The 56,195-nt window shown below is 67.3% G+C and carries 53 protein-coding genes and 1 riboswitch (2 of these 54 cut by a window edge); of the genes, 22 read left to right on the plus strand and 31 right to left on the minus strand.

The genetic code is table 11. The features are described from left to right. Window positions 1-429, minus strand: the start of a protein-coding gene (gene gshA, locus H4P35_RS02070) for a glutamate--cysteine ligase (RefSeq protein WP_226847855.1). 1,143 nt of this gene lie to the left of the window's left edge; 429 of the gene's 1,572 nt are visible here — the first part of the coding sequence; its start codon is at window positions 427-429; the stop codon falls past the left edge of the window. 32 nt (window positions 430-461) lie between these two features. Then, window positions 462-1,442, minus strand: coding sequence for an alpha/beta hydrolase (locus H4P35_RS02075; RefSeq protein ID WP_226847858.1), 981 nt, complete (start codon window positions 1,440-1,442; stop codon window positions 462-464). 45 nt (window positions 1,443-1,487) lie between these two features. Here H4P35_RS02075 and H4P35_RS02080 point away from each other — a divergent pair, with 45 nt between their 5' ends. After that, the gene (locus H4P35_RS02080) at window positions 1,488-2,027 is read left to right on the plus strand and encodes a hypothetical protein (protein ID WP_062840258.1); all 540 of its coding nucleotides are present in this window, start codon (window positions 1,488-1,490) and stop codon (window positions 2,025-2,027) included. Here the strand turns inward: H4P35_RS02080 and H4P35_RS02085 are convergent. Beyond that, window positions 2,017-2,220 (minus strand): helix-turn-helix domain-containing protein, encoded by a 204-nt coding sequence (locus H4P35_RS02085; protein WP_056327570.1) that lies wholly within the window; start codon window positions 2,218-2,220, stop codon window positions 2,017-2,019. The genes H4P35_RS02080 and H4P35_RS02085 overlap by 11 nt on opposite strands. 207 nt (window positions 2,221-2,427) lie before the next feature. On the opposite strand from H4P35_RS02085, the gene H4P35_RS02090 reads away from it, so the two are divergent. After that, window positions 2,428-3,324, plus strand: a complete 897-nt coding sequence (locus H4P35_RS02090; RefSeq protein WP_056327569.1) for an AEC family transporter — start codon at window positions 2,428-2,430, stop codon at window positions 3,322-3,324. Between the two features lie 30 nt (window positions 3,325-3,354). Here H4P35_RS02090 and H4P35_RS02095 read toward each other — a convergent pair whose 3' ends face one another. The 5 genes from H4P35_RS02095 to H4P35_RS02115 all read right to left on the minus strand — a co-directional run bounded on the left by H4P35_RS02095 (window position 3,355) and on the right by H4P35_RS02115 (window position 8,030). Further along, window positions 3,355-4,362, minus strand: a complete 1,008-nt coding sequence (locus H4P35_RS02095; protein ID WP_226847864.1) for an Ldh family oxidoreductase — start codon at window positions 4,360-4,362, stop codon at window positions 3,355-3,357. A 34-nt stretch (window positions 4,363-4,396) separates the two neighbouring features. Next, window positions 4,397-5,332, minus strand: a complete 936-nt coding sequence (locus tag H4P35_RS02100) for a hydroxyacid dehydrogenase (protein WP_226847867.1) — start codon at window positions 5,330-5,332, stop codon at window positions 4,397-4,399. A gap of 38 nt (window positions 5,333-5,370) precedes the next feature. After that, window positions 5,371-6,384, minus strand: coding sequence for a tripartite tricarboxylate transporter substrate binding protein (locus H4P35_RS02105; protein ID WP_226847870.1), 1,014 nt, complete (start codon window positions 6,382-6,384; stop codon window positions 5,371-5,373). A 160-nt stretch (window positions 6,385-6,544) separates the two neighbouring features. Continuing rightward, entirely contained in the window at window positions 6,545-7,720 is a 1,176-nt protein-coding gene (locus tag H4P35_RS02110; RefSeq protein ID WP_056327565.1) for a UxaA family hydrolase, read from the minus strand. Window positions 7,721-7,748: 28 nt separating this feature from the next. Next, complete coding sequence (locus H4P35_RS02115) at window positions 7,749-8,030, minus strand: UxaA family hydrolase (protein WP_056327564.1); 282 nt, start codon at window positions 8,028-8,030, stop codon at window positions 7,749-7,751. A 182-nt stretch (window positions 8,031-8,212) separates the two neighbouring features. On the opposite strand from H4P35_RS02115, the gene H4P35_RS02120 reads away from it, so the two are divergent. From H4P35_RS02120 to H4P35_RS02135, 4 genes are all read left to right on the plus strand, one after another. Next, window positions 8,213-8,968, plus strand: a complete 756-nt coding sequence (locus H4P35_RS02120) for a GntR family transcriptional regulator (protein ID WP_056327563.1) — start codon at window positions 8,213-8,215, stop codon at window positions 8,966-8,968. Window positions 8,969-9,080: 112 nt separating this feature from the next. Continuing rightward, window positions 9,081-9,162, plus strand: a riboswitch (SAM riboswitch). Next, on the plus strand, window positions 9,152-10,408 hold the full coding sequence (locus H4P35_RS02125) for a homoserine O-acetyltransferase (protein WP_175157386.1): 1,257 nt from the start codon (window positions 9,152-9,154) through the stop codon (window positions 10,406-10,408). (Overlaps the previous riboswitch by 11 nt.) Then, a complete protein-coding gene (metW, locus tag H4P35_RS02130) occupies window positions 10,405-11,019 on the plus strand; it encodes a methionine biosynthesis protein MetW (RefSeq protein ID WP_056327562.1) in 615 nt (204 codons plus the stop codon). The genes H4P35_RS02125 and metW overlap by 4 nt, the downstream gene beginning before the upstream one ends. A 47-nt stretch (window positions 11,020-11,066) precedes the next feature. Further along, the gene (locus H4P35_RS02135; protein ID WP_226847872.1) at window positions 11,067-12,374 is read left to right on the plus strand and encodes a muropeptide transporter; all 1,308 of its coding nucleotides are present in this window, start codon (window positions 11,067-11,069) and stop codon (window positions 12,372-12,374) included. A gap of 64 nt (window positions 12,375-12,438) precedes the next feature. Here the strand turns inward: H4P35_RS02135 and H4P35_RS02140 are convergent, their stop codons facing one another. Then, entirely contained in the window at window positions 12,439-13,302 is an 864-nt protein-coding gene (locus H4P35_RS02140) for a universal stress protein (RefSeq protein ID WP_142051509.1), read from the minus strand. A gap of 223 nt (window positions 13,303-13,525) precedes the next feature. On the opposite strand from H4P35_RS02140, the gene H4P35_RS02145 reads away from it, so the two are divergent. Both H4P35_RS02145 and H4P35_RS02150 read left to right on the plus strand, forming a co-directional pair. Then, complete coding sequence (locus H4P35_RS02145; protein ID WP_056327560.1) at window positions 13,526-14,164, plus strand: trimeric intracellular cation channel family protein; 639 nt, start codon at window positions 13,526-13,528, stop codon at window positions 14,162-14,164. A gap of 151 nt (window positions 14,165-14,315) precedes the next feature. Continuing rightward, window positions 14,316-14,987, plus strand: a complete 672-nt coding sequence (locus H4P35_RS02150) for a GntR family transcriptional regulator (RefSeq protein ID WP_226847874.1) — start codon at window positions 14,316-14,318, stop codon at window positions 14,985-14,987. A 22-nt stretch (window positions 14,988-15,009) separates the two neighbouring features. On the opposite strand, the gene H4P35_RS02155 is transcribed toward H4P35_RS02150, so the two are convergent. Genes H4P35_RS02155 through H4P35_RS02170 form a run of 4 tightly spaced genes read right to left on the minus strand, consistent with a single transcriptional unit; the run spans window position 15,010 to window position 17,970 of the window. Beyond that, a complete protein-coding gene (locus tag H4P35_RS02155) occupies window positions 15,010-15,777 on the minus strand; it encodes a LamB/YcsF family protein (protein WP_226847876.1) in 768 nt (255 codons plus the stop codon). Between the two features lie 13 nt (window positions 15,778-15,790). After that, window positions 15,791-16,783, minus strand: coding sequence for a biotin-dependent carboxyltransferase family protein (locus tag H4P35_RS02160; RefSeq protein ID WP_226847878.1), 993 nt, complete (start codon window positions 16,781-16,783; stop codon window positions 15,791-15,793). Next, window positions 16,780-17,514, minus strand: coding sequence for a 5-oxoprolinase subunit PxpB (pxpB, locus tag H4P35_RS02165; RefSeq protein ID WP_155721864.1), 735 nt, complete (start codon window positions 17,512-17,514; stop codon window positions 16,780-16,782). The genes H4P35_RS02160 and pxpB overlap by 4 nt, the downstream gene beginning before the upstream one ends. 24 nt (window positions 17,515-17,538) lie before the next feature. After that, the gene (locus tag H4P35_RS02170) at window positions 17,539-17,970 is read right to left on the minus strand and encodes a VOC family protein (protein ID WP_056327555.1); all 432 of its coding nucleotides are present in this window, start codon (window positions 17,968-17,970) and stop codon (window positions 17,539-17,541) included. Between the two features lie 145 nt (window positions 17,971-18,115). Between H4P35_RS02170 and H4P35_RS02175 the strand changes: the two genes are divergently transcribed. Beyond that, window positions 18,116-18,991 carry a LysR substrate-binding domain-containing protein gene (locus H4P35_RS02175; RefSeq protein ID WP_226849426.1) on the plus strand — a complete coding sequence of 292 codons (876 nt, stop codon included), beginning with the start codon at window positions 18,116-18,118 and terminating at the stop codon, window positions 18,989-18,991. Window positions 18,992-19,088: 97 nt separating this feature from the next. Here H4P35_RS02175 and serA read toward each other — a convergent pair whose 3' ends face one another. The 9 genes from serA to phoB all read right to left on the minus strand — a co-directional run bounded on the left by serA (window position 19,089) and on the right by phoB (window position 28,304). Beyond that, window positions 19,089-20,288 (minus strand): phosphoglycerate dehydrogenase, encoded by a 1,200-nt coding sequence (serA, locus tag H4P35_RS02180; protein ID WP_062840253.1) that lies wholly within the window; start codon window positions 20,286-20,288, stop codon window positions 19,089-19,091. A gap of 108 nt (window positions 20,289-20,396) precedes the next feature. Then, window positions 20,397-20,855 carry a DUF411 domain-containing protein gene (locus H4P35_RS02185; protein ID WP_226847881.1) on the minus strand — a complete coding sequence of 153 codons (459 nt, stop codon included), beginning with the start codon at window positions 20,853-20,855 and terminating at the stop codon, window positions 20,397-20,399. Between the two features lie 40 nt (window positions 20,856-20,895). Continuing rightward, a complete protein-coding gene (locus H4P35_RS02190) occupies window positions 20,896-21,840 on the minus strand; it encodes a copper resistance protein B (RefSeq protein WP_226847882.1) in 945 nt (314 codons plus the stop codon). A gap of 3 nt (window positions 21,841-21,843) precedes the next feature. Then, a complete protein-coding gene (locus H4P35_RS02195; protein ID WP_226847883.1) occupies window positions 21,844-23,565 on the minus strand; it encodes a copper resistance system multicopper oxidase in 1,722 nt (573 codons plus the stop codon). A gap of 1 nt (window position 23,566) precedes the next feature. Next, complete coding sequence (locus H4P35_RS02200) at window positions 23,567-24,052, minus strand: cupredoxin family protein (RefSeq protein WP_370638949.1); 486 nt, start codon at window positions 24,050-24,052, stop codon at window positions 23,567-23,569. A gap of 73 nt (window positions 24,053-24,125) precedes the next feature. After that, entirely contained in the window at window positions 24,126-25,517 is a 1,392-nt protein-coding gene (locus H4P35_RS02205; RefSeq protein ID WP_226847885.1) for a heavy metal sensor histidine kinase, read from the minus strand. Continuing rightward, window positions 25,514-26,233: a heavy metal response regulator transcription factor gene (locus H4P35_RS02210; RefSeq protein ID WP_226847889.1), complete on the minus strand. Its 720-nt coding sequence runs from the start codon at window positions 26,231-26,233 to the stop codon at window positions 25,514-25,516. Before H4P35_RS02210 ends, H4P35_RS02205 begins: the two co-directional genes overlap by 4 nt. A gap of 52 nt (window positions 26,234-26,285) precedes the next feature. Further along, window positions 26,286-27,593: a phosphate regulon sensor histidine kinase PhoR gene (gene phoR / locus H4P35_RS02215; RefSeq protein ID WP_056327544.1), complete on the minus strand. Its 1,308-nt coding sequence runs from the start codon at window positions 27,591-27,593 to the stop codon at window positions 26,286-26,288. Window positions 27,594-27,605: 12 nt separating this feature from the next. Then, entirely contained in the window at window positions 27,606-28,304 is a 699-nt protein-coding gene (gene phoB, locus H4P35_RS02220) for a phosphate regulon transcriptional regulator PhoB (RefSeq protein ID WP_006227196.1), read from the minus strand. 161 nt (window positions 28,305-28,465) lie between these two features. On the opposite strand from phoB, the gene ubiE reads away from it, so the two are divergent. The 6 genes from ubiE (at window position 28,466) to H4P35_RS02250 (ending at window position 34,374) form a co-directional block, all read left to right on the plus strand. After that, a complete protein-coding gene (gene ubiE / locus H4P35_RS02225; RefSeq protein ID WP_063953528.1) occupies window positions 28,466-29,242 on the plus strand; it encodes a bifunctional demethylmenaquinone methyltransferase/2-methoxy-6-polyprenyl-1,4-benzoquinol methylase UbiE in 777 nt (258 codons plus the stop codon). 177 nt (window positions 29,243-29,419) lie between these two features. After that, window positions 29,420-30,430 carry a Tim44 domain-containing protein gene (locus H4P35_RS02230; protein ID WP_226847892.1) on the plus strand — a complete coding sequence of 337 codons (1,011 nt, stop codon included), beginning with the start codon at window positions 29,420-29,422 and terminating at the stop codon, window positions 30,428-30,430. Between the two features lie 179 nt (window positions 30,431-30,609). Continuing rightward, window positions 30,610-31,248 carry an SCP2 domain-containing protein gene (locus tag H4P35_RS02235; RefSeq protein WP_226847895.1) on the plus strand — a complete coding sequence of 213 codons (639 nt, stop codon included), beginning with the start codon at window positions 30,610-30,612 and terminating at the stop codon, window positions 31,246-31,248. A 3-nt stretch (window positions 31,249-31,251) separates the two neighbouring features. After that, entirely contained in the window at window positions 31,252-32,805 is a 1,554-nt protein-coding gene (ubiB, locus tag H4P35_RS02240) for a ubiquinone biosynthesis regulatory protein kinase UbiB (RefSeq protein WP_056327537.1), read from the plus strand. Window positions 32,806-32,987: 182 nt separating this feature from the next. Beyond that, on the plus strand, window positions 32,988-33,866 hold the full coding sequence (locus H4P35_RS02245; RefSeq protein ID WP_056327535.1) for a ferritin-like domain-containing protein: 879 nt from the start codon (window positions 32,988-32,990) through the stop codon (window positions 33,864-33,866). Between the two features lie 19 nt (window positions 33,867-33,885). Next, on the plus strand, window positions 33,886-34,374 hold the full coding sequence (locus H4P35_RS02250) for an adenylyltransferase/cytidyltransferase family protein (protein WP_056327533.1): 489 nt from the start codon (window positions 33,886-33,888) through the stop codon (window positions 34,372-34,374). 539 nt (window positions 34,375-34,913) lie between these two features. On the opposite strand, the gene H4P35_RS02255 is transcribed toward H4P35_RS02250, so the two are convergent. Beyond that, the gene (locus H4P35_RS02255) at window positions 34,914-35,870 is read right to left on the minus strand and encodes a transposase (protein ID WP_226849428.1); all 957 of its coding nucleotides are present in this window, start codon (window positions 35,868-35,870) and stop codon (window positions 34,914-34,916) included. A gap of 18 nt (window positions 35,871-35,888) precedes the next feature. Between H4P35_RS02255 and H4P35_RS02260 the strand changes: the two genes are divergently transcribed. Next, window positions 35,889-37,139 carry an IS256 family transposase gene (locus H4P35_RS02260; RefSeq protein ID WP_226846268.1) on the plus strand — a complete coding sequence of 417 codons (1,251 nt, stop codon included), beginning with the start codon at window positions 35,889-35,891 and terminating at the stop codon, window positions 37,137-37,139. A 519-nt stretch (window positions 37,140-37,658) separates the two neighbouring features. Here H4P35_RS02260 and H4P35_RS02265 read toward each other — a convergent pair. From H4P35_RS02265 to H4P35_RS02290, 6 genes are all read right to left on the minus strand, one after another. Next, window positions 37,659-38,990 (minus strand): TolC family outer membrane protein, encoded by a 1,332-nt coding sequence (locus tag H4P35_RS02265; RefSeq protein WP_056327531.1) that lies wholly within the window; start codon window positions 38,988-38,990, stop codon window positions 37,659-37,661. 80 nt (window positions 38,991-39,070) lie between these two features. After that, a complete protein-coding gene (locus H4P35_RS02270) occupies window positions 39,071-39,751 on the minus strand; it encodes a protein-L-isoaspartate O-methyltransferase (RefSeq protein ID WP_056327622.1) in 681 nt (226 codons plus the stop codon). A 157-nt stretch (window positions 39,752-39,908) separates the two neighbouring features. After that, window positions 39,909-40,751, minus strand: coding sequence for a bifunctional hydroxymethylpyrimidine kinase/phosphomethylpyrimidine kinase (gene thiD, locus H4P35_RS02275; protein WP_152383277.1), 843 nt, complete (start codon window positions 40,749-40,751; stop codon window positions 39,909-39,911). Then, window positions 40,748-41,551, minus strand: coding sequence for a thiazole synthase (locus H4P35_RS02280; RefSeq protein WP_226847897.1), 804 nt, complete (start codon window positions 41,549-41,551; stop codon window positions 40,748-40,750). Before H4P35_RS02280 ends, thiD begins: the two co-directional genes overlap by 4 nt. 139 nt (window positions 41,552-41,690) lie before the next feature. After that, complete coding sequence (locus H4P35_RS02285; RefSeq protein ID WP_226849429.1) at window positions 41,691-42,563, minus strand: cobalamin-binding protein; 873 nt, start codon at window positions 42,561-42,563, stop codon at window positions 41,691-41,693. A gap of 193 nt (window positions 42,564-42,756) precedes the next feature. After that, window positions 42,757-44,802, minus strand: a complete 2,046-nt coding sequence (locus H4P35_RS02290) for a TonB-dependent receptor (RefSeq protein ID WP_226847899.1) — start codon at window positions 44,800-44,802, stop codon at window positions 42,757-42,759. Window positions 44,803-45,255: 453 nt separating this feature from the next. Between H4P35_RS02290 and metH the strand changes: the two genes are divergently transcribed. Further along, complete coding sequence (gene metH, locus H4P35_RS02295; protein ID WP_226847901.1) at window positions 45,256-49,029, plus strand: methionine synthase; 3,774 nt, start codon at window positions 45,256-45,258, stop codon at window positions 49,027-49,029. Between the two features lie 43 nt (window positions 49,030-49,072). Here metH and iaaH read toward each other — a convergent pair whose 3' ends face one another. After that, window positions 49,073-50,527, minus strand: coding sequence for an indoleacetamide hydrolase (iaaH, locus tag H4P35_RS02300; RefSeq protein WP_226847903.1), 1,455 nt, complete (start codon window positions 50,525-50,527; stop codon window positions 49,073-49,075). A 156-nt stretch (window positions 50,528-50,683) separates the two neighbouring features. Here iaaH and H4P35_RS02305 point away from each other — a divergent pair, with 156 nt between their 5' ends. Genes H4P35_RS02305 through H4P35_RS02320 form a run of 4 tightly spaced genes read left to right on the plus strand, consistent with a single transcriptional unit; the run spans window position 50,684 to window position 55,239 of the window. Next, window positions 50,684-51,400, plus strand: a complete 717-nt coding sequence (locus tag H4P35_RS02305; protein WP_301342121.1) for a FadR/GntR family transcriptional regulator — start codon at window positions 50,684-50,686, stop codon at window positions 51,398-51,400. Next, entirely contained in the window at window positions 51,400-52,437 is a 1,038-nt protein-coding gene (locus H4P35_RS02310; protein ID WP_226847904.1) for an L-idonate 5-dehydrogenase, read from the plus strand. The genes H4P35_RS02305 and H4P35_RS02310 overlap by 1 nt, the downstream gene beginning before the upstream one ends. A 52-nt stretch (window positions 52,438-52,489) precedes the next feature. Continuing rightward, on the plus strand, window positions 52,490-53,701 hold the full coding sequence (gene manD / locus H4P35_RS02315; protein ID WP_226847906.1) for a D-mannonate dehydratase ManD: 1,212 nt from the start codon (window positions 52,490-52,492) through the stop codon (window positions 53,699-53,701). Continuing rightward, window positions 53,689-55,239, plus strand: coding sequence for a mannitol dehydrogenase family protein (locus H4P35_RS02320; protein ID WP_226847908.1), 1,551 nt, complete (start codon window positions 53,689-53,691; stop codon window positions 55,237-55,239). Before manD ends, H4P35_RS02320 begins: the two co-directional genes overlap by 13 nt. A gap of 31 nt (window positions 55,240-55,270) precedes the next feature. Here the strand turns inward: H4P35_RS02320 and H4P35_RS02325 are convergent, their stop codons facing one another. Next, window positions 55,271-56,041: a class I SAM-dependent methyltransferase gene (locus tag H4P35_RS02325; protein ID WP_226847910.1), complete on the minus strand. Its 771-nt coding sequence runs from the start codon at window positions 56,039-56,041 to the stop codon at window positions 55,271-55,273. Between the two features lie 126 nt (window positions 56,042-56,167). On the opposite strand from H4P35_RS02325, the gene H4P35_RS02330 reads away from it, so the two are divergent. After that, window positions 56,168-56,195 carry the start of a helix-turn-helix transcriptional regulator gene (locus tag H4P35_RS02330; protein WP_062840236.1) on the plus strand. It continues 797 nt past the right edge of the window, so 28 of the gene's 825 nt are visible here — the first part of the coding sequence; it begins with the start codon at window positions 56,168-56,170; its stop codon lies off the right edge, out of view.

Below are 56,195 nucleotides of genomic sequence, written 5' to 3' on the forward strand. Positions count from 1 at the left end.
CATCGTCTTGCCGTAGCGTTCGGCAAGACCGCGGCGGTACACGTGCTTGAGCATGCCGGTGTTGGACGTGCCGTACCAGGCGATGGGGATGTCAGGCTCCGGCGGCAGCGTGGCCGGCATGGACTGGTTCCAGATCAGCTCGTGGTTCAGCACGCCGTAGACGTGGCGGTGCGTATCGGCAAGCTCGGCCAGCAACGCGTCCACGTCCTGGTGCGTGCCCGTGATGAGTTCGAGCAGCGATTCGGAATAATCGGTGGTGACGTGTTCGTTGGTCAGTGCCGAGCCCAGCCCGGCGGGGTGCGGCGTGCGGGCCAGGATGCCCTGTTCGTCCACGCGCAGGCCTTCTTTCTCGATGCCCCGCAGGGTCTGGGTCAGCAGCGAGCGGTTGGCCTCTAGGCGGGCGAGGCGGTTGGCGGCAGTATCGGTCACGGATTGTTCTCGTTGGGGGCTGTCGCCGGATTTTACGGGGTGCTGGCCTCCTGTGCTTCGGGAACCAGTACTGGGGACAGGGACAATGCCTGGGCGGTGCGCGCCAGCCATTCGTCCAGGTCAGCATAGACCGGATCGGCGATGGGGGCGGCTTCGTTGAAGATCTCGTGCCAGGCCGTGTCGTACCAGCGCAGGGTAAGGAGTTCGGCGGGGGCCCGCTGGGCGAATTGGCGGCTGCCTTCGGCCGCCACGATGGCATCGTCGCCGGCCACCATCAGCAGGGTGCGGCAGGGCAGCAGACTGGCCTCGCGCAGGGCTTGCTGGCCGGCTTCGTCGACAAAGCGCGCCAGGCGGCCGGTCATGCGGCGCCGCACCAGGGGATCGGCGCGGTAGGCCTTCACCACGGCCCGGTCGTGCGAGATGCGGGCGGGCGCCAGGCCGTGCGGCACGCGCAGGTCGGGGGCGTGCAGGGACATCCATGTGAGGGTGCGGCGCACCCACAGCGGCACGTTGACGGCAAAGGGCGGCGAACTGAGCACCAGGCCGTCCAGGTCGGCCAGGCGGCGCTGCGCGATGCGCACGGCGACCAGGGCGCCCAGGCTGTGGCCCAGCAGGATGGGCGGGCGGCCACAGCGCTGTGTCCAGGCGCGCAGCCGGTCCACGGCATCGGTGACCAGGTCTTCCTGGTCGCGCAGGGTGGCGGCATGCCCGCCCGAGCGGCCGTGGCCGCGGTGGTCGTGCGCACCCACGTCCCAGCCCCGGGCGGTCAGCCAGCGCGCCAGCCGGTCGTAGCGCCCGGCGTGCTCGCTCAAACCGTGCAGCAGGTAGATGCTGGGGCGGGCCTTCCCGGGGCGGGCCATCCCGGGGCGGGCCAACCCGGGGCCGGCCATCCCCGGGCGGGCCCCGGCGTCCTCCAATCTGGCGATCGGGGGCGGCACGTTGGGGGCGGCGGGCCAGGAATAATTGGCGAGCGGGGTGCCGTCGGGCGCGGGGGCCATGGAAATCGGCGACAATTTCTGAATTCCTCGAAATGACTGGACCCTGTGGGTTCTCGGGTAATGACGATTTCATCGCTGTTTCGTTTCATGTTCAAGAAAGCGGGCGTTTTTTTGGCGCTGGCGCTGGCGTTGACGGCTTGCTCGCCCAGTTACAACTGGCGCGAGATGGATGTGGCCGACGGCCACGTCCGCGCGGCGTTTCCTGCCCGGGTCTCGACCGAAACGCGCGATCTGAAGCTGGATACGCACGCCTTGCAGTTCACGCTGGCCAGCGCCACCGTTGGCGAAGCCGTGTTCGCCGTGGGATCGTCGCCCCTGCCGCCGGAGATAGCGGCCAGCCCCGCGGCCCGGCAGGCGCTGGGCATGGCCCTGATGCGATCGCTGTACACCAACATGCAGGCCCCGCCGCCCTCGGAATGGCCGCCGTACGGCGAGACGATCGAGGTGCGCGGCAAGGCGGTGGGCAAGCCCGGATGGCTGCAGGCCAGGGTGTGGGTGACCGACACCATGCTGATCGAGGCCGTGGCCGCCGGCACCGAGGAAAGCCTGCCCGCCGAGCGTGCGCGCGAATTCCTGCGGTCCGTCGTCATCAAGCCTTGAACTCGAGCAGCCCCAGCCGCAGCGCCGCCACCACGGCAGCGCGCCGGCCCCGCACGCCAAGCCGGTTGCACGCGTTGCGCAGGTGGAAATTCACCGTGCTTTCGCTGACGCCCAATATGCGGGAGGTTTCCCAGCTGGTCTTGCCCGCGGCCGACCATTTCAGGCAGGCGGCCTGCCTGTCGGACAGATGCAAGGCGGCGCTTCGGACCGGACTGCCGTCGGCGCTGCGATCGGCGCAACGCGATGAGTGGGCAAGACTGCGCATCGGTGTGGCGGACATGGCGGCGAGGACGGGATGGCCCTTTTGTGAACAATGCGCCCATGCTGCTGCGACCGCCCCAGCGGGGGCAAGCAATGATGCCGTGACGCATCAATCTTTTTATCTCTGACGGAATAGTCCATGTTGGCCATCGCGCAGTTCTACCTGTCAGCCATTGTGCTGATGCTGCCCCTGCTTTCCTGCGTGGGAATCGGGCTTTTCTGGGGCAAGCGCGATCTCCCCTTCGGCGGCAACTTCATCACCACGCTGGTGACGTCCGTCACCACGCCCGCGCTGGTGTTTCATACCTTCGTCACCACCCATCTGGACGACCGGGCGCTGGCCGACGTGGCCGCCGCAACGCTTATCGCCCTGCTGCTGTGCGCGCTGATCAGCGCGGCGCTGCTCAAGGCCTGGAAGCTGCCCGTGCTGAGCCTGCTGCCCACGGCGTTCCTGCCCAATGCCGGCAACCTGGGGCTGCCCATTTCGCAACTGGCCTTCGGCGATGCAGGGCTGTCGGTGGCGGTGGCGTTCTTTGCCGTGAATTCCTTTGTGATGCACACGATCGCGGTGCGCATGCTGCCCGGCGTGAACACCAAGGGAAGCTGGAAGAGTCCGATCCTGCTGGCTTCTGTGGTGGCGGTGGCGCTGCGCCTGCTGAACATTCCGGTGCCCGCGTGGATCATCGAGACGGCGCGCATGCTGGGCGCGGTGACCGTGCCGCTGATGCTGTTGAGCCTGGGCCATGCGCTGGCGCTCATTCCGTCGAACGGCGTGCGCGACGGCGCCAAGGTTGCCGCGATCCGGCTGGTGGTGGGGCTGGCGACGGGGGGGGCGGTGGTGTGGGCGCTGAACCTGGAGCCGGTGCTGGCCGGCGCGCTGACGCTGCAGATGGCCATGCCGTGCGCCGTGGTCAGCTACATGTACGCGCGGCGCTACACGCCGCTGGGCGACACCGCGGCGGGCGCCGTGCTGGTGTCCACCGTGGTGTTTCTGCTGCTGGCGCCGCTGATGCTGTGGTTTACCCACGGGCATTAAGCACGGGCAACAGGGCGCCCCGGCGACGGGTCAGGCCGCGCCGGCCAGCGTGCGCAATTGCGTCATCAGCGCGTCGGGCAAATCCAGTCCGTGCTTGACGGCCTCGTCGCGCAGCTTGCGGCGGCGCTCGCCCGGCAGGCGCACGTCCTCGTCTTCAAGCATCGCATCGACCAGCGTTTCCACGCGTTCCAGGTATACGTCGTTGCCCGCCAACGCATTGGGGTCGATCGCCATGAACGCCTGTCCCAGCCGCGCCGGGCCGCCTTCGTCCACGAAGAACGACTCGTTCTCGTAGCCGAAGCGCGCGCCGGTCAACGCGCAGGCCATGAGTTCCACGATGAGGGCCAGCATCGCGCCCTTGACGCCGCCCGCGGGCAGCATGCTGCCAGCCAGGCCCGCCTTCGGATCGGTGGTTGGCTGGCCGTCCGCGTCCAGCGCCCAGCCCAGCGGGATCGGCTGGTTGTCGCGCGCCGCGATCATGAGCTTGCCGCGCGCCACCTGCGACAGCGACAGGTCGATGACCAGCCGCGCGCCGCCACGGCGCGGGAAGATCGCCGCGATGGGATTGGTGCCGAACAGTGGGCGCTTGCCGCCCCATGCGGGCATGGCGGCGGGTGAATTGCTGAGCGCCAGCCCCACCAGGCCGGCGTCGGCCAGGGCTTCCAGGTGGTAGGCGGCCTCGCCGAAATGATGGCTGTTGGCCACGCCCACGAACGCCACGCCATGTTCGCGGGCGCGCACGGTGGCCTGTTCGACCGCCATGCCGCAGGCGGGGAAGGCCAGGCCGGAGCCGGCATCGATCAGCGCCGCCCCGCCGCGTTCGTTCAGGATGCGCGGCACGGCCGAACCGATGGCGCGGCCGGTGCGCAGGTGGCCGGCGTAGAACGGCACGCGCGACAGGCCGTGGGAACTGAGCCCCTGGCTTTCCGCGAAGACCAACGCGCGGGCGGTGCTGTCCGCCATGACCGGGTTGGCGCCGGCGGCGGCAAGACCCGCCGCGGCCAGGTGTTGAAGTTCGTCCAGATAGATGTGAGCCATATCCTTCCTGTCGTGTGAGGCGCGCCGCGCCTCGTCAGCGTGCGCGGGCGTCAAGCGCCATTGTCACACCGGCGGCCACCATGTCGGAAACGCGCGTGTTGGCCTCTTGCGTGAGGCCGGCGATGTGCGGCGTGAGGATCAGGTTCGGCGCGTCGGCCAGCGGGCCGCCCGCGGGCAGGGGTTCCTGCTCGAAGACGTCCAGCGCGGCGCCGCGCAGCCGGCCGGCGCGCAGCGCGGCCGCCAGCGCGGCCTCGTCCACGATGCCGCCGCGCGACGTGTTGATGAGGATGGCGCCGGGGCGCATGCGCGCGATGCGCGCCGCGTCCAGCAGGTGACGGGTCTCGGGCGTGAGCGGCACATGCAGCGTCACGACGTCCGCCTGGCTCAGCAGCTCGTCCAGGGCCAGCGGCTCGGCGCCGGCTTCCTGCCACGCGGGATGCGCCGGCGGCAGGGCCGCATCGCTGCCCACGATGCGCATGCCCAGCCCGCGCGCAAGCTGGGCGGCCAGCCGGCCGATGCCCCCGAATCCCACCACGCCCAGCGTGCGGCCGTGCGCCTCCAGCCCCTGCGACAGCGCGGTGCGCGGCCAGGTGCCGGCCGCGACATCCGCCGTGGACGCATAGGCGCCGCGCAACAGCGACAGCATCGTGCCGATGACGTACTCGGCCACGGCGCGGGCGTTGGCGCCGGTGGCCGGGATGACCTTGATGCCGCGCGCCTCGCAGCCCGCCAGATCGATGTTGTCCAGCCCCACGCCCAGCCTGCCGACCGCAACCAGGCGCGGCGCCGCCGCCAGCAGTTCGGCGTTCACCTGGCTGCGGTTGCGCACGATGAGGGCGTCGGCATCCGCGGCGGCTTCAAGCAGCGCGGTGCGCTGCTCCACCAGTTCGGGGGCGTAGCGCACGTCGAACCGCTGCCGCAAGGCATCGACGGCGGGCGCGTCCATGAACTCCGAAATCAATACTCGCATCTGCCGGACTCCTCTTTGTGGTGGGCAGGGCGGCCGCCTCAGGCGACCTGGATGTTGGCGTCGCGGATGATCTTGGCCCAGCGGTCGACCTCGGACTTCAGGTACGCGCCGAACTCCTTGGGGCCGCGCGGCTGCGGCACGAAACCCAATTGCAGCAGGGCCTGCTGCATGGCGGGCTGCGAGACCTGCTTGACGATGGCGTCGCCGATTCGCTGGACCAGTTCGGGCGGGGTGCCGGCGGGCGCGAGCACGCCGGTGAAGTTCTCGACGATCAGGTCCGGCAGGCCGGCTTCGGCCGTGGTGGGCAGATCGGGCAGGTCCTTGCTGCGTTCGCGCGTGGTGATCGCCAGGGCGCGCAGCGACCCGTTCTTCACATGCGCCAGCGACTCCGGATAGTTCGAGAACACCACGTCCAGGTGACCGCCGATCAGGTCCGTGAGCGATGGCGCGCCGCCCTTGTAGGGCACGTGCATCAGGGGCACGCCCGTGAGCTTCTGATACAGCGCCAGCGTCAGGTGCGGCGGCGTGCCGTTGCCGCTGGAACCGGCCGAGAGCGACTTCGCCTTGGCCGCGCGCGCCAGGTCGTCCATGGTCTTGATGTTGCTCTTGGCGTTGACGACCACCATGATGGGCGAGGACGCCAGCCCGGCGAGCGGCGTCAGGTCGCGGGTCAGGTCGTAGCCGGCCTTGCCCGCGAACAGCGTGGCGTTGGCCGCGTGCGACAGGGTGATGGCCAGCCACGTGTAGCCATCGGGCGCGGCGTGCGACACATGCGCCGCGCCGATGTTGGCGCTGCCGCCCGGCTTGTTCTCGATCACCACGTTCCAGCGTTCGGCATCCGCCAGGGCCTTGCCCACCTGGCGTGCGGCCACGTCGGTCAGGCCGCCCGGCGGAAAAGGCACCACGTAGTTGATGGGACGCTCGGGCCATGCGCCTTTCTGCGCCAGCGCCCGTTCCCACGGGGCCAGCGCACAGAGGCCGGCGGCGCCCAGGGCGCCCAGCAGGCGACGGCGCTGCGCATCTTGCAGGGGGTAATGCGGTTCGCTACTCATCTGTCTTCCTCCTTGGGGATAACGCCCGGGTAGGAATGCGTACGCCTTTGCTGCCGCGGACTGCGCCCGGGTCTGCAGGTTCTTGTCGTTGATGTTGCGATGATGCCGCGAGGGACGGCCGGCGCGTTCTCCTGGTCGCGCCGGCGCCCGGAAGGCCTTGTCAGGCGCTTTCGAAGATCCGCGTGAGGACGAATTCGCGGTGGCCCAGGGCCTCGGCCGCGGTCCACCGGCCATTGGCGGTGGCCAGCATGCATTCCAGCAGCTTGTCGCCGGCCTGGTTCAGGTCGATCTCGCGCTGCAAGAGGCCGCTGGTGTCCACGTCGATGTGTTCGGACATCGTGCGCACCGTGCGCGGATTGGCGCAGATCTTGATGACCGGCAGGATCGGGTTGCCGATGACGTTGCCCTGGCCGGTGGGGAAGAAATGCACGGCGTAGCCGGAGGCGGCGCACAGCGTGACCATTTCCGCCGCGGCCGACGACGAGTCCATGAACCACAAGCCGGGGCCGTCGGGGATCTCGGCCTTGTCGATCACGCCGTCAACGCGGCATTTCTTGCCGATCTTCTGGATGTTGCCCAGCGCCTTTTCCTCGATGGTGGTCAGGCCCCCGGCGATGTTGCCCTTGGTGGGCTGGGATTCGGACAGGTCGCTGGTCTTCCAGCGGTCGATCATGGCCTGGTAGCGGTCGAACATGAACATGAAGCGCTCGCGCACGGCGTCGTTCGCGCAGCGCTCGGCGACGATGTGCTCGCCGCCGGTCAGTTCCGAGGTTTCGCCAAAGACCAGCGTGGAGCCCAGTTCATAGAGCTTGTCGAACGCATTGCCCACCGTGGGATTGGCGCCGCAGCCGGACGTGGTGTCGGATTCGCCGCACTTGGTGGAGACCCACAGATCGGAGATGGGGCATTCGCTGCGCGTGAGCGCGGTGGCGTAATGCACGTATTCCTTGGCGCAGCGGGAGGCGCGCATGATGGTGTCGTGGTCGCCGTGCAGTTCGATGGAAAAGCCCATGACTGGCTTGCCGGTGGCGGCAATGCCGTCGACGACGCGTTTGGTCCAGCCTTCCTCGATGCCGATCACGACCACGGCGGCCACGTTGGGGTTACAGCCGGTGCCGATCAGCGTGCGAAAGTGCAGTTCAAGATCTTCGCCGAATTGCAGCCGGCCGTAAGGATGAGGCAGGGCAAGGGTGCCCTTGATATTGTTGGCAACGGCCTCGGCCGCGGCGTTGGAGATGTCGTCCACGGGCAGGACGATGACGTGGTTGCGCACGCCGACGCGGCCATTGTCGCGGCGATAGCCTTGGAAGGTGGTCTGGGCAGTGATGATGGACATGGTGGGTTCCTGTGCGATGGACGGGCGCTTACCAGCGCTTGGTCTTGATGTTGTGCACGTGGGCGTGCTGGCCGGCCTTGATGGGCGCCACCACGCGGCCGATGTCGACGCCGTACTTGAAGACGGTGTCGCCCACGGCCATGTCCTTCATCGCGACCTTGTGGCCGATGGGAATGTCCTGCGACGCGCGCACATGGATGATCTTGTCCTCATCCATGATCCAGGCGTTCAGCTCTGTTCCGGCGGTCAGGCCCTCCACCACGGCGACCGCCACCGTGTCCTTCGCATCGTGCAATACGGCGTGAATCATTGTCTTCCTCTCTGGGGTCAGGGCGCCGCCCGGGTGCTGCTTGCGGCGCGGATCACAACGGCCAGGAAATCTTAGGCCCGGCTTTTTTCAAAGTCAACTAAATCATATATATGAATTAGATGACTTGAGCGGGCGGCCGTTGCGCCGCTACACTGGAGGTCCTTGATTTTTGCGATGCACCCATGAACACCAGCCTGTCACCGACTGTGCCTTTGGGCAGTCCCTTGTACGAACAGGTCAAGCAGGCCGTGCTTGCCGCGCTGGCGCAAGGCGAGTGGAAGCAGGGCGAGGCGATTCCTCCGGAAAAGCATCTGGCCGAGCGCTTCGGCGTGTCGATCGGCACGCTGCGCAAGGCCATCGACGAGCTGGCCGCCGAGAACATCCTGGTGCGGCATCAGGGGCGCGGCACCTACGTTGCGGTGCATACACGCAACCATCACTTCTTCAAGTTTTTCCGCATCGTCGGGCAGGACGGCAGCAAGTCCTATCCCACCACGGAACTGCTGCGCTTTCGCCGCGTGAAGGCTTCTGCCGTGGCGCGCGAAAAGCTGGCGCTGCCCGCCGGCGCGTACGTTTTCGAGTTCCTGAATGTGCTGTCGCTCAATGGCGACGTGGTGATGGCCGACGACGTGTGCCTGCCCGAATCGCGCTTTCCGGGGCTGCTGGAAGCGCACCTGCGCGAGCGCACCAGCACGCTTTACGCGCTGTACCAGGACCTGTTCGGCGTCAACGTCATCGCCACCGACGAGCGGCTGCGGACCTGCCTGGCCGAGCGCACGCACGCGCGCTGCCTGGGCGTGGCCGAAGGCAGCGCGCTATTGGAAATCCGCCGCATCGCGTTTTCCTATAACCGCCAGCCCGTGGAATGGCGCGTGTCGCGCGTGAACACCGAACGCTACGAGTACCTGGGACAGGAACCCTGGGAGGCCGGCGCCTGAGCCAGCCGCGAGGGGGATTGCCGTCTTGCACGCCGGGGCAATGCGCAGTTGTCGCGGCCCGTGGGGCTTGCTGCCCGGGCGCCAAGCAGTGCTAGAATTCCTGCCGCACTATCCAATTTTCGGCGCCGATTTGCCTGATCCGCTTGCGGGCGCCTTCCAATAAATCCAGCTAAAGAGGTCCGTATGACCACTCCTGCCCAGAATTTGGCCGGTGATTCGGCCAGCGGGTTCGTTCCCGCAACCGTCACGACGTCCGATACCGTTGATCCCGGTTCGGTCGGCCTCGTCTCCCCCACCTTCATCCGTTTCGATGAGCCGCTGCCCTTGCTGAGCGGCCAGTCGCTTGCGTCGTACGAGCTGGCGGTCGAAACCTACGGCACGCTCAATGCGCAGCGCACCAATGCCGTGCTCATCTGCCACGCGCTCAATGCCTCGCACCACGTGGCGGGGCAGGCCGCCGACAATCCCAGCGACCTGGGCTGGTGGGACAACATGGTGGGACCCGGCAAGCCGGTGGACACCAATATCTTCTTCGTGATCGGGGTCAACAACCTGGGCTCGTGCTTCGGCTCGACCGGGCCGGCCAGCATCAATCCCGAGACCGGCAAGCCGTGGGGCGCCGCTTTCCCGGTGCTGACGGTCGAAGACTGGGTGCGGGCGCAGGCGCGGGTGGCGGACCACTTCGGCATCGAGCGCTTCGCGGCCGTGATGGGCGGATCGCTGGGCGGCATGCAGGCCCTGAGCTGGTCGATCACCTTGCCCGAGCGCGTGGCCAACTGCATCGTCATCGCCAGCACGCCGCGCCTGTCGGCGCAGAACATCGGCTTTAACGAAGTGGCCCGGCGCGCCATCATCACCGATCCGGATTTCCACGGCGGCGACTACTACGCGCAGGACACCGTGCCGCGTCGCGGTCTGTCGGTCGCGCGCATGATCGGCCACATCACGTACCTGTCCGACGACGACATGGCCGAGAAATTCGGCCGCGCCCAGCGCGCGCCCGCCGAAAACGGCGCCTACCGCTACGGCTACGACGTCGAATTCGAGGTGGAGTCGTACCTGCGCTACCAGGGCGAAAAGTTCACGCGCTATTTCGACGCCAACACCTACCTGCTCATCACGCGCGCGCTGGACTACTTCGATCCGGCGCGCACCACGGGCGGTGACCTGGCCCGCGCGCTGGCGCCCGCCAAGTCCAACTTCCTGCTCGTGTCGTTCTCGACCGATTGGCGCTTTCCGCCGGAACGGTCGCGCGAGATCGTGCGCGCGCTGCTCAAGAACGCCAGCCCCGTCACGTACGCCGAAATCGACGCGCCGCACGGCCACGACGCCTTCCTGCTCGAAGACGCCCGCTACCACGCGGTCGTGCGCGGCTACTACGAACGCATCGCACGCGAGCTGGGCCTGGAGGCTCAGTTGACCGAAGGATCTGCCCAATGACTCCCGTGACCCCTCGCTATGCCCACGGCGCGCTGCGGCCCGACCTGGCGCGTATCGCCAGCTGGATCGAACCGGGCAGCCGCGTCCTGGACCTGGGCTGTGGCGACGGCGCCCTCTTGGCGCATCTGCGCGATCATCGCCAGGTCAAGGGCGCCGGCGTCGAGCTCGACGACACCTGCGTGATCGCCTGCGTGCGCCGCGGCGTCGAGGTCATCCAGCAGAACCTGGAAGACGGCCTGGCGCTCTTTGACGACAAGCAGTTCGACACCGTCGTGCTGTCGCAGACGTTGCAGTCCATGCACCGCACCGAACACATCCTGCGCGAAATGGCGCGGGTGGCGCGTTACGGCGTGGTGTCGTTTCCCAACTTCGGCTACTGGCCGCACGGCTGGGCCATCCTGCGCGGCCGCATGCCCGTGACGGGGCAGATGCCCTACCAGTGGTACAACACGCCCAACATCCACCTGTGCACGCTGCGCGACTTCGAACAGCTGGCCGGCGAAGTGGGCCTGCGCATCCTGGAGCGCGCCACGTTCAACGAAGGCAAGGAAGTGAAGGCGTTCCCAAGCTGGCGCAGCACGCTTGCGGTGTACCGCTTCGCATCCCCCTGACATTCCGACACGCATCCTCCTGACGGCGCGGGGCAACAGGCCCTAAAATGCCGGCACGCCCGCGGCCAGCACCTGCGACGCCGCCGGCCAAGTCTCAGGAGACCGTCATCACCGCTGTATCCAACGTCTACACCAGCCCGCGCGTTGCCCCCTTGCTGGTCCTGGGCTTTGCCAGCGGGCTGCCGCTGGCCCTGACCAGCGGCACATTGCAGGCCTGGGCCACCGTCGAAGGCGTGCCGCTGCAGGAAATCGGTTTCCTCACCCTGGTCGGCACGGCCTACACCATCAAATTTCTCTGGGCGCCGCTGGTGGACCGTTTCGCGCCGCCGCTGCTGGGCCGGCGACGCGGGTGGATGCTGGTCACGCAGGTGCTGCTGGCGGCGGCGATCCTGGCGATGGGCGCGCTGTCGCCGTCGTCGGCGCTGATGCCGCTGGCGCTCTTGGCCGTGCTGGTCGCCTTTCTTTCCGCCACGCAGGACATCGCTTTCGATGCCTATTGCACGGACGTGCTGCGCAAGGAGGAACGCGGGGCGGGCGCGGCCATCAAGGTCATGGGCTACCGGCTGGCCATGATCGTGTCGGGCGGCCTGGCGCTCATCATGGCGGACCAATGGATCGGGTGGGGCAACACCTACATGGTGATGGGCGGGCTGATGCTGCTGTGCGCGCTTGCCACGCTGTGGGCGCCCGAACCCGAACACGTCGCGCGCCCGCCCCGCAGCCTGCGCGAGGCGGTCGCCGAACCCCTGCATGAGTTCTTCACACGCCGCGGCGCGCTGGCAGTGTTGCTGCTGATCGTGCTGTACAAGCTGGGCGACGCGTTCGCCGGCGCGTTGTCCACCACCTTCCTCATCCGCGGCGCGGGCTTCACGCCCACCGAAGTGGGTACGGTGAACAAGGTGCTGGGGCTGGCGGCGACGATCATCGGCGCGCTGGCGGGCGGATCGCTGATGGCGCGGTGGGGCCTGTACCGGTCGCTGATGGCCTTTGGCCTCTTGCAGGCGGTGTCGAACCTGGCGTACTGGCTGATCGCGGTCAGTCCGAAGAACCTGTGGCTGATGGCCACCGGCGTGGGCATTGAAAACCTGTGCGGCGGGCTGGGCACGGCGTCTTTCGTGGGCCTGTTGATGGCCCTGTGCCGCCAGCGGTTCTCGGCCACGCAATTCGCGCTGCTGTCGGCGTTGTCAGCCGTGGGGCGCACCTACCTGGCCGGGCCGCTGACGCCGCCGCTGGTCAATCACCTGGGGTGGCCGGGGTTCTTCCTGCTGACGGTGGTGATCGCCATCCCGGGGCTGGTGCTGCTGAAGATCCTGCGCGGCACGATCGACACCATGGAAAAGCAGGGCGACGCGTAGCGCGTAAGTTGAAGGCAGACCAAAATAAGGCGGCGCGTGAGCGCCGCCTTTTGCTTGGCCGGGATTACTCTTCGCCGCTCAGCCGCACGATCAGCACGTCGCTGGGCAGGGATTCCAGCAGCCGTTCGGCCACGCTGCCGATGGCGGTGCGCAGGATGCCGGTGCGGCCATGGGTGCCCGTGACGACCAGGTCGGAGCGGTGGTTGAAGGAGTAGTCGGCCAGCACGGTTTCGGGCTGGCCGGCTTCCAGCACCACCTTGGTCGGACGGCCCTTGGGCAGTTCGGGCGTTTCGGCGATGAAGCGCTCGGCGCACTGCTCGGCGGTCCGGTAGAGGTTGTCCACGACCGCGTCGTCAGGCTTGGTCACGCCCTGAAACGGCACTTCGTAGGCGTTGAACAAGGTGATGTCGGCATTGGGCACCAGTTGCAGCGCGGCGCGCAGCGCCTGGCGCGAGCCGTCCGAGAAATCGGTGGCGACCAGCACGTCGCGGTAGGGGCGGCGCGGACGGTTCTTGACGACCAGCACGGGTTGGCGCGCCTGGCGGGCCAGTTTTTCGACCGTGGTGCCCAGCAGCAGCCGGCCCAGCGTTTCCTGGCGGGCAATGCCGGCCACGATCAGCGAGCAGCCGAAGGCGTCGGCGGTTTCCATGATGCTGGCGACGGGGTCGCCCTTGGTGACGACGACTTCGGCGGGCACGTTGGCGGCGGCCACGTCTTCGGCCAGTTCACGTTCGACGAGGGCCTTGTGGTCGGGCGACAGGCGGCGCCATACCGGCGTGGTGAGCGGCGTGGCATGGGATTCCATGACATGCAGCATGATCAGCTTGGTGTTCAGTTCCTTGGTCAACTGCAAGGCGCGGTCGAGGGCTCGGTCGCCGCGCGCACTGAGGTCGGTGGCCAGAAGGATGGGGCCAACTTGCTGTGTCATACCTAATCTCCCGGTTACGGCCAGAGAGGCGGCTCCCGCGTCCGCGCTGCCTGGCCCAATAGCGCCCGGTCGGGCACGTCTCCATTGTCTCGCCGCGAAACGAGATGGGGCTTGATCGCAATCAACACAGCTCCGAGGGTACGGGATGATGCGCGCGCAGGCAATGGCGCGCGCGCCGGCAAGGCTCAATACAATGAGGCCTGCCATAGCTACCGCCCAACCCATGTTCACCGATCTTTCGCCCGCCCTGCTGCACACGCTGTACCTGGTCGCCATCGTCGCCGAAGCCATGACGGCGGCCCTTTCGGCGGGGCGGCGCGACATGGACTGGATGGGCGTCTGCATCATCGCGTGCGTGACGGCGCTGGGCGGCGGCTCGTTGCGCGACGTGCTGCTCGGGCACTATCCGCTGACGTGGGTCGTGCACCCCGAATATCTGTGGATGACGGGCGGCGCGGCGATCCTGACCGCGCTCATCGCGCCAGTCATGCGCCGGCTGCGCAGCGTGTTCCTCTTGGCCGATGCGCTGGGGCTGGTGGCTTTCACGGTGATTGGCTGCCAGGTCGCGCAGATGATGCAGCTGCCGATCACCGTGGTGCTGATCAGCGGCATGATCACCGGGTGCGCCGGCGGGGTGCTGCGCGATGTGCTCTGCAACGAGGTCCCGCTGCTGTTCCGCAAGGAGCTGTACGCCAGCGTGTCGCTGGTGACCGGCGCGCTCTATCTGGGCTCGATGGCGCTCGGGCTGTCGGCCAATGCGTCGGTGCCCATTGCGCTGGCGGCGGGTCTGACCATGCGCCTGATGGCCCTGCGCTTCAATTGGCAAATGCCCAAGTTCGTCTACCGCGACGACTGGCACTGATCCCCCGCATCCTCAGAAAACGCCGTCCCTCGCGGGCAGGCACACGGCCGTCTTTTGAGTGTGAAACATTATTTCTACTTGTGTTTCAAGAGATTTCGAGTATCTTGTCACGGTCTCATGTCATGCGTAGTCGCAGTAAAAGGGGAGCCGATTGGACGTCAAAGCGCCCGCCACGATTCCGTATTTCCTACAGGAACAGATTCGTGAGTTGATAGTGAACGGCACTATCCGGCCCGGACAGCCGTTACGGGAACAGGAACTGGAGCAGCGCTTCGGCACCAGCCGCAGCCCCATCCGGGAGGCGCTGCGCCTGCTGGAGCTGAGCGGCCTGGTCACGCACATCCAGCGCAAGGGCTTCCGGGTCACGCTCTATACCGAAACCCAGATCCGCCATCTGTACATGCTGCGTGCGGAGCTGGAGGCGTATTGCATCCGGCAGGTCGCCGAGATGCCCGATGTCGGGCCGCTGGTGGCCGAACTTGGCAGGTTGCACGAGGCCATCGTCGCCGCGATGGGCCGTCAGGACGCGCGCGGGTTCATCTCGGCCTCGCGCGACTTCTATCTGGCCGCGGCGCGCTACACCGGCAACGCGCCGTTGACCAGCATGCTCAGCAAACTGTACGAACAGATCGAACCGCTGGGCTACATGCTGGCCCGGCAATCGCTCGAAGCCAACACGATCCCGTCCTACACGGAAGGCATCATCCAGGCGCTCGGCAGCCGGGATTTCGACCGCGCGGCCGGACTGACCCGCAAGTACGTGGTGGAAGTGCTGCCGGAGATCCTGGGCGCTTACCGCGAGGCGTCGCTGGACGCCGCTTAGAAAGAGGCCTGCGCGCGCGCCTTCAGGCGCGAGGCGGCGTGCGCACCTCGATGCCGGCCTGCGTCAAGGCGCGCCGGATGCCATCGGCAAAGACCAGCGCATTGGGCTGGTCTCCGTGGATGCACAGGGTGTCGGCCTGCACCGGCACATCCTTGCCGTCAACCGACCGTACCAGGCCTTCGCGCGCCATGCGCACGACCTGTGCGACCGCGACGTCCACGTCCTCGATCATGGCGCCCGCGCGCGTGCGCGGCGTCAGCGAGCCATCGTCCTGATAGGAGCGGTCCGCGAAGACTTCGCAGGCGCACGCCAGGCCGATGGCGCGGGCCGCGTCGATCAGCTTGCTGCCGGCCAGTCCGTACAGGATCAGCGACGCATCCACATCCTTGACCGCCTGGCAGATCGCCTTTGCCAGCGGCTCATCCTTGGCCGCCATGTTGTAGAGCGCGCCGTGCGCCTTCACGTGATGCAGGCGGGCGCCTTGCGAGGCCGCGACACCCGCCAGCGCGCCGATCTGATAGACGACGATGTCGTAGGCTTCGTCGGGGCTGATCTGGATGACGCGGCGGCCGAAACCGGCCAGGTCCTGCAGGCTGGGATGGGCCCCCAGCGCAACGCCCCGGGCCAGCGCGGCGGCCACCGTCTTGCGCATGGTGGCCGGGTCGCCGCCATGGAAACCACAGGCAATGTTGGCCGAGCTGACGTACTGCAGCACGGCCGCGTCGTTGCCCATGGTCCAGGCGCCATAGCTTTCGCCCATGTCGCAGTTCAAGTCGATGCGGGTGGTCATGGCGGTTTCCTTTCTAGTTCAGCAGCGCACGCAGCGGCGCAAGCGCGTCGTGCAATTGCGCAAACGCGCGTTCGCGCTCGCCGTCCAGGCGCTGCGCCTCGTCCAGCTCGATCCGCTGGAAACGCAGCACCTGGCCGGGCGCGGACTGCGCCAGCGCGGGCAGGTCCACGGTGGCGATCTGCGCGATCTTGGGATAGCCGCCGGTGGTCTGCCGGTCGGCCATGAGAATGATGGCTTCGCCGCCCGAGGGCACCTGCACGGTGCCAAAGCAGGCGGCCTCGGACAGCATCTGCCGCGGCTGATTCATGGTCAGCGGCCGGCCAAGCAGGCGGTAGCCCATGCGGTCGGACTGCGGACTGATGCGAAACTCGGATTCCAAAAAGGCGCGGCGGCTGGATTGCGAGAATTCGGGCCAGTGCACGCCGGGCAGGAAGCGGATGAACTCGCGCTGCTTGTTGCCCAGCGCCGCGGGCAGGTACACGCGCACCTGCCACAGTGCCTTTTGCAAGGCGGCGGTATCGCAGTCCGGCGCCAGCGGACTGCGCAGCGGAACGACGTCGCCCTTTGCCAGTGCGCGCCCCTGAAAACCGCCGAAACCGCTGCGCAGATACGTGGTCTCGCTGCCCATCACGGGCGTCAGCGCAAAACCGCCATGCACGGCCAGATACGCGCGCACGCCCGTTGCGGGCCGCGCCCCGAAGGCCAGCACGTCGCCGGGCCGCGCGATCAGCGGGCGCAACAGGGGAATGTCCTGGCCGTTCAGCGTGGCGCCCAGGTCGGCGCCGGCCAGCGCAAAACAGGCCGGCGCGTCAAAGCGCAGCGTGGGGCCGGTCAGCGTGATCTCCAGCGTGGCCGGGTCGCCTTCGTTGCCCGCCAGGGCATTGGCCAGCCGATGGGCGCGTTCGTCCATGGCGCCGGCCGCCGGAATGCCCTGATGCTGGTAGCCTTCGCGCCCGCGGTCCTGGAAGCTGGACAGCATGCCGGGCTTGATCACCGTCACGCTCATGGGCGGCTCCCCCGGATGCGGTCGAATTCGTCGGGCGTAATCGGCACGAACCGCACCGTGTCGCCGGGCTGCAGGAGCGCCGCGGGTTCGCGCGCGGGGTCGAACATGACGAGCGGGGTGGCGCCGATGATGTTCCAGCCGCCCGGCAGCCGGTTCGGGTAGATCACGGTCTGCCGGTTGGCGATGGCCACCGCGCCGGCGGGCACGGCGGTGCGCGGCGACGGACGGCGGGGAATGTTCAGTTTTTCGTCGTGCACGCCGAGATAGGCGTGGCCGGGCGCAAACCCCAGCATGAACACCATGCTGCGCGGTTCGCTGTGCAACCGGATGACGTCTTCGGGTTTGATGCGGGCCGCGCGCGCGACCTCTTCCAGGTCGGGGCCGTGTTCGCCGCCATAGCAGACGGGGATGTCGACCTCGCGTCCCCCCGCGTCGGCGGTTGGGATGCCCTCGGCAAGCAGGGCCTGGATGTGCTCGGAGAGCGCCGCGTACGTGGGCCCTTCGCCATGTCCGCCCGGCCGGTAGTGCACGGCCACGGCGACGAAGGAGGGCACCACGTCGGTGACGCCCGGCAGCCGCGCGTCGCGCAGCTTGCGGGCCGCCGCCAGACAGGTCCGGCCAATGGCGGCATCGATGCGCTCGCCGAACGAGACGATCAGGCAGCGGTCACCCTGGGGCAGGATGCGCCAGCGGGTTTCGGCCGGAGAAAGCGAATTGGAATTGACGTTCAACGGCACGAAACCTGTAGTGACGGGTTACTTGGCGAACAAAGAATCCATGTTCTTGAACGCCTTGAATTCAAGCGCATTGCCCGACGGATCCAGGAAGAACATGGTGGCCTGCTCGCCGACCTCGCCCTTGAAACGGATGTAGGGCTCGATGACGAACTCGGTGCCGGCGTCGGTCAGGCGCTTGGCCATGGCTTCCCATTGTTCCATGGAAAGCACGGCGCCGAAATGGCGCACGGGCACATTGTGCGAATCGACCGCGCTGGTTGCCTTGTGGCCGCATTCGCTGGGCGCCAGGTGCGCCACGATCTGGTGGCCGTAGAAATTGAAGTCGATCCATTCGGACGAGCTGCGGCCCTCCGGACAGCCCAGCTTTTCGCCATAGAAGGCGCGGGCTTCGGCCAGGTCCCGCACGGGGAAGGCCAGGTGGAACGGCGGCAAGTTGGTTTGAGCGGACATGCAAAACTCCGGGTCAGGCAAAAGAGGGTTATTCAGTTCAGCGAACGCCGCAATGTGTCGGCGTTATCACCAGGGCATAGTTTAGGTATTGTTTTTTTTATAGCAAAACGATATTTTTCGAGTCTTAGCATCGAAAAAATTGATTGTGCTCAAGGAATTCAAGACCTTCATCGCCGTGGCGCGGGACGGAACCTTTACCGGGGCCGGGGTCCAGCTTGGCCTGACGCAATCCGCGGTCAGCGCGCAAATCCGGCGGCTGGAGGAATACCTGGGCGTCGAGCTGTTCGACCGAGGTCCGCGCGCGGCGGCGCTTAACGCCAACGGCCGGGACATGCTGCCCCAGGCCGAGGAACTGGTCGCCATGGCCGAGCGCATGGCGGCCTCGGCAGGCGCCGCGCACGTCAGCGGGCTGCTCCGCATCGGGGCCATCGCCTCCGTGCAGCAGGATCTGCTGGTCCATGCCGTGGGCGAGTTCCGCGCGGTCTATCCCGATGTGCGCGTGCGCATCGTGCCGGGCGTCTCGCTGTCGCTGCTGGGCCAGGTGGACGCCGGCGAAGTGGACCTGGCCGTGCTGATCCGCCCGCCCTTCGCCCTGCCGCCCGAACTGGGCTGGCAGCCGCTGATGACCGAGCCCGTCATGCTGGCCCTGCCCGAATCCATGCCGGTCGCCCCGTGGCGGGAGCTGCTGGCGACCCAGCCCTTCATCCGCTACGACCGCGCCTCGTTCGGCGGCCGCGTGGTCGACGTGTTCCTGAAAAAGCACCGCATCACCGTGAACGAGGCCGTGGAGCTCGACGAGATCGAGGCGATCGCGGGGATGGTGCGGCATGGCCTTGGCGTGGCGCTGCTGCCGCGTCTGCGGCGGCTGGACATGTCGGGTCTGCGGCTGCTGCCGCTGGGCGAACACGCGTTTCATCGCGAGATCGGCATCATCGGCCGGCTGCCGTTCGACGCGGGCAGCGTGCGCGAGAAGATCGCGCAGTGCCTGCACCGGGCGGCGGCTGAGCCGGATGGGGCGTGACCCAAGCGGATTGGGCCGGTGTCTGACACCGTTCCAGGCAACTGCCGGGCAATAAAAAAGCCCCCGAAGGGGCCCTTGCTGCCTGGCGCTTGCTGCTTTACAGCCGGTCGCAGCGGACCGTGATCGGGTGATCGCGCAAGGCGGTCATGACGATATCGTCGACCTGGCCTTCCACGTCGGTGATCACGTAGCCGATCTGGCCGCGTGTCTGCAAGGTCTGGCTGACGATGTTCAGGCCGTGCTGCGCCATCAGGTTGTCCAGCGTGCCCAGCGCGCCCGGCGCGTTGCGGTGCACGTGCAGGATGCGCGTGCCGCCGGCCTGCTCCAGGAAAGGCAGTTCGGGGAAGTTGACGGCGCCCTTGGTGGTGCCGGCCTGCAGGAAGCGCACGAGTTTTTCGGCCACTTCGCGGCCGATGTTCTCCTGGGACTCTTGCGTGCTGCCGCCGATGTGCGGGGTCAGGATGACGTTGGGCATGCCGATCAGCGGGCTGGCCAGCGGTTCATCGGCGCTCTTGGGCTCGGTGGGGAACACGTCCAGCGCGGCCCCGGCCAGATGACCGGATTTCAGCGCCGCGTGCAGCGCGGCGATATCCACCACGGTGCCACGCGAAGCGTTGATCAGGATCGCGCCACGGCGCATGCGGCCGATGGTCTCGGCGTTCATGATGTTTTCGGTGGACTTGCCGCCGGGCACGTGCAACGTCACGACGTCGGCCTGCTCCAGCAGTTCGTTCAGCGTGCCGGCCGGCCGGGCGTTGCCCAGCGGCAGCTTGGCTTCCACGTCGTGATAGATGACGCGCATGCCCAGGCTTTCGGCCAGCGTGCTGATCTGCGAGCCGATGTTGCCGTAGCCGACGATGCCCAGCGTCTTGCCGCGGGTCTCAAAAGCGCCCGCGGCGCTTTTATCCCAGTGGCCCAGATGGACGCGGGCATTCTTTTCGGGAATCCGGCGCAGCAGCAGGATGGCCTCGCCCAACACCAATTCGGCCACCGAGCGCGTGTTCGAGAAAGGCGCATTGAAGACCGGAATGCCGCGCTGCATGGCGGTGTCCAGGTCGACCTGGTTGGTGCCGATGCAAAAGCATCCCACCACGCGCAGGTCGGGGTTGCCGGACAGCAGGGCGGCATCCAGGTGCGTGCGAGAACGGATCCCCGCCACTTGCACGCCGCGCAGGGCGTCGTGCAATTGCGCCGGCGGCAGGGCCGCGGCATGCGTGACGATATCGGTGTAGCCGGCGGCCTCGAAGACGGCGCGGGCGCTCGGGTGGATGTTCTCGAACAGGACGATTTGTGCCATGACTGCCAAGGGGTGGGTGAGAAACGCTTTTATTTATTGTGGACCATTTTTGCTGCGGTGCAAGGAGTAGCCATTGAAGCGTTGTGGATGAATTGTTTCAGGCCAGCCTTAGCGATAGGCCTGAAAAACCTGGGCGCCGCCACGTTTGTCGACCAGCACCACGTCGTGCGGCGTCTTGCGTCCGCCGTATTCCGGCCCGTCCATGCCGGGCGATCCCAGCGGCATGCCCGGGGCGGCCAGACCCGCGGCGTCGGGCTTTTCCAGCAACAGGCGGCGCACGTCGCTGGCGGGCACGTGACCTTCGACCGCATAGCCATCGACCATCGCGGTGTGGCAGGAACCGTAGTTGGACATGCCGGCGTTGCGGCGGATGGGCCCGGTGTCCTCGACGTCATGCGTGGTCACGGCAAAGCCGTTGTCGCGCATGTGCTTGACCCAATCCTCGCAGCAGCCGCAGGTGGGCGTCTTCCAGACCGCGACTTTCACGGGCGCCTGCGCGGCGGCAATCGCGGGAATGCTGAGGGCCGCGGCAAGGACGAGGCGGCGCGTAAGACGGGAAACGTTCATGATGCTCCGGGGATAAAGGGGGTGTTCAGGCGCGGGCCGGTCAGAACCAGAACCGCACGCCCGCGATGACGGCTGCCTGCGACCGGCTCTCGCCGGCGTCCGAGGCATAGCTCGCCGTCTGGCCGAACTTCCGTTCAAAGGATACGCCAACGTAGGGGGCGAATTCGCGCGTGACCTCGTAACGCAGGCGCAGGGACAGGGATCCCTGCGACAGACCGGAACCGATGCCGCGTTGCGGGTCGTTCTTGCCGTAGACGCTGGCTTGCAGTTCGGGCGTGAATACCAGGCGCTGGGTCAGCAGCAGATCGTACTCGGCCTTCAGCGCCAGGGCGCTGCGGCCTGATGGGCCTGCATAGGCGGTGGCCGTCAGTTCGATGTTGTAGGGCAGCAAGCCCTCGACGCCGACCGCGGCCCAGTTGCGCTTGGGGCCTGCGCCGATGTCCCGGCGCGCACCCAGTTGCAGATCCCAGAAGGGCGAGATGGCGTGGCTCCAGAAGGCCTCGACCTTGCCGTCCGATCCGCCGCCGCTTTCGCGCTCGCCCTCGCTCTTGACGAGCAGGCGGTCCGTGGCGGTGCCGAACCAGAAGCGGCCATCCCATTCGAGCGCGTTCTGCCCGTCGCGATTGCGCGATGCGCCGAATTTGTCGAACAGCACCTGCCACGTGGGCGCGTTGTCCATCATGTGCGGATGGATGCCGTAGCTGTCGTAGCCGCGCGGGCCTTCGCCATCGCTTGCGGGCAGGCTGCCGACGGGCGCGGCGTCTGCGGCGGGCGCGTCATGGTTCGCCTCTGCATGGTCCATTCCCTGGTGGCTTTCCGGGCTTTCCGGTGACGGCGCCTGGCCATGGTCCATCGAGCCGTGGTCCATCCCGGTCATGCCCGCATGATCCATTTGCGCCGCTTGAGCCGCGGCCAGGGGGGGCGCCAGCGCGAGGGCGATGGCGCAAAGGACCGGCGCGTGTTTCTGGAAACTGATCGGCTTCATCGTTTACTCCACCACGACCGCCCTGAACATGCCGGCCTCCATGTGATACAGCAGATGGCAGTGGTAGGCCCAGTTCCCACGCGTGTCGGCGCTGACGCGATAGCTGATGCGCTGCGCCGGGTTCAACGAGATCGTGTGCTTGCGGACCTGGAACGTGCCATCCGGGGACTCCAGGTCGCTCCACAGGCCGTGCAGATGGATGGGATGCGTCATCATCGTGTCGTTGATCAGCACGAAGCGCACGCGCTCGCCGTGGCGCAGCACGATGGGCCGCGCGTCCGAGAACTTCACGCCGTTGAACGACCACATGTAGCGCTCCATGTTGCCCGTCAGGTGCAGCTCGATCTCGCGCGAGGGCGCGCGGTTGTCGTCAGGCTCCCGCACCGACCGCAAGTCCGCATACGTCAGCACGCGGCGGCCGTTGTCGCGCAGTCCGGGGCCGGGATCGTCCAGGCGCGTCGACACCACGTCAGGCAGCATGGAATTGCCCACGCCGCGCTCGGCGGGATAGGGGTGCCTGACCTCGACCATGCCGCCCTGGCCGGGGTCCGCGCCGTGCCCGGCGTGTCCGGCCGGCATCGGCTGCGACTCGCTCATGTCGTGGGCCATGCCCATGTCCATCATGCCCAGCACCTGCACACGGTCCATCTCGGGCACGCTTGCCTGCATGCCGGCGCGGGGCGCCAGCGTGGCGCGCGCATAGCCCGATCTATCCATGGCTTGCGAGAAGATCGTGTAGGCGCGGTCCTGCGCGGGCGCGACGATCACGTCATACGTTTCAGCGACGCCAATGCGAAATTCCTCGACATCCACGGGCCGGACATCCTGGCCGTCGGCGGCCACGACGGTCATCGTCAGGCCCGGGATCCGGACGTCGAAGTACGTCATGGCCGAGCCGTTGATGAACCGCAGCCGCACCCGCTCGCCCGGCTTGAAAAGGCCCGTCCAGTTGGCCGCGGGCGTGGCGCCGTTGGTGAGGTACGTGTAGGTTGCGCCGGACACGTCGGCCAGATCCGTCGGATTCATGCGCATGCGTTCCCACATCAGCCGGTCGGCAAGCGCCGCGCGCCATCCCTGGTCCCCGGCATTGTCCGCCAGGCTTTGCATGCTGGGCTGGATGCGGTTGTAGTAATCCGGCATCACCTTCAGCTTGTCGAACACGCGCATCGGGTCTTCGTCCGTCCAGTCCGACAGCAGCACCGTGTAGTCGCGGTCGGAGGCGATGGGATCGCGGTGGCGCGGGTCGATGACGATGGCGCCGTACAGGCCCGTCTGTTCCTGGAATCCCGAGTGGCTGTGATACCAGTAGGTGCCGCTTTGGCGCACGTCGAAACGGTAAGTGAACGTCTGGCCGGGGTCGATGCCGGCAAAGCTCAGGCCGGGCACGCCATCCATGCCGGTGGGCAGCAGGATGCCGTGCCAATGGATGGAGGTCTGCTCGCGCAGCCGGTTGGTGACGTGCAGCGTCACCGTATCGCCCTCGCGCCAGCGCAGCAGCGGCGCGGGCAGGCGGCCGTTGACCGTGGTGGCCACGCGCGCGGCGCCCGTGAAGTTGACGGGCGTCTCGCCGATCTCCAGGTGAAACTCGGTGCCGCGCAGTTCGGCGGCCGCGGCTGCGCCGGACTGGGCCGATGCCTGGCGCCAGCCGCCCAGGGCGGCGAGCGCGCCGCCGGCAGCCAGGCCCTGCACGAAGCGGCGGCGGGTCGTGAGCGTGTGCGCCGTCATGTCACAGCACCGAGACGGCGCCCTTCATGCCGGCGCCGTAATGGCCTGGCTCCAGGCAGCCGAAGGACACCGTGCCGGCCTTGCCGAAGCGCCAGACGATCTGGCCGCTTTTGCCGGCGTCCAGCGACACCGCGTTGGGTTCATCGTGACGCATGCCGGGGTCCTTCATCATCATGGCGTAATGCGCCTTCAGGTCGGCGTCGGTGCCCAGCACGAGTTCGTGCCGGATCTTCCCGGCATTGCGCACGTTCAGCCGCACGGTCTCGCCGGCCTTGACGTCGATGCTGGCGGGCGTGAAGCGCATGGCGTCGGTCATGTCGACGTCAATGGTGCGCGTGACGCGGGCGGGATCGCCTGGCGCGCCGATGGGCGCGGCCGCCGCGGACGGCGCGTGGCCGCCGTGCGCATGGTCGCCTGCGGCGAACGCGGCGGCGGACATCATCAGCGCCAATGCGGCGGCGCAAGTGCGTAACTGGGTGCCTTTCACGGGAATCCTTGCAATGGGAATGGGCGTGATGACACTGTAGGAAGACCGGGGTGACCCGATCCTGTCGCGCAGATTACGTTTTTGTAATGTTCGCGGCCGGCGCCGGGTTGTTGAAGGTGATGCCGACCACGGTGCCGGCGGCGCCGGACGCCGCATCCACGTCGCCGCCGTGCATGCGGGCAATGGCGCGAACGATGGCCAGGCCCAGGCCGTGACCTTCGCTGCGTGGCGCGCGCGTCTGGCCGGAGCGGAAAAAGCGGTCGAAGATCCGGGGCAGGTCCGCGGTCGGGATAGGCGTGCCGGGGTTGTGGACCGTGACCCGCGCCCCGTGCGCGGTGGGGGTGCACGTCAGCACGATCTCGCGGCCCGGGGGCGTTGCCTTGATGGCGTTGGAGATCAGGTTGGCCAGCGCGCGGCGCGCCAGCCCCCGGTTGGCGGCCACGGTGGCGTCGCCCACGCAGCGCAGGCGCACGGCGTGTTCTTCCAGCGTGGCCTCGTAATATTCGGCCACCCGCCGGGCTTCGGCGGCCAGCGACACCGGCGCCAGGTCGGCGGCGCGCTCGCCGCGGTCGGCCCGCGCCAGGAACAGCATGTCGTTGACCAGCGTCTTCAGGTCTTCCAGTTCTTCCAGGTTGGATTCCAGCGCATCTCGCAGCTCGGCCGCATCGCGCGGCGACGACAGCATGACCTGCGTGCCATTGATGAGGGTCGCCAGCGGCGTGCGCAGTTCGTGCGCCACATCCGCATTGAAGCCTTCCATCTGCTGGTAGGCGGCTTGCAGCCGGTCCAGTGTGCGGTTGAAGGACCGCACCAGTTCATGCAGCTCGCGGTCGGTGTCTTGCAGCGGCAGGCGGCGCGCCAGATTGTCGGGCTGGATGGCCGCGGCCTGCTCGGACAGCCGCCGCGCGGGCGCCATGCTGCGCCGCACGGCCCACGCGGCCAGGACGACCGTCGCGCCCACCCACAACGCGCAGATCAACGCCAGCGCCGTGCCGTAGGCATAGAGGAATTGCGCGCTGGTGCGCGTGCTGACCGCCACGGTCAGCTGCGCGCCGGGCAGAATGCGATCGTTCATGGCAACGCGCAGGCCCCGCATGCGCCCGCCATCCGGCGTCTGCAAGAGAACCTGTCGGCCATCCGTGGTTTCCAGCGTTTCGGGCGCGGCGCCGCCATAGACGGCCTGGCCCTGCGCGTCCACGATCCAGATGCCAAGCTGACCCTGGCCCGCGCGCATCTGATCGAAGGTGGCCGCCAGGTCGTGCAAGCCGCTTGCGCTGTTCTGCATGTCGATCAAGTGGTCGATGAGCTCGAGCTTGCCGCTGACTTCGGTGATCTCCTGGCGCTCGACTTCGCGCTTGAGCGCCCAGAAAAGGGTGGCGCCCGCCACGCTGGAAACAAACAGCGCGATGGCGCCCAGCAACAGCGTCAGCCGCGCCTGCATGGAGCGCACGCGGGGGCGGCTCATCCGGGGTGGCCGTCAGCGGGGCGGCCATCCGCGGGGCGGCCATCCGCCGGGCGCGATTCCAGCACGTATCCCATGCCGCGCACGGTGTGCAGCAGTTTCGTGGCGTAGGGATCGTCCAGCTTGCCGCGCAGGCGCCGCACCGCGACGTCGATGACGTTGGTGTCGCTGTCGAAGTTCATGTCCCAGACCTGTTCGGCCAGGGTGGTGCGCGACAGCACCTGCCCCTGGCGGCGCAGCAGAAGCGCCAGCAGGCTGAATTCCTTGGCGGTCAGGTCCAGCCGCTGGCCGCCGCGCTGGGCGCGCCGGCGCGCCAGATCCAGCTCCAGGTCCGCCAGCCGCAGCAGCGTGGGCTCCTGCGAGCGGCCGCGGCGCAGCAGCGCGTGCACCCGCGCCAAGAGCTCCGAGAACGCGAAGGGTTTGACCAGGTAGTCGTCGGCGCCGCCTTCCAGGCCGCGGACCCGGTCTTCCACCGCGTCTCGGGCCGTCAGCATCAGGATGGGCGTGTCTTTTTGCGCGCGCACCGAGGCCAGGATCTCGAAGCCGTCCACGCCGGGCAGCATCACGTCCAGCACGATGAGGTCGTACGCGCCTTCGAGCGCGAGGTGGCGGCCGTCCACGCCGTCGCGCGCCACGTCCACGACGTGGCTTTGCTCCGACAGCCCCTTCTTCAGGTAGTCGGCCAGTTTGGGTTCGTCTTCGATGACCAGGATGCGCATGGCCAAAAATTTACCACCCGCGCGCCGCCGTCAGGCGGGCAGGCGGGCGGAATCACGCCGTTTCGGCGATGGCGATGCGGTCGGCGGGAAAGCGCAGCGAGAAGACGCTGCCCTTGCCGGGTTCGCTGGTGATGAGCAGTTCGGCGTCGTGCCGCATGGCGATGTGCTTGGTGATCGCCAGCCCCAGCCCGGTGCCGCCGACGGCGCGCGAGCGGCCCCGGTCCACGCGGTAAAAGCGCTCGGTCAGGCGGGGCAGGTGGCGCGCCGGGATGCCGATGCCGGTGTCCTGCACGCTGTAGCATGCGCCGCCTTCGGGATCGCGTTCCCAGCGGACGGTGATGGTGCCGCCGTCCGGCGTGTAGCGCACGGCGTTGGTCAGCAGGTTGGAAAGCGCCGAGGTCAGTTCGTTTTCGGCGCCCAGCACGTCCAGGGTTTCATCGATGTGCCAGACCAGTTGATGACGGCCGCCCGACAGCGCCTCGATCTGCTGGCGCGCCTTTTGCAGCAGCGCGCCCATGTTGACGGCGCGCGGATCGCTGCCCGGCGACGATTCCAATGTGGACAGCGTCAGCAGGTCTTCCACGATGGCCTGCATGCGGTGGGCCTGCTCGTACATCATGTCGATGTACTGCTCGCGCTGCTCTTTGGGCAGCGCCTCGTCGGGCATGTCGCGCAGCGTTTCCAGAAAACCCGCCAGCACCGTCAGCGGCGTGCGCAATTCGTGCGACACGTTGGCGACGAAGTCGCGGCGCGTGGTTTCCAGGCGTTCGATCTGCGTGACGTCGCGGGTGATGAGCAGGCGCTGGTTGCTCGCGTATGCAGTGAGCTGCATCATCATCAGCCGTTCCTGGCCTTGCTGACCCAGCCGCACCAGAATGGGCTCGGGCCAGGACGGACGATGCGCGTATTCCACGAATTCCGGGGCCCGCAGCAGGTTCAGCAGATTGTGGCCGCGGTCGGCCGGCAGGCGCAGGCCCAGATGCTGGCGCGCCATCCGGTTGCACCAGTCGATCTGGAAATCCTCGTTCAGCGTGACGGCGCCGTCGGGCAGGGCCTGAGCAGCCGCCAGCATCCCTTGCATGGTGTCGCGGGTTTCAGCCAGCTCGCGCGCGCGGGCGCGGGTGTAACGATAGAGCGGGGCAAGAATGTCATCCCACGGGCCCACGGAGGCCGGCGGGGCGGAATCCGGGTGATTGGCCCATTTGGACACCAGCGACAGGCGCCAACTGCGCCAGAGCAGCATGGCACACAGCGCCACCGAAAACACGATCCAGCCCGCGGGGTCTCCAATGAGCCATTGCGCCAACAAGGCAAATGCCGCCCACAGGACGACCAGAATAAGGGTGCGCAGCCAGATCATCGTGCGCACGTTTTACCGCGTCGGGAGCTGTGCCGTAAACCGATAGCCGCTGCCGCGGACCGTTTCGACGTGCGCGTCGTGGCCGCTGGGTTCCAGGGCCTTGCGCAGGCGGCGGATGTGCACGTCGACCGTGCGCTCTTCGACAAAGACGTGGTCGCCCCACACCTGATCCAGTAGCTGCGAGCGGGAGAACACGCGCTCGGGGTGCGTCATGAAGAAGTGGAGCAGTCGGAATTCGGTGGGGCCGATCTGCAGGGACTGGCTGTTGCCCGACAGGCGATGCGTCACCGGATCCAGCTTCAGGCCGCCGACGTCGATGACGTCGTCCGTGAGCTGGGGGGCGCGGCGGCGCAGCACGGCCTTGATGCGGGCCATCAGCTCCTTGGGCGAGAAGGGCTTGGTGATGTAGTCATCGGCGCCGGCTTCCAGGCCGTCGACCTTGTCCTGCTCGGAGCCCTTGGCGGTCAGCATGATGACGGGGACGGCGCGGGTGCGCTCGTCGTTGCGCAGCTTGCGGGCCATGGCCAGGCCAGAGGTGCCGGGCAGCATCCAGTCCAGCAGGATCAGGTCAGGAAGCTCGGCACGGATCAGCGTCTGGGCCTGGTCGGCGTCGAAGGCGCGCAGCACCTTGTGGCCGGCGAAGGACAGGTTGACGGCGATCAATTCCTGGATGGCGGGTTCGTCTTCGACGACGAGGATGGTGCTGGACATATCGAATTGGGCACACTTCGGAGCGCCGGCGCGGCGCGAACATTGCGATAGTATGGCCGCAATATTTCAGGTATGTGACCGCGGCGTGCCATCTGGCGGACTCGCCCGCCGCAGGCGCGCGCCCGATAGGCTACCATTGAACGATATATCGGGAATACACCATGCAAAACCCCTCCGAATCGCAACAATCCGCCGGCGCCGGCTCGACCTCCACGCACTTCGGCTTCCAATCGGTCCCCGAAAGCGAAAAGGCCCGCAAGGTTGCCGAAGTGTTCCATTCGGTCGCCCAGCGCTACGACGTCATGAACGATTTCATGTCGGCGGGCCTGCACCGCGTCTGGAAGGCGTTCACGATCGGCCGCGCGGCCATCCGCCCCGGCATGAAGGTCCTGGACATTGCCGGCGGCACGGGCGACCTGGCGCGCGCGTTCGCCAAGCGCGCCGGTCCCACGGGCGAGGTCTGGCTGACCGACATCAATGATTCCATGCTGCGCGTGGGCCGCGACCGGCTGACCGACGCCGGCCTGCTGGTGCCCACCGCCGTGTGCGACGCCGAGCGCCTGCCGTTCCCCACTGGTTACTTCGACCGCGTCAGCGTGGCCTTCGGCCTGCGCAACATGACTCACAAGGACCGCGCGCTGGCCGAAATGACCCGCGTGCTCAAGCCGGGCGGCAAGCTGCTCGTCCTGGAGTTCTCGCGCATCGCCAAGCCCCTGTCCCCGGCCTACGACTGGTATTCCTTCAACGTGCTGCCGTGGCTGGGCAAGAAGATCGCCAAGGACGAGGCCAGCTATCGTTACCTGGCCGAATCGATCCGCATGCACCCGGACCAGGAAACCCTGGCCGACATGCTGCGCACCGCCGGCCTGGAGCGGGTGCAGTACTTCAACCTGACGGCGGGCATCGCCGCGTTGCACGAAGGCGTGCGCCTGGGCTGACGCCCGGCGACCACGGCGGATTTCGCCACCCCGCGGGGAACTTGTGGGGCGGCAGCTTGTCCGTTATTCTTACGCCATTCAGATTACTGTAAGAAAAGTCGCGCAGATGGCCCCGCGCATTGCGGGGCCCTCCCGTTGCTCGGGGCAGCGGGGGCGCGAGTACGAGGGAGCAAACTCATGTCTAAATTCAGTCTTTCGCGCTTTGTCGCCGCGGCGCTCATCGCCGTTTCGGGCGCGGCGCTGGTGACGGCGTCGTTTGACGCCGAAGCTCGCCGCGCAGGCGGCGGCGCCAGTGTCGGCCGCCAGTCCTCCAATGTCACGACGCAGCGCCAGGCCACCACGCCGTCGGCTGCCTCCAACAACACCGCGGGCGCCACCGCCGCACCGGCAGCTGCCGGCGCTGCCACGGCCGGCGCGGCAGGCGCCGCCGCCAAGAGCGGCGCCTCGCGTTGGCTGGGTCCCATCGCCGGCATCGCCGCCGGCCTTGGTATCGCGGCGCTGCTCTCCAGCATGGGCCTGTCCGGCGCTTTCCTGGAGTTCCTGTCGTCCGCGCTGCTGATCGCCGCCGTGGTCTTCGCCGTCATGTTCATCATCCGCCGCCTGCGCGGCGCCGGTCCGCGCACTGCCACGCAAGGTGCGTTCGGCGGGGCCAACAACGCCTCGGGCCAGCAACAGCAGCCCATGTGGCGTGAATCGCTGAAGCCGGGCGCCGCCGCGCCTGCCGCCGCTGCCGCTCCGGTGGCCGCCGCGCCGGTCGAGCCGCCGGCCGTCCTGCCCAAGGCGGGCGACGACAACAACTGGTTCGTGCCGGGCGATTTCGACACGCCGAACTTCCTGAAGCAAGCCAAGGAACAGTTCGTCCGCATCCAGGCGGTCTGGGACAGCGGCAGCACCGACGGTCTGCGCGAATTCCTGACCGATGACCTGATCACCGAGCTCAAGCCCCAGCTGGCCGAGCGCGGCGCGGCACCCAACAAGACCGAAGTGGTCCTGCTGAACGCCGAGATGCTGGGCATCGAGACCGTCTCCGACGGCCACCTGGCCAGCGTGCGCTTCTCGGGCATGCTGCGCGAGGCGCCGGGCGCCGAAGCCTTCCGCTTCGAAGAAGTCTGGAACCTGTTCAAGCCGGCCAATGGCGGCTGGTTGCTGGCCGGCATCCAGCAGATCCCGGTGGAACACGCCAGCTAAGCCTGGCGGTCCGGCTCGACCGGCCATCTGCCGCGGGCGCCGTAAGGCGTCCGCCTGAACCGGCCCCCAGAGGGCCGGTTTTTCAATGTGCCTACGCAAAACAGGCTCCCATCTAACCCGTTACACTCCCGATTTACCCATCAACTTCGGCAAGCCCTCCCGGGGTCCTTGCAACCGCCATGCTGCCTTTTTCGTTCCTGCCCACACCGAAGCGTCTGGCCATCAGCGCCCTCAATGCCTTGCTGCGGCGCGAGGACTGGGCGCGCGAACGCCTGGCTCGGCATGCCGGCAAGACCGTGCGGTTTGCCATGGGCGGCTTCACGCTGGGCCTGTCCATCGATAGCGAAGGGCTGGCCGATCAGGCTGATCCGGCCGTGGTGCCCGACGTGACGCTGACGGTGTCGCCCGAGAAGCTGCCGCTGCCGCGCCTGGGCGCCGGGCAGGAAAAGCCGGATTTTGCCGAGGCCACGCATATTTCAGGCGACGCGGCGCTGGCCCAGGTGGTTGCCGACTTGTCCAAGCAGTTGCGCTGGGATCCGGAGGACGCGTTGGCCCGCGTGGTGGGCGACATCGCCGCGCTGCGCATCGTGGGCGGCGCGCGCGCCGTGTCGGATGGCGCGCGCACGGCGGGCAAGCGTCTGGCCGAAAACGTATCCGAATACCTGTCCGAGGAAAGCGGTGTGCTGGCGGGCCGTCCGGCCCTGGAGCAATGGCGCCTGGACCTGGCCGACCTGAACACCCGCGCCGACGCGCTGGCGCGTTCCGCGGCTGCGCTGCACACCCGCCTGGCCACGGCCGGCGCAAAGCGGGGCGCCTGATCCATGTTCCCCTTGCTGCGCCTGTTTCGCATCATCGTTGTCTCGCTGCGCTACGGCCTGGATGAGCTGGTGCTGTCCAGCCTGAATCATCCGCTGGCCACCTGCCTGCTGCGCGTCATGCGCCTGGGCACGCGCCCGCGTTCGCCGCGCGGGCAACGGCTGCGACTGGCCCTGGAATCGCTGGGCCCGATCTTCGTGAAGTTCGGGCAGGTGCTGTCCACCCGCCGAGACCTGATCCCCGCCGACATCGCCAACGAACTGGCGCTGCTGCAAGACCGCGTGCCGCCGTTCCCGTCGGCGCAGGCAGCGGCCTGCATCGAGGCGGCGCTGGGCGCGCCGCCCGAAAAGCTGTTCGCGCAGTTCGATGTGGACCCGGTGGCGTCGGCGTCGATCGCGCAGGTGCACTTCGCGGTGCTGCACGACGGCCGTGAAGTCGCCGTGAAGGTGCTGCGTCCGGGCATGCTCAGCATCATCGAAAAAGACATGTCGCTGCTGAAGGTGGTGGCGCGCATCATCGAGCGCCTGGGCCCGGACGGCCGCCGCCTGAAGCCGCGCGAGGTCGTGGCCGAATTCGACAAGTACCTGCACGACGAGCTGGACCTGGTGCGCGAGGCCTCCAATTGCAGCCAGCTGCGCCGCAACTTCGGTCCGGAATCGGGGCGTGGCGACATGCTGATCGTGCCCGAGGTGATCTGGGAATACACGGCTTCCACCGTGTTCACGATGCAGCGCATGTACGGCATGCCGGTGGGCCAGGTCGAGCGCATGCGCGAGGCCGGCATCGACATTCCGACGCTGGCGCGCACGGGCGTCGAGATCTTCTTCACGCAGGTCTTTACCGACGGCTTTTTCCACGCCGACATGCACCCGGGCAACATCTACGTGTCGGACCGCCCGGACACGCTGGGCAGCTACATCGCGCTGGACTTCGGCATCGTGGGCTCGCTGTCCGAGTTCGACAAGAATTACCTGGCGCAGAATTTCCTGGCGTTCTTTCACCGCGACTACCGCCGCGTGGCGCAATTGCATATCGAATCGGGCTGGGTGCCGCCGGATACGCGCGAGGAAGAACTGGAAGGCGCGGTGCGCGCCGTCTGCGAACCCTATTTTGACCGGCCGTTGTCGGAGATCTCGCTGGGGCAGGTGCTGCTGCGGCTCTTCCAGACCTCGCGCCGTTTCAATGTCGAGATCCAGCCGCAGCTGGTCCTGTTGCAGAAGACCCTGCTGAACGTCGAGGGACTGGGGCGTCAGCTCGATCCCAACCTCGATCTCTGGAAGACCGCCAAGCCCTATCTGGAACGCTGGATGCGCCAGCGTGTCGGATTCAAGGGCCTGCGGCAAAGCCTGGAAAAAGAGGCAGCGCAGTGGTCGCAGATGCTGCCCGCCCTGCCCAGGCTGGTCCATGACCATCTGAGCCGCCCCAATGTCTCGCCGGCGATGCTGGCCGAGATGATGCAGCTACGTCGCGCACAAGAGCAGAACAACCGGCTGGTTGCAGCGCTGGTTGGCGTGCTGGCGCTGGCGGTGGGGGTCGCGATATGGGCGCTGACCCGATAGGCGGCGCGATGATCTAGACCTTACTGTCATGTTTCATTCATGAAACGGTCATCATAGCTTCGCGGGAGACGGCGAAAAATAGCGCTGCGAGAGGTGGCATGCAGCGCCGACGCCTATAAGAACGCGCGCGCCATTCATCAATTTTCATAGCCCCACTAGCGGGACGAATACAAGGGCAGAACATGCTTTATCCTGAACTCTTCAAGACCATGGAAGCCGTGCGCTGGAACATGGCGCACGATATTCCCTGGGGCGATTTCGACCGCAGCAAGCTCTCGGACGAGCAGGCCCACACGATCAAGATGAACGCCATCACGGAGTGGGCGGCGCTGCCGGCCACCGAGATGTTCCTGCGCGACAACCGCGGCGACAGTGATTTCTGCGCGTTCATGTCGGTCTGGTTCTTTGAAGAACAGAAGCATTCCCTGGTGCTGATCGAATATCTGCGCCGCTTCCGGCCGGATCTGGTGCCCACCGAAGAAGAGCTGCACAACGTGCGCTTTGAATTCGATCAGGCGCCGGAACTCGAAACGCTGATGCTGCATTTCTGCGGCGAGATCCGCCTGAACCACTGGTACCGCCGCGCGGCCGACTGGCACACGGAGCCGGTCATCAAGGCGATCTACAAGACGGTGGCGCAGGACGAGGCCCGTCACGCGGGCGCCTACCTGCAATACATGCGCCGTGCGCTGCACGACCGCGGGCAGGAAACGAGCGAGCAAGCCCGTCTGGCATTCTCGAAGATCGGGGTGCTGATGGCTTCGGCGGGACGCACGCAGCAGGCGCTGCATCCGACGAATCTGCACGTGAACAAGGATCTGTTCCCGAACGACACGGTGCAGTCGCGCCTGCCGGAGCCGGGCTGGCTGGAACACTGGCTGGACACGCAGATCCGCTTTGACGGCGTGTGGGAACAGAAGGTGGCCAGCCGCATCCTGCACATCCTGTCCAAGCTGATGGATCGCAGCTTCGAGACGGTGAAGGATCTGAACCGCTACCGCAAGGAAATGACGGCGCTGATCGTCCCGAAGGACAAAGAGATCATCCTGGCGGGCAGCTGATCCCTCCTATAATCGCCGCATGCCTGCCGCCCGTTTCGAATCCAAGGTCCTGTCCCGCGACGAACTCGTCGCCGCCGTCGCCGCTGGCCGCTTTCCGCGGCCGCTGGTGTTCACGAACGGGGTGTTCGACATCCTGCATCGGGGGCACGCGACGTATCTGGACCAGGCGGCGCAGTTGGGGGCGACGCTGATTGTCGCCGTGAATACCGATGAATCGGTGCGGCGGCTTGGCAAGGGGGCGGAGCGCCCGCTCAATCGCATGGAAGATCGGGCGGCGTTGCTGGCGGCGTTGGGGTTTGTGTCGGCGGTGACGTCGTTTTCCGAGGATACGCCTGAGGCGTTGATCGGGGAGCTGAGGCCGGATCTGATCGTCAAGGGTGGCGATTACGACATGGAGACGTTGCCGGAGACGGCGTTGGTGAAGACTTGGGGGGGGCGTGCGGTTGCGATTCCTTTTGAGTTCCAGCGGTCTACGACGGCGTTGGTGAAGAAGATTCAGGGCGGTTGAAGGCTTTGAATTTGATGTGCTGGATGAATGTGAGGCGGCCTGGGTGGCCGCCTTTTCTTTTGTGCTTTGGGCTTGGTAGGTTGGTGCCTTGGGCTTCGTAGGTTGGTGCTGCAGGGCTTCGTAGGCCGGTGATGCCGGGCTTTGTAAGTCGGTGCTGCACGGCTTCGTGGGTCGGTGCCGCAGATCTTCGTAGGTCGCCCGGCGCCGCGGTCACCGTGGGCACGATCGCCCACGATTGCGGTCCGGAGCCTTCGCTCCGGACTGCCCCGTCGTCATCTTCGTCCGCCTTCGGCTCCCTTCAGATTCCCTCGGGCGCATCGACGGCGCTCGCACCCACGGTGACCGCGACGCCGTGCTGCCAGGGTCTTTGGTATGTGGCGCTTCAAGACCTGTGGTCGGGGAAGGGGATTTGCGGGGCCGCCGAATTGCTGCCGCCCGGGCGGCGGCAATCGGCATCGGGGCGGTGGGGCGCCGTGGCGGTGTGCGCTTGCGCGCTGGTGGGGGGCTGGTGATTAGATACCGTCTTGACCGTCAAGCGTTCAGGCGTAGTCGGGCCGATACGGTGTCCGAGTTTTAAGCACGCCAAAGCATAGATGCACCAGCTTTCTCATGGCCGCGCCTAGCGCGGCCATTTTGCTCTTTCCAGCTGCTAAGAGTCGCGCATAAAGCGCACCAACGTGTGGGTTGAAGCGCTTGCTGACGATAGCGGCCATGTAGAGGGTGGCACGTACCGTGCTGGGACCCGTTTTAGATAGCCGCGGCCGGCTGTTCAGACTGGTGCCGGACTGGCGTTGCACCGGTACCACCCCCAAGTAGGAGGCCAAGCCCTCGGCTGACTCGATGTGTCGGTTATGCATGATCGACAGGATCGAGTTCCCCGCTCGATCCCCGATGCCGGGGATGCTGGTCAGCAGTTCCCGATCCTCCTTCAGGTCCGGGTGGCGGTCGATGTGGTCATTGATCGCATGATCCAGGCGTTTGATCTCTTCGCGCAGGAACGCGATCGTTTTGGCGATGGATCCCTCGACCAGCACGGGTGGATCACTGAACTGCGTCTTCTCCTGGCGATTGAGTTCGCGCTGCAGATCCTTGGCCAGCGCGTCGCGCCGAGCCAACAAGGCCCGTAGTTGACGGGCATGCAGCGGCGCGGGGCGCCACAGCCCAGGCTTGAGCGCCTGACCGTAGCGGGCCAGCACGTAGCTATCGATCCCATCGGTTTTGGAGCGCACCGCCAGCGCACCGGCGAAGTCGCGCACCTGGGCAGGGTTGACCAACGAGACACTGACCGAAGCGTCATGCAGGGCCGTGGCAGCCTGCTCATGGTATTGCCCTGTGGGCTCGAGCACGGCATGCAACTGCGCCGGCTCGGCTCCCTGCTTGGCGCACCACTGCAGCAGCGTCTGCACGCCCGCTATCGAGTTGGGTACGACCTTGGTCTTGCGTTTGTTGGCATCGCTGCCGGGAGTGTCATAAATTTTGTGTTTGGGGCCTAACATGTTGCTCAAGGAGCATGTATGGCTACCAAGAAAAAGACACCGCTGAGGGAACTGCCGGCGATTCCCGCAGAGTTGGTTGATCAATTCGTCAAAGGCCCTATGACCGCCGAGGCGGTGCAGGACCTGTCGATGGCGTTCAAGAAGGCGCTGATCGAACGGGCCCTGGGAGCGGAATTGGGCCACCACCTGGGCTATCCGGCGGGCGGCGAGCGCCCCGAGCAGGCCACCAATCAACGCAACGGCAAGAGTTCCAAGACAGTCCTGACCGATGACGGGCCGCTGCGGGTGGAGATCCCACGCGACCGCGATGGCAGCTTCGCCCCGATCCTGATCCCCAAGCACGAGCGCCGCTTTACCGGGTTCGACGACAAGATCATCGCCATGTACGCCCGCGGCATGACGGTGCGCGAGATCCAAGGGTTTCTGCTCGAGCAGTACGGCACGGAAGTCTCGCCGGAGTTCGTCAGCTCGGTGACCGACGCGGTGATGGACGAGGTCACGGCCTGGCAAACGCGGCCTCTGGAGACGATGTATCCGGTGGTGTTCTTCGACGCGCTGCGGGTCAAGATCCGCGAGGACGGCGTGGTGCGCAACAAGGCCGTTTACTTGGCGCTGGCGGTGTTGCCAGACGGCACGCGCGACATCCTGGGCCTGTGGATCGAGCAGACCGAAGGCGCCAAGTTCTGGATGAAGGTGTTCAACGAGCTCAAGACCCGCGGCACGCAGGACATCCTGATCGCTGTCACTGACGGTCTGAAAGGCATGGAGCAGGCGCTGAACGCGGTGTTCCCGGCCACGACGCTGCAGACTTGCATCGTGCACCTGATCCGCTCCAGCCTGGAATACGCCAGCTGGAAGGAGCGCCGGACGGTGGCTGCGGCGCTAAGGCCGATCTACACGGCGGCGACCGTGGAGGCAGCGCTGGCCGCGCTCGTGCAGTTCGAGCAAGGCCCTTGGGGCCAACGCTACGCGCCGATCGTTGATGCATGGCGCCGGGCCTGGGACCGTGTGATCCCGTTCTTTACGTTCCCACCGGCGATCCGCAAGGTGATTTACACCACCAATGCGATCGAGAGCATTAATGCCCAACTGCGCCGCGCGGTGAAAACGCGAGGTCACTTCCCAAGCGACGAAGCCGCCACCAAGCTACTGTGGCTGGTCTTGCGCAACATCACCGGAGCCTGGGGCAGCGCCACGCACGACTGGAAGGCCGCTATGAACCAGTTCGCCGTGATTTATGCAGAACGCTTCACCGACCCGTATCGCTGAGATAGCATCCATAAGCCTGATAGAAACAACTATCAGGCTTCTAACGCCTCAAACACAAAAATACTGACACTCCCTCGCTGCCAAGCAGCGCGCAATCCAGCTTCGCCTTAGAAACGTCAATTCCGAGAAAAAACATAAACCTAAGCTCCCTTGCCAATACCAAAGAAGCCCGCTGCGCCCACTTGCCTTGTACATACAGGGTCCAATGCCCTAGGCTACCGTCCAGTGTCCAGCCGGCTCAGAGGTGCGGAACCGAGGCGTAATCTGAACCACAAAGTCCAGGCTCTAGGTGTCTGAACACGCTCATCGGTCCGCTTGTAGCGATAGCTAATCACTACAGTGGCCAAGATACAAGGTGTCTGACACCCGCGGAGATGATCTTGGGTTGGAGACAGTGCTTCAGGGGTGTCAGACACCGGTGGCGCCATCGGGTGGCGCGAGTTAGCTCAGTCAGACACCGGTGGCGCGACCTTGGGGCCACACCGGGGCGCGGGTGTTCACCCGTCGCCACTTGCTCGCTCAGCGCGGCGTGCGTAGCAGGCGGTTGATGGCTTCCAGGTCTGATTCCGCCAGGATGCCGCTGGTGGCCTTCAGGCGCAGGCCGGAGAGCACCGTGCTGTAGCGGGCGAGGGCCAGGTCGCGTTGGGTGGCGTAGAGCTGTTGCTGGGCGTTCAGGACGTCCAGGTTGATGCGGACCCCGACCTCGTAGCCGGTGCGGTTGGCTTCGACGGCGGCGCGGCTGGATTTTTCGCCGGCTTCCAGGGCCTGGATGCGGGCCAGGCCGCTGGTGACGCCGGTGTAGTACTGGCGGGTGGCTTGGACGGCCTGGCGGCGGGCGGTTTCGTAGTCGTAGCGGGCTTTTTGTTCCAGTTCGACCTTTTCCGTGACTTGCGAGGACACGCCGCCGCCGGAGTACAGGGGGATGGACAGGACCACGCCGATGGTGTTGTCGATGGGCTTGCCGGGGGCGGCGTTGCGCATGACGGCGTCGCTGGCGCTGCCGCTGGTGGCGCGCAGGTTCAGGGTGGGGTAGTGGCCGCTTTTGGCGATCTGGATTTCGCGGCCGGCGATGCGGGTCAGGAGTTGCGCGCGCAGGACTTCGAGGCTGGAGGTTTCGGCCTGGTTGCTCCAGTCGGCGATGCGGGCGGGCTGGGGGGCGGGCAGTTGTACGCCGTAGGGCAGTTCGGACAGGGCGCCGGGCTGCGTGCCGATGATCTTGGCCAGTTCGTCGCGGCGCACTTCCAGGTCGTTCTGCAGGCGCAGCTCTTGGGCGACGACGAGGTCGTAGCGCGATTGCGCTTCGTACGTGTCGGTGATGGTGGCGTTGCCGAGTTCGAAGTTGCGCTTGGCCGATTCCAGTTGACCGGCGACGGCGGCTTTTTCGGCTTCGGTGGCGGTCAGGGTGTCCTGGGCGTACAGGACGTTGAAGTAGGCGTCGGCGACGCGTAGCAGGAGGTCCTGGTAGGCCTGCTGCAGCTGGACTTCGACGTCGGCGACGATGAGCTTGGACTGTTCGAAATTCTGCCAGCGGCCCCAGTCAAAGAGGGGCTGGGTGAGCGCCAGGTCCCAGACGCCGCGACCGCCGCTGTAGGCGTAGGACAGGCCGCGGGTGCTGCGCGTTTCCTGGTAGGCGCCGCCGGCTTCGGCGGTGATCAGGGGCAGCAGCAGGGCGCGGGCCTGGGGTTCTTTTTCGAGGCCGGCGCGGTAGTTGGCGCGGGCTGCGGCATAGGTGGGGTCATTGCCCAGCGCGGCCTGCCAGACCTGGACGAGGTTCTGGGCGGACGCAGTCAGCGGGCCGGCACTTGCGGCGCAGGTGAAAACCAGTAAAGCCGTCAGTGATCGGACGCGCATGATTTTTCAACGATACGCCGGGCCGCCGGACGCGACGCCGGCCCCATGGGGGCCGGGCGGCAGGCGGCAGGTTTGCGGAGTTAGAACTTGAACTGCGACACCGTGACGCCGCGCAACGGCTTGATGACCGTTTCGAAGAGTTTGACGGTTTCGAAGCTGGCGGCAGTGGTGCGGGTGATGCGACAGGCAGTCATGATGGGCGCCTGGCCCACGACCACGACAAGGCGGCCGCCCACGCGCAGCTGGTACTTCAGCGCGTCCGGCACGACCGGCACGGAACCGGTGACCAGGATGGCGTCGTATTCGGTGGAGCCCCAGCCATTGCGGGCGTCGCCGGTTTCGACCTTGACGTTGGTGACGTTGTTCATCTGCAGGTTCTGCTGCGCGAAGGTCACCAGGCGGCTGTCGATTTCGACGGAGGTGACTTGTTGCGCCAGGTAGCCCAAGAGGGCGGCCTGGTAGCCGGAGCCGGTGCCGATTTCCAGCACGCAGTCGGACTTGGTCAGCAGCAGTTCTTGGGCGAGGCGTGCTTCGACCTTGGGGGCGAGCATGTTCTCGCGGGTGTTGACCGCGTTGATCTCGAGCGGCAGCTCCAGGTCGGAAAACGCCAGGCCGCGCAGGGCCGGCGGAACGAATTGTTCGCGGCGCACATCGAACAGCGCTTGCAGCACGTTGGCGTCCAGGACGTCCCACGGGCGGATCTGCTGTTCCACCATGTTGAAGCGGGCTTGTTCTACGTCGGGCAGGGTCGAAGCGTTCATGACGGTCAGAAAAAACAGAGGAATCAACGGGCCATTGTACCGATTCGTAGCGTCCTGTGACGGCGTGCCCGGGCGGCAGATGTTTCAGGCGCCGCCCGGACCCCGTAAAAGCAGACGGCGCCCTGCGGGGCGCCGTCTTTGCGTGGGGCAGGCGTGCCTACCACCAGCCGTGGAAGTGGTGGACCGGCCCGTGGCCCGAGCCGACCGTCAGGCGCTCGGCGTGGCGGATGGCCTCAGTCAGATAGGCCTTGGCGCGCTTGGCCGATTCCGGTACGTCCCCGATTTGCGGCAGCAGCGCCGCCAGCGCGGCCGACAGCGTGCAGCCGGTGCCGTGGGTGTTGGCGGTGTCGATGCGATGGCCGGGCAGTTCGATCATGCGGTCGCCGTCGTGCAGCAGGTCGATGGTTTCGCTGCCGGGCAGGTGGCCGCCCTTGACCAGTACCCAGCGCTCGCCCGAATGCGCCAGCTTGTTGCGCAGGCGCTCGGCCACGCGCCGCATTTCCTTGACGGTCTCGACGGGGCGCTCTTCGAGCAGCACGCCGGCCTCGGGCAGGTTGGGCGTGAGCAGGGTGGTCAGGGGGAGCATGGCTTCGCGCATGGCGCCGACAGCGTCGTTCTCCAGCAGCAGGTCGCCGCTCTTGGCGACCATGACCGGATCCAGCACGATGTGCGCCGGCGTCCATTTGGCGAGCTTTTCCGCCACGACCTCGATGACCGGGCGCTGGCCCAGCATGCCGATCTTGACCGCGTCGATGCGCACGTCGGTGAACAGGGTGTCGATCTGCAGGCCGACGAAGGCGGGCGGCACCGGCGAGATGCCCGTGACGCCCTGCGTGTTCTGCGCGGTGAGCGCGGCGATGATGGCGCAGCCATACGCGCCCAGTGCGCTCATGGCCTTGACGTCGGCCAGGATGCCGGCGCCGCCGGACGGGTCGACGCCGGCGATGGTCAGCGCGTTGGGGATGGGACGGCCGCTGGCGGCCGGCTGGCGCGCGTTCATTTGGCGGGACCGCCGGTGATCAGGCCTTCGGTGGGCGAGCTGGGCGCGCCGCTGTACAGCTTCTTGGGCATGCGGCCGGCCAGGAAGGCTTCGCGGCCGGCTTCGACGCCCTTTTTCATGGCGCTGGCCATCAGGACGGGGGCGCGCGCGGCGGCGATGGCGGTGTTCATCAGCACGGCGTCGCAGCCCAGTTCCATGGCGATGGCGGCGTCGGACGCGGTGCCCACGCCGGCATCGACCACGACCGGTACGCGGGCCTGGTCGATGATGAGGCGCAGGTTCCAGGGGTTCAGGATGCCCATGCCCGAACCGATCAGCGAGGCGAGCGGCATGACGGCCACGGCGCCCATGTCTTCCAGCATGCGGCACTGGATGGGATCGTCCGTGCAATAGACCATGACCTTGAAGCCCTCGTCGACCAGCGTCTTGGTGGCCTTGAGCGTTTCGGGCATGTTGGGGAACAGGGTGTGCGGGTCGCCCAGCACTTCGAGCTTCACGAGGTCGTGGCCGTCCAGCAGTTCGCGGGCCAGGCGCAGCGTGCGCACGGCGTCGTCGGCGGTGTAGCAGCCGGCGGTGTTGGGCAGCAGCGTGAACTTGGAGGTGGGGACGTAGTCCAGCAGGTTCGGTTCACCGGCGTTCTGGCCGATGTTGGTGCGGCGGATGGCGACGGTGACGATTTCCGTGCCGCTGGCGTCCAGGGCCGCGCGGGTCTGTTCGAAGTCCTTGTACTTGCCGGTTCCGACGAGCAGGCGCGACGAATAGGCGCGGCCGGCGATGGTGAGCGTGTCTTGTGTGGTCATGGCGGTGCTTCAAAGGGCGGGCGCGCACGATGCGAGGCCCGCGGGGACTGGCTGACTGATGCCGAATGATAAAGCAGGACGCCGGATGGCAGGTCGGGGACGCTGGCCGGCGCGTTCCACTAATTGCGGAATGCGCGGGTCAGCGCACCCGGTCCAGGTCGGCGCAGAGGGTCTCGGCCGCGTCGATCAGCCGCGGGCCGGGCCGGTACAGCGCGTCGGCGTCGACGCCGTAGACGTGGCCCTGGCGCGCGGCCGGCAGGCCCATCGCCTGCCAGGCGGCCAGGTTTGCCTGCGTGTCCTCGCGGCGCGACACGCCAGCCAGCACGGCCTCGGGCCGGGCCGCCAGCACGCCTTCCAGCGTGACCTGCGGCGCCACGATGGGCGCCTGGCCGAAGACGTTGACACCGCCGCACAGCCGCAGCGCATCGCTGACGATGCTGGCGTTGTTCAGGGTGTAGATCGGGTCCAGGCCCGCCTGCACGAAGACCCGCACCGGGCGCCGGCCGGCATAGCGGGCCTGCAGGGCCGCCAGCCGCGCGCGCATGTCCGCGGCGGCGGCGTTCGCCACGGGTTCGGTGCCGAACAGCTTGCCCATGCGCTCGACGGCGCCGGGGATGGCGTCCAGCGTCAGTGGATCGCTGTAGAACATGGGCACGCCAAGCTTGTCCATCACGCGCGCCAGCGGTTCGGCGGCAGACGGTTGCCAGGCGATCAGGAGGTCCGGCCGGGCGGCGGCCACGCGCTCGGCATCGGGCTGCGTGCCGTCGCCGATGATGGGCAGCGCGCGGGCGGCGGGCGGGTAGTCGCTGCCCAGCACCGTGCCCACGATGAAACCGCCCGCGCCCGCGGCGTAGACGAGTTCGGTGGCATGGGGCGCCAGCGTGACGGCGCGCCGGGCGGGCGCCTGCAGCGCGATGGCGCGGCCGCGGTCGTCCTGCACCTGGATGGCTGGCGCGCCAAGTGCCGGCAGCGCGGACAGCGCCAACGTTGGCGCCAACACCAGCGCCAGCATCCAGGCCGGCGTCGCTATCCGTTTCGGCGCGAGTTTCAGTACGCGGTGCCGCGCCAGTCCGGCGGTCGTCAGGACGCGATTGGAGGTCATGCGGCGGCTCCGTCGGGTGGGCATAAACGCGGGACAGGGCCTGCGCGGGATCTGCGCCTGGCGGAAAGGCGCATGCCGGCAGGCCCTGCCCGCCAGGCGGCAATCAGTAGCGTAGCGTGAGCGACGCGTAGAAATTGCGGCCGGGGGCGGGGTACAGGCTGTAGTTGGCGACGGGACCCAGCATTTCGAACGAGGCGTTGCCGCCACGGATGCCGTACGTGGCGTACTGGCGGTCGAAGATGTTGTTCACGCCCACGGCGCCCTCGATGTTGCGGGTGAACTTGTACGCAAGCTTGGTGTTAAAGAGCACGTACGCATCCAGCTGCTTGTCGAACTGGTTGGCCTGGTCGTTGTCCATGCGCGACTTGCCCACGTATTGCGCCGACACGTTCCACAGGAATGCGTCGGTGGGGCGCCAGGTGACGGCGGCGTTGGCCAGCCACTTCGGGGCGAGCGGCACGGTCTTGCCGGCCAGGTCCACGCCGGCGTAGGTGCCGGAGCGGAACTGCGCCTGCATCCACGTCACGTTGGCGTCCAGGCTCACGCTGCTGGACAGGGCGGTGTGGCCTTCCAGTTCGACGCCTTGGCGGCGGGTCGGATCCAGGTTGGTGTTGGCGCCGGTGCCCGGGCCCCACAGACCGTCGGCCAGCGGGTTGTACTGGATCTCGTTGGTCAGGTCATAGCGGAAGTACGACAGGCGCGCGCTGCTGGATGCCGACTGCCACGTGACGCCGATTTCCTTGTCGGTGGAGGTCTGCGGGGCCAAAGGCGACTGGACCGACAGCAGTTCGTCGGCGTTCGGCAGGCGGAAGCTGCGGCCGATCTTGCCGTACACGCCGAAGCCGCTGGCCAGGTCCTGGCGCACGCCCAGTTGCCAGGCGGTCAGGTGGTTGCTGCGGTCGGACGCCGTGCCGGAACCCGAAATCACTTCCAGGTCGTCGGACGCGTACTGGCGGCGCACGCCCGCCGTGATGTAGGTGCTGTCGGTGGCGCGGATCTGGCCTTCGGCAAAGAGGCCGTACTGGTGCTGGCGCGATTGCCACTTCGAGGGCTCGAAGTCGTAGTAGGCGTTCTGGTCGGCGGTGGTCTTGGCTTCCTGCGCGTCCGCGCCGAAGACGACGCTGTGGCCGCCGTTGATCGGCAGGCGGTAGCGCACGCTGGCGATGTTCTCTTCGAGCTTCTGGTCGCGCAGCGTGTCGCCGAAACCGTCATAGGTCACGCCGCTGAGCTTCTTTTCGCGGGTCGACAGGTCCGAGTACAGCACGCCGGCGCCGATGGCCTGTTCAAGCTGCAGGCCGAACGTGGTGGTGGTGGTCTTGACGTAGTCGACGTCGTTCTTGGCGCCGCGCGGGTCGTCCTGGAACTCGTTCACACCGGTGAACGGGTTGATGGTGCGCGGGCCGGGCAGTTCCAGCTTCTGCGTGGTCGTGCGGCCGTACAGGCGGATCGAGCCGTCGTCGTGGCGGAACGTGATGCCGCCGCCGCCGCCCTCGCGGCGCTCGCCGCTGTGGTCGCGGTAGCCGTCGCTGTGCAGCGACTGCATGTAGGCGTCCACGCCCACCTTCTCGTTGTTCATCGAGACGGCAGCGTCGTACTGGCGCAGGCCGTAGCTGCCGAAGGTGGCGGTGGCGCGGGCGCTCACCGGTTCCTTCGTGAAATCGGACTTGGTGATGATGTTGATCACGCCGCCGGTGGTGCCGCCGCCGTATTGCACGGAGCCGCTGCCGCGCACGATTTCGATGCGGTCGACCTGGTCCAGCGGCACCACGCCCAGGCTGGGCGCCGACAGGTCGTTGGTGTTCTGCTTGACGCCGTCGATCAGGATCAGCGTGTTGCTTGCGCCGGTGATGCCGAAGCCGCGCAGGTCCACGATGGCGTTGTCGCTGGAGCTGGTGGTGTTGATCAGGTTGATGCCGGACTGCGTGGACAGCAGGTCCTGCATGGTGCGCGCGCTGCTGGCCGCGATGTCCTCGGCGGTGATGACCGAGATCGACACCGGCAGCGTGCGGCCGTCGGTGGGCACGCGTTGCGCGGTGACGGTGATGCTGTCCAGTTCGGGGGCGGGGGAAGCGGTCTGCTGGGCGGCGGCAATGGCCGGAGCGGTACAGAGCAAGGCGCCGGCGTAGCGCCGGATGGAGCGGGCTTTCATCTACATAACCTCGAAGCGACCCGCGACCCCGCAGGCCATTCACGATGGGGAGAATGCCCGCGCGCCGGGCGGGCCGAAAGGCCGCGGGGCGGGGAACAGGCATCCTGGCGAGCGAACAGGCCGGTATCGGGCTGCCATGGGCGCGGATGCGCGCATGGGGACCGTTGCGGGGGCAGCACAGGCTGGACTTGCTGGGCAGCTGCGGCGGCCTTGTGGGCGGCGCGGCGCCCGTTGGCGGCGTCTTCCTGTTTCCCGTTTACCTTTCGCACGCGGCGGGCAAGTGTTGCGTCCTTGCCCACCCTGTTGCGCCGAAAGCACCGGTTCGGGGCCGAAACTGTATCACCGCGAGGCGCGCGAAGGCCCGTTTTGTTACGATCAGGGCTTGTTTTTTCAGCGTTTTTCGCTTTTTAGCCACAACCGCGCTGCCGTGGCCAACTCAATTTGGACCTGATCGTGTCGTATCCCCGCCTGCCGTACCCTCCCGAAGCCTATACCCGCGGCGGCGACTTTGCCCGCCTGCTGGGCAAGCGCATCCTGATCCTGGACGGCGCCATGGGCACCATGATCCAGCGCTACAAGCTGGGCGAAGCGGATTTTCGTGGCGAGCGCTTTGCCGATCACGGCAAGGACGTCAAGGGCAACAACGAGCTGCTGTCGCTGGTGCGGCCCGACGTCATCGCGGAAATCCACCGCCAGTACCTGGACGCGGGCGCCGACGTCATCGAGACCAACACCTTCGGCGCCACCACGATCGCGCAAGGCGATTACGACCTGCCGGAACTGGCTTACGAGCTGAACCTGGTGTCGGCGCAGCTGGCGCGCGAGGCCTGTGACGCGTACAGCACGCCCGACAAGCCGCGCTTCGTGGCCGGCGCGCTGGGCCCGCAGCCCAAGACGGCATCCATCTCGCCGGACGTGAACGACCCGGGCGCGCGTAACGTCACGTTCGACGAGCTGCGCGTCGCGTACATCGAGCAGCTCAATGGCCTGCTCGACGGCGGCATCGACATCGTCCTGATCGAAACCATTTTCGACACGCTGAACGCCAAGGCGGCCATCTTCGCCACCGAGGAAGTCTTCGAGGAACGCGGCATCCGCCTGCCGGTGATGATCTCCGGCACGGTGACCGACGCGTCGGGCCGCATCCTGTCGGGCCAGACGGTCGAGGCTTTCTGGAACTCGGTGCGCCACGCGCGCCCCGTCACCATCGGCCTGAATTGCGCGCTGGGCGCGGCGCTGATGCGCCCCTACGTGGCCGAACTGTCCAAGATCTGCGACACCTACGTCTGCGTGTATCCCAACGCCGGCCTGCCCAACCCCATGGCCGAGACCGGCTTTGACGAGACGCCCGCCGACACCTCGGCGCTGCTTGAGGAATTTGCGCGCGCGGGGCTGGTGAACATGTCGGGCGGCTGCTGCGGCACCACGCCGGATCACATCCGCGCGATCGCCGACAAGGTCACGGCGCTGACGCCGCGCGTCGTGCCCGACGTGCCGGTCAAGACCCGCCTGTCGGGCCTGGAACCCCTGAACATCGACGAGGACACGCTGTTCGTCAACGTGGGCGAACGCACCAACGTGACGGGCAGCAAGATGTTCGCCCGCCTGATCCGTGAGGAAAAATACGACGAGGCGCTGGCCGTGGCCCGCCAGCAGGTCGAGAACGGCGCGCAGATCATCGACATCAACATGGACGAGGCCATGCTGGATTCGGTGGCCTGCATGCACCGCTTCCTGAACCTGATCGCCTCCGAGCCCGACATCGCGCGCGTGCCGGTCATGATCGACAGCTCGAAGTGGGAAGTCATCGAGACCGGCCTGAAGTGCGTGCAGGGCAAGGCCGTGGTGAACTCGATCTCCATGAAGGAAGGGCTGGAGCCCTTCCGCCACCACGCGCGACTGTGCCGCCGCTACGGCGCCGCCGTGGTGGTGATGGCGTTCGATGAACTTGGCCAGGCCGACACGCTGGAGCGCCGCAAGGAAATCTGCGGCCGCGCCTACAAGATCCTGGTCGAGGAAGAAGGCTTTCCGCCGGAAGACATCATCTTTGACCCGAACGTTTTCGCGGTCGCCACCGGCATCGACGAGCACAACCACTACGCCGTGGACTTCATCGAAGGCACGCGCTGGATCCGCGAGAACCTGCCGCATGCCCGCATCTCGGGCGGCGTGTCCAACGTCAGCTTCTCTTTCCGCGGCAACGAGCCGATGCGCGAGGCCATCCACACCGTGTTCCTGTACTACGCGGTCAAGGAAGGCATGACGATGGGCATCGTCAACGCCGGCCAGCTGGGCGTGTACGCCGATCTTGACGCCACGCTGCGCGATTTGGTCGAAGACGTGGTGCTGGACCGCCCCGAGCCCGTCGGCAAGACGGATCCCGCCGACGAGCGCACGCCCACCGAGCGCCTGGTGCAGTTTGCCGATACCGTGAAGGGCTCGGGCGCCAAGAAGGAAGAAGACCTGGCCTGGCGCAATGCCGAGGTCGAGCAGCGCCTGTCGCACGCGCTGGTGCACGGCATCACCGCCTTCATCGTGGAAGACACCGAAGAGGTGCGCCAGAAGATCGCCGCGCGCGGCGGCCGCCCCATCGAAGTGATCGAAGGCCCGCTGATGGACGGCATGAACGTCGTCGGCGACCTGTTCGGCGAAGGCAAGATGTTCCTGCCGCAGGTCGTGAAATCCGCGCGCGTCATGAAGCAGGCCGTGGCGCACCTGATTCCGTTCATCGAAGAAGAAAAGCGCCAGATTGCGGCCGCGGGCGGCGACGTGCGCGCCAAGGGCAAGATCGTCATCGCCACCGTGAAGGGCGACGTGCACGACATCGGCAAGAACATCGTGTCGGTGGTCCTGCAGTGCAACAACTTCGAAGTCGTGAACATGGGCGTGATGGTGCCCTGCGCGCAGATCCTTGAAAAAGCCAAAGAAGAGAACGCCGACATCGTCGGCCTGTCCGGCCTGATCACGCCCAGCCTCGAAGAGATGGCGTACGTGGCGTCCGAGATGCAGCGCGACGAGTACTTCCGCAGCCGCAAGGTCCCGCTGATGATCGGCGGGGCGACCACCAGCCGCGTGCACACCGCCGTCAAGATCGCGCCCAACTACGAAGGCCCGGTCATCTACGTGCCCGACGCCAGCCGTTCGGTGGGCGTGGCCACCAACCTGATGTCCGACCAGTCCGAAGCCTATCTGGCGGAACTGGCCGGGGAATACGAAGACGTGCGGCGCCGCCATGCCAACCGCAAGGCGACGCCCATCCTGCCGCTGGCCGAGGCGCGCGCTTCGCGGCCGGCGATCGACTGGGACAGCTACACGCCGCCGCGCCCGAAATTCATCGGCCGGCGCACCTTCAAGAGCTATGACCTCGCGGAAATCGCGAAGTACGTGGACTGGGGCCCGTTCTTTCAGACCTGGAGTCTGTTCGGCCCGTACCCGGCCATCCTGCAGGACAAGGTGGTGGGCGAGCAGGCGCGCAAGGTCTTTGCCGACGGCCAGGCCATGATGAAGCGCATCGTCGAGGGCCGCTGGCTGACCGCCAATGGCGTCGTGGGCTTCTATCCGGCCAATAGCGTCAACGACGAGGACATCGAGGTCTACAAGGACGAGACCCGCAGCGAGGTGCTGTTCACGTACCGCAACCTGCGCCAGCAGGGCGCCAAGCGCGAAGGGGTCAGCAACAAGTCGCTGTCGGACTTCATTGCGCCCAAGTCCAGCGGCAAGCTCGACTACATCGGCATGTTCGCCGTCACGGCCGGCCTGGGCATCGAGAAGAAGGAAGCCGAATTCGAAAAAGCGCTGGACGACTATTCCAGCATCATGCTCAAGTCGCTGGCGGACCGCCTGGCCGAAGCCTTTGCCGAATGCCTGCACGCGCGCGTGCGCCAGGACCTGTGGGGCTACGCGCCCGACGAGGCCCTGTCCAACGAGGACATGATTGCCGAGAAGTACGTGGGCATCCGTCCCGCGCCGGGCTATCCCGCCTGTCCGGAACACGTGGTCAAGACGGATATGTTCCGCGTGCTGGACGGCGAGGACATCGGCATGATGCTGACGGACAGCTATGCGATGTACCCGGCCTCCAGCGTGTCGGGCTTTTACTTCAGCCACCCGCAGTCGCAGTACTTCAACGTGGGCGTCATCGGCGAAGACCAGCTTGAAGACTACGCCCGCCGCAGCGGCCGCAGCATCGAAGACCTGAAGCGCACGCTGGCGCCCAACCTGGGCTGACGCGCCGGTCTACCGCTGCGGCCGAGGCGGGAGCTGGCTGGGGCTAAGGCAGGAACTGGGGCGCCGCGATGCGCCCCAGAATCTTTTCGACGGCCACGCCGATCGCGAGCACCTTGCGGTCCTCGCCCGGCAGGCCATCGATCTCCAATCCCACCGGCAGACCCTGCGCCGACAGCCCGGCCGGCACGCTCAAGCCCGGCAGTCCCGCGTTGCTGCCCGGGTCCACGTTGCGCGCCAGGCGCGCGAAGGTCTCGAAGCTGCTGGCCTCGGGCGTGGCCGCGGGCGGCGGGACGGGCACGGTCGGAAACAGCAGGCCGTCCAGCGCGTGTTCCTTGAACGCGCGGCGATAGACGTCGATGAGTTCGCGCCGGCCGCCCGCGATGGCATGTTCGTACAGCGGTTGCAGCGGCAGGACCTGGCCGTCCGGCGTGGGCAGCACGCCCGGCACGATCAGGTTGTCGAAGATGCCTTTCACGTCCGGGCTGGAAATCTGCGCGACCACCTCGTCAAAGCTCACGCCCACGTGATATCGCGCCAGATAGGCCGTCAGGTCGGGCTTCTGTTCGAACAGGCATAGCGGCATGCCCACCGCGGCGTTGGCGGCCGGAAGGTCCGGCATCTCCAAATCCACCAGCGTCACGCCGGCCCCGCGCAGCCGGTCCAATGCGGCTTCGGCCACCGTCCGGACTTCGGCGTCCAGGTCGGCCCAGAAATAGCCCGCCAACCCCAGGCGGATGTTTGCGGGGGCCAGGGGCGCCAGCGGCTCGGTCTGGCCCGTGAGCACCGCATCCAGCACCACGATGTCGGCCATGCCGTTGGCGATGGGCCCGGGCGTATCACGCGTGTGCGAAATGGGCGTGATGCCCGCGCCGTCGTAGCGGCCCACCGTCGGGCGAAAGCCTACCGATCCATTCACTGAGGCGGGCAGGCGCACCGAGGCGCCGGTATCGGTGCCCAGCGCGGCGGGCGCCAGCCGCGCACCCACCGCCGCGCCGCTGCCCGACGACGAGCCGCCGGCGATCAGGCGCGCGTCATAGGCGTTGCGCGTGCCCTCGCCGTCCGGTCCCGCAAAGGCGGTGTTGTAGCCGGACACCCCGAACGCCAGTTCATGCATGTTGGTCTTGCCCAGGATGACGGCGCCGGCTTCGCGCAGCCGCTGCACGACGGGCGCGTCCTCGGCGGGACGGAAGTCCTTGAGCGCGGGCGTGCCGGCCGTGTTCGGCAGCCCGGCGACGTGGATGTTGTCCTTGATGGCGATGGGCACGCCGCCCAACGGGCCGTTGCCGGGCGCCGCATCGTAGGCGCGCGCCTGCGCCAGGGCGCCGTCGCGGTCGACGGTGATGAATGCGTTCAGGTCCTGGCGGGCGTCGATGCGGTCCAGGCAGGCCTCGGTCAGCGCAACGCTGGTGAGGCGGCCCTCGCGGATGCGGGTGGCCGCCTCGATGACGGTCAGGTCCGCCAGGTCGGCGGGCAAGGGTTGGTCGGTCGGGCTGGGCATGGCGCTTTTCCTTGGCTGTCGGTCGATCCGTATCTATACAGGGGGGGCTCGGGGGCTGTCGAGAGGTCTGCCGCGCCGCGCGTAGTGGAAAACCACGATGGCGAAAATTGGTGGACCAAATACGATTTGGTCAGACCAATTCAGGACGCCATCACGTTGCCCTCGCTAGCCAAACCCGAGGTTGCCCCCAGCCGCGCCGCGCCCGACCGCGGTTACCTGCGGCTGGCCGCGCAGATCCATGCGCTGGTGGCGCAGGGCGAATTTGCCGCCGGCCAGCGGCTGCCGGCTGAACGCGCGCTGGCCGAGCGCTTTGACGTCAGCCGCACGTCCGTGCGCGAGGCCATCATTGCGTTGGAACTGCAGGGCGTGGTGGAGGTGCGGGGCGGTTCGGGCATCTACGTCTGCGAACCGGATGCGAGCCGGCCGCCCACGATGCCGGAGGCGGGCGCCGGCCCCTTCGAGCTGCTGCGCGCGCGCTGCCTGATCGAATCCGAGATCGCCGCGCTGGCGGCCACCACCCGCACCGACGGGGACCTGGACCGCATCTTCGAGGCGCTGACGGCCATGCGCGACCGGATGACGGACAAGGACGCCAACGCCGAGGCCGACCGCCGCTTTCACCTGTGCATCGCCCAATCCACGGGCAACAGCGTGCTGCTGGCGACGGTGACGTCGATGTGGGACCAGGCTCGGGGCCCGGTCTGGGAAAAGATGGAACAGCATTTCCATACGCAGGCGTTGCGCCAGGCGTCGCAGGCCGATCACCAGCGCATCTTCGGCGCGCTGGTGGCCCGCGACGCGCGGCAGGCGCGCGAGGCGATGCACGATCACCTGGAACGGGTGATCGGCGAATTTGCTCAAGGGTGGCGCTGATGCTCAATTGCATGATCCACGGGGCGCAAGACCTGCGCCTGGACACGTCCGATTCGCAGCCCTTGGGGCCGTCGCAGGTGCGTGTCGGCGTCAAGGCCGTCGGCATCTGCGGGTCGGACCTGCATTACTTCCGGCACGGGCGGGTGGGGGATTTTGTCATCCGTGAACCGCTGACGCCGGGGCACGAGGCGTCCGGGCAGGTGCTGGAGGTAGGTGCGGACGTGACGGCGGTCAAGCCCGGCGACCGCGTCGCCCTGGATCCGGCGCGCACGTGCGGCGTATGCCGCTATTGCCGGCAGGGCGATTCCAACCATTGCGAGGCCGTGCATTTCTTTGGCAGCGCCAGCCGCTATCCGCACATGCAGGGCGCGATGCGCGAAGAGGTGGTGGTGCAAGAGGGGCAATGCGTGCCGGTGCCGGATTCGCTGTCCTTCGAACTGGCCGCTTTTGGCGAGCCGCTGGCGGTGGCGTTGCACGCGGTGCGCAGCGCGGGATCGCTGCTGGGCAAGACGGCGATGGTGGTGGGGGCGGGCCCCATCGGCGCGCTGATTCTGATGGCGGCGCGGCTGGCAGGCGCCAGCCGGGTCATCGTGGTGGACATCGTGGACCAGACGCTGGCGGCGTGCGCGCGCGTGGGCGCGTCGCAAACCATCAACGCGGCCACGGACCCGGACGCGCTGGACGCGCTGGCGGCAGGCAAGGGATCGGTGGACGTGTGCTTCGAGGCGTCGGGTAGCTATGCGGGGCTGGCAAGCTGCCTGCGCGCCGCGCGTCCGCGCGGCGTTGTCGTCACGGTGGGCACGCTGTCCGGCAGCAGCGAGGCGTGCCCCTTCAACCAGATCATGGTCAAGAGCCTGACGTGCGTCGGCAGCTTCCGTTTTGTGGACGAATACGCGATGGCCGTGGATTGCCTGGCGCGCGGCCTGATCGATGTGTCGCCGCTGCTGACGGCGGCCGTGCCAGTTGCGCGCGTGCACGACGCCTTCGCGCTGGCGGGCGATCGCAACCAGGCGATGAAAGTGCTGGTGACGTTCTGACCCCGCGGCCGCCTCGCGCGGCCGTCCCTCTCTCCTGTAGCCGGAAGCCAAGATGAAGATTACGAATGCACGCGTGATTGTCTGTTGTCCGGGCCGCAACTTCGTGACCCTGAAGATCGAAACCGACCAGGGCTTGACCGGCATCGGCGACGCGACCCTGAACGGGCGCGAGCTGGCGGTGGCGGCCTACCTGACCGAGCATGTCATCCCGTGCCTGATCGGGCGCGACGCGCATCAGATCGAGGACATCTGGCAGTACCTGTACAAGGGCGCATATTGGCGGCGCGGGCCGGTCACCATGACCGCCATCGCGGGCGTGGACACGGCGCTGTGGGACCTGAAGGCCAAGGCTGCCGGCATGCCGCTGTATCAGCTTCTGGGAGGCAAGAGCCGCAGCGGCGTGATGGTCTACGGCCACGCCAACGGGTCGGACATCGAGCACACCGTGGACGAAGTGCTGCGCTACGCCGACATGGGTTATCGCGCCATCCGCGCGCAAAGCGGCGTGCCGGGGTTGGAGAAGGTGTACGGCGTGGGCCGGGGCACGTTGTTCTACGAGCCCGCCGACGCGGACCTGCCCAGCGAGCACGACTGGTCCACCGAAAAGTATCTGCGCCACGCGCCGCAGCTGTTCGAACGCATCCGCGAGAAGCTGGGCTTCGAGCACCATCTGCTGCACGACGTGCATCACCGGCTGACCCCCATCGAGGCCGCGCGCCTGGGCAAGTCGCTGGAACCCTACAACCTCTTCTGGATGGAGGACGCCACGCCCGCCGAGAACCAGGAAGCTTTCCAGCTGATCCGCCAGCACACGACCACGCCGCTGGCGGTGGGTGAAGTCTTCAACACGATCTGGGACTGCAAGGACCTGGTGCAGAACCAGCTTATCGACTACATCCGCACCACGGTCGTTCACGCGGGCGGCATCACGCATCTGCGCCGCATTGCCGACATGGCCTCGCTGTACCAGGTGCGCACCGGCTGCCACGGCGCCACGGACCTGTCGCCGGTGTGCATGGGGGCGGCGCTGCACTTTGACCTGTGGGTGCCGAATTTCGGCATCCAGGAGTACATGCGGCATACCGAGGAGACGGATGCCGTCTTCCCGCACGCCTACACGTTCGAGCAGGGCATGCTGTATCCGGGCGACGCCCCGGGCCACGGCGTCGACATCGACGAGAAGCTGGCGGCGCGGTACCCCTATCAGCGCGCGTACCTGCCCGTGAACCGGTTGCAGCACGACGGCACGCTATGGAACTGGTAGGCGAGGGCGGCCGGCTGAACGCGCGGACGCTGGACGCCTTGCCCGCGCACGTGGCGCGTCCTGGTTTTGACCGGGCTGCGCTTGGCATCGGCATCGTGCATCTGGGCCTGGGCGCCTTCGCGCGCGCGCATCTGGCCGCAGTGAACGACGCCGCGCCGCGCGCGGGCGCGAGTGCGGATTGGGGCATCTGCGGCGTGTCGTTGCGCCAGACCGATACGCGCGACGCGTTGGCGCCGCAGGACGGCCTTTATGCGCTGGCGCTGCGCGATGCCGACGCCAGCGGCGCGCCCCGGCAACGCCTTGTCGTGATCGGCTGCCTGCGCGAGACGCTGGTCGCGCCCGAGGATCCGCAAGCCGTGCTGGACCGCATTGCGGCGCCCGGCACGCGCATCGTCAGCATCACGGTTACCGAGAAGGGCTATTGCCACGATCCGGCCAGCGGCCGCCTGAATCTGGACCATCCCGACATCGTGCACGACCTTGCGCACCCCGCGACGCCACGCGGCGTAATCGGGTTTCTCGTGCACGGCCTGCAGTTGCGCCGCGCGGCGGGCTTGGCGCCCGTCACGGTGATGTCGCTGGACAACCTGCCCGCCAATGGCCACCTGCTGCGCGCGCTGGTGCTTACGTTTGCGGCGCGCCTGGACGCCGGATTGGCCGAATGGATCGCGTCGGCGTGCACGTTTCCATGCTCGATGGTCGACCGCATCGTGCCGCGCACGACGGAAGCGGACCGCCAGGCGATCGCCGCGGCGCTGGGCGTGCGAGACGCCTGGCCGGTGGTGGCCGAGCCCTATCTGGAATGGGTCGTCGAAGACCGTTTTGCGGCGGGCCGGCCGGACTGGACCGCGGGCGGCGCGCGCTTCGTGGCGGACGCGGCGCCGTTCGAAACGTTGAAGCTGCGCATGGTCAACGGTGCGCATTCGGCGCTGGCGTATCTGTCGGTGATGGCGGGGTGGGCCACGGTGGACGAGGCGATGGCGCAGCCGGGCATGCGGCGGTATCTACGCGCGCTGATGGGCCGGGAGATCGAGCCGACGCTGCCGCCGCTGCCGGGGCTGGATCTGGCTGCGTACGGGGAAGGGCTGCTGCATCGGTTTGCCAATCCGGCGCTCAGGCACCAGACGCGGCAGATCGCGATGGACGGTTCGCAGAAATTGCCGCAGCGGCTGCTCGGCACCGTGCGCGACCGGCTGGCGGTGGATGCGCCGATCCCCGGGTTGGCGCTGGCCGTGGCGGGATGGTTGCAGTTCCTGCGCGGGGCGGATGAGGCGGGGCGCGTCTACGAGATCCAGGATCCGATGGCCCAAGCGTTGGCGCATCGGCGTGAGCTGGCCGAGCAGGCGGCGCGGCAGGCGGGCGAGGGACCGGCGGCGATGTTGGCCTGGGCGGGCGTGATGACGGGCTTTGAACCGGTGTTCGGAGACCTGGGGCAGGAACCTCGATTCGTGCGGGCGGTAGGCGCGGCTGCGCAGTTGCTGCGCAGCCTGGGTGTCGCGGGCGCCTTGTCCGCGATGCATCGCGCGTCGGCGGGCTGACGGCGCCTGCGGGCCGACTCAGGCTTGCGGTTCAGCCCGGCTTGCGCACCACGATGGTCGCCGTGTCGCTGGTGAACGAGGCATCGTCGCGCACGTCGAAGTGCGCGCGCACGACGTCCGGCGCGATGCCGAACATGTGGCGCAGCGCGGCCACCAGCGTGTCGGGCGTGCGCATGCGCGTGACCCACGACTGGAATTCCAGCGGCAGGCGGCGCGGCGCCAGTTCCTGCAGCGTGAAGCCGGCCTCGGTAAGCATGCGGGTCCATTCGGCCACCGAGTAGTCGCGCACGTGCGAGGTGTCGCGCAGCACCTCGATGGTTTGCAGCCAGGTGTCCAGCAGCGGCTCGCCCGGCGACACCACGTCGGCGAACACGGCTATGCCACCCGGCTTGAGCACGCGGAACGCCTCGCGCAGGCCGCGCCCGGCGTCCTGCCAGTGGTGGGTGGAGTAGCGCGACATCACCAGGTCGAATTCGCCGTCGCCAAAGGGCAGGTACTCGGCCTTGCCTTGTCGGGTGACCAGATTTGCAAGGCCACGCTTGGCGGCTTCGGCGGCGACGACGTCCAGCATCTGCTGCGACAGGTCGTAGGCGGTCACCTGCGCGACTTGCGGGGCCACGTGAAAGCTCACGTGGCCGCCGCCACAGCCCAGATCCAAGACGCGAGCGGCGGGGTGCTGGCCGGCAAGGGCGGCCATCTGAACCAGGTCTTCGCCTTGCGCGTGCACGGCGCTGGTCAGGTAGGCGGCGGCGCGGGGGCTGAATTGGCGGTCGACGGCGGCGTCGTGGGTGCTGGCGGTCATGAGAGGGTCCTTGTGTCGGGAATGCGGCGCGGGTTGTTGCCGGGAATCCATTCGGGATTGCGAAAGGGTGCAGGCGCTAAGATAGGCGGGCCCGTATACACGTACAAGCCCATTGCTCATCCTGGTATGAATACTTCCCCCCAGCCCGTCACGC

Source organism: Achromobacter sp. 77 (genome assembly GCF_020541125.1).
GTDB classification, from domain to species: Bacteria; Pseudomonadota; Gammaproteobacteria; order Burkholderiales; family Burkholderiaceae_B; genus Achromobacter; species Achromobacter mucicolens.

Excerpts from the sequence above, each read along its gene's own strand:
- H4P35_RS02080 (WP_062840258.1), top strand. The coding sequence starts at position 1,488 with ATGACGATTTCATCGCTGTTTCGTTTCATGTTCAAGAAAGCGGGCGTT.
- H4P35_RS02090 (WP_056327569.1), top strand. The coding sequence starts at position 2,428 with ATGTTGGCCATCGCGCAGTTCTACCTGTCAGCCATTGTGCTGATGCTG.
- H4P35_RS02095 (WP_226847864.1), bottom strand. The coding sequence starts at position 4,362 with ATGGCTCACATCTATCTGGACGAACTTCAACACCTGGCCGCGGCGGGT.
- H4P35_RS02100 (WP_226847867.1), bottom strand. The coding sequence starts at position 5,332 with ATGCGAGTATTGATTTCGGAGTTCATGGACGCGCCCGCCGTCGATGCC.
- H4P35_RS02105 (WP_226847870.1), bottom strand. The coding sequence starts at position 6,384 with ATGAGTAGCGAACCGCATTACCCCCTGCAAGATGCGCAGCGCCGTCGC.
- H4P35_RS02110 (WP_056327565.1), bottom strand. The coding sequence starts at position 7,720 with ATGTCCATCATCACTGCCCAGACCACCTTCCAAGGCTATCGCCGCGAC.
- H4P35_RS02115 (WP_056327564.1), bottom strand. The coding sequence starts at position 8,030 with ATGATTCACGCCGTATTGCACGATGCGAAGGACACGGTGGCGGTCGCC.
- H4P35_RS02120 (WP_056327563.1), top strand. The coding sequence starts at position 8,213 with ATGAACACCAGCCTGTCACCGACTGTGCCTTTGGGCAGTCCCTTGTAC.
- H4P35_RS02125 (WP_175157386.1), top strand. The coding sequence starts at position 9,152 with ATGACCACTCCTGCCCAGAATTTGGCCGGTGATTCGGCCAGCGGGTTC.
- metW (WP_056327562.1), top strand. The coding sequence starts at position 10,405 with ATGACTCCCGTGACCCCTCGCTATGCCCACGGCGCGCTGCGGCCCGAC.
- H4P35_RS02135 (WP_226847872.1), top strand. The coding sequence starts at position 11,067 with ATGCCGGCACGCCCGCGGCCAGCACCTGCGACGCCGCCGGCCAAGTCT.
- H4P35_RS02140 (WP_142051509.1), bottom strand. The coding sequence starts at position 13,302 with ATGACACAGCAAGTTGGCCCCATCCTTCTGGCCACCGACCTCAGTGCG.
- H4P35_RS02145 (WP_056327560.1), top strand. The coding sequence starts at position 13,526 with ATGTTCACCGATCTTTCGCCCGCCCTGCTGCACACGCTGTACCTGGTC.
- H4P35_RS02155 (WP_226847876.1), bottom strand. The coding sequence starts at position 15,777 with ATGACCACCCGCATCGACTTGAACTGCGACATGGGCGAAAGCTATGGC.
- H4P35_RS02160 (WP_226847878.1), bottom strand. The coding sequence starts at position 16,783 with ATGAGCGTGACGGTGATCAAGCCCGGCATGCTGTCCAGCTTCCAGGAC.
- H4P35_RS02170 (WP_056327555.1), bottom strand. The coding sequence starts at position 17,970 with ATGTCCGCTCAAACCAACTTGCCGCCGTTCCACCTGGCCTTCCCCGTG.
- serA (WP_062840253.1), bottom strand. The coding sequence starts at position 20,288 with ATGGCACAAATCGTCCTGTTCGAGAACATCCACCCGAGCGCCCGCGCC.
- H4P35_RS02185 (WP_226847881.1), bottom strand. The coding sequence starts at position 20,855 with ATGAACGTTTCCCGTCTTACGCGCCGCCTCGTCCTTGCCGCGGCCCTC.
- H4P35_RS02190 (WP_226847882.1), bottom strand. The coding sequence starts at position 21,840 with ATGAAGCCGATCAGTTTCCAGAAACACGCGCCGGTCCTTTGCGCCATC.
- H4P35_RS02195 (WP_226847883.1), bottom strand. The coding sequence starts at position 23,565 with ATGACGGCGCACACGCTCACGACCCGCCGCCGCTTCGTGCAGGGCCTG.
- H4P35_RS02205 (WP_226847885.1), bottom strand. The coding sequence starts at position 25,517 with ATGAGCCGCCCCCGCGTGCGCTCCATGCAGGCGCGGCTGACGCTGTTG.
- H4P35_RS02210 (WP_226847889.1), bottom strand. The coding sequence starts at position 26,233 with ATGCGCATCCTGGTCATCGAAGACGAACCCAAACTGGCCGACTACCTG.
- phoR (WP_056327544.1), bottom strand. The coding sequence starts at position 27,593 with ATGATCTGGCTGCGCACCCTTATTCTGGTCGTCCTGTGGGCGGCATTT.
- phoB (WP_006227196.1), bottom strand. The coding sequence starts at position 28,304 with ATGTCCAGCACCATCCTCGTCGTCGAAGACGAACCCGCCATCCAGGAA.
- ubiE (WP_063953528.1), top strand. The coding sequence starts at position 28,466 with ATGCAAAACCCCTCCGAATCGCAACAATCCGCCGGCGCCGGCTCGACC.
- H4P35_RS02230 (WP_226847892.1), top strand. The coding sequence starts at position 29,420 with ATGTCTAAATTCAGTCTTTCGCGCTTTGTCGCCGCGGCGCTCATCGCC.
- H4P35_RS02235 (WP_226847895.1), top strand. The coding sequence starts at position 30,610 with ATGCTGCCTTTTTCGTTCCTGCCCACACCGAAGCGTCTGGCCATCAGC.
- ubiB (WP_056327537.1), top strand. The coding sequence starts at position 31,252 with ATGTTCCCCTTGCTGCGCCTGTTTCGCATCATCGTTGTCTCGCTGCGC.
- H4P35_RS02245 (WP_056327535.1), top strand. The coding sequence starts at position 32,988 with ATGCTTTATCCTGAACTCTTCAAGACCATGGAAGCCGTGCGCTGGAAC.
- H4P35_RS02250 (WP_056327533.1), top strand. The coding sequence starts at position 33,886 with ATGCCTGCCGCCCGTTTCGAATCCAAGGTCCTGTCCCGCGACGAACTC.
- H4P35_RS02255 (WP_226849428.1), bottom strand. The coding sequence starts at position 35,870 with ATGTTAGGCCCCAAACACAAAATTTATGACACTCCCGGCAGCGATGCC.
- H4P35_RS02260 (WP_226846268.1), top strand. The coding sequence starts at position 35,889 with ATGGCTACCAAGAAAAAGACACCGCTGAGGGAACTGCCGGCGATTCCC.
- H4P35_RS02265 (WP_056327531.1), bottom strand. The coding sequence starts at position 38,990 with ATGCGCGTCCGATCACTGACGGCTTTACTGGTTTTCACCTGCGCCGCA.
- H4P35_RS02270 (WP_056327622.1), bottom strand. The coding sequence starts at position 39,751 with ATGAACGCTTCGACCCTGCCCGACGTAGAACAAGCCCGCTTCAACATG.
- thiD (WP_152383277.1), bottom strand. The coding sequence starts at position 40,751 with ATGAACGCGCGCCAGCCGGCCGCCAGCGGCCGTCCCATCCCCAACGCG.
- H4P35_RS02280 (WP_226847897.1), bottom strand. The coding sequence starts at position 41,551 with ATGACCACACAAGACACGCTCACCATCGCCGGCCGCGCCTATTCGTCG.
- H4P35_RS02285 (WP_226849429.1), bottom strand. The coding sequence starts at position 42,563 with ATGCTGGCGCTGGTGTTGGCGCCAACGTTGGCGCTGTCCGCGCTGCCG.
- H4P35_RS02290 (WP_226847899.1), bottom strand. The coding sequence starts at position 44,802 with ATGAAAGCCCGCTCCATCCGGCGCTACGCCGGCGCCTTGCTCTGTACC.
- iaaH (WP_226847903.1), bottom strand. The coding sequence starts at position 50,527 with ATGCCCAGCCCGACCGACCAACCCTTGCCCGCCGACCTGGCGGACCTG.
- H4P35_RS02310 (WP_226847904.1), top strand. The coding sequence starts at position 51,400 with ATGCTCAATTGCATGATCCACGGGGCGCAAGACCTGCGCCTGGACACG.
- manD (WP_226847906.1), top strand. The coding sequence starts at position 52,490 with ATGAAGATTACGAATGCACGCGTGATTGTCTGTTGTCCGGGCCGCAAC.
- H4P35_RS02320 (WP_226847908.1), top strand. The coding sequence starts at position 53,689 with ATGGAACTGGTAGGCGAGGGCGGCCGGCTGAACGCGCGGACGCTGGAC.
- H4P35_RS02325 (WP_226847910.1), bottom strand. The coding sequence starts at position 56,041 with ATGACCGCCAGCACCCACGACGCCGCCGTCGACCGCCAATTCAGCCCC.